Source organism: Vibrio sp. R11-SG3-ISO3-SZ (genome assembly GCF_059834345.1).
In genome coordinates this window covers 1-57671 of the sequence record NZ_JCBDGX010000029.1, presented here as the reverse complement: position 1 = coordinate 57671, position 57671 = coordinate 1, and the positions used below count along the sequence as shown (strand labels likewise).

The following is a 57671-nucleotide window of genomic DNA, read 5'->3' as shown; positions in this document are numbered from 1 at the left end:
TTGTAAGGACTCCTCATGCATTTGCCTTCCTCGTTGTCTCCTCTTAGTGATAAAGCGTTCGCGGCGCTGCCCAGTGAGGCATTGGCGCAATGGCCAGCCGCGTTGCTCGAGTCGCTCAAGTACGTCCTAGGGTTAAGTCAGTTCGTCGCAGACAATCTGACCAAAGATGAGTCACTGCTGCGTCAGCTGCCAGAGATGCTTGCCGAGCAGGATCGCAAGCAGCACTATCGCACAGATCTTTGCGCGCAACTTGAAACCTGTTCCGATGAGATGCAAGGACAGCGAGTCTTAAGACAGTTTCGTCGTCGTGAAATGACCTACATCGCTTGGCGAGACTTTTGTCAGAGTTGGACACTGCAAGAGAGCCTGAGTCATCTTTCGGAACTGGCTGAGGCGATGATTGTTGAAACCTATCAATGGCAATACAAAGCGTGCTGCGAATTGTGGGGGACGCCTTGTGATGAGACGGGGAAGCCACAGCCGATGTTGATCATTGGTATGGGTAAGCTTGGCGGTGGTGAGCTCAACTTCTCATCCGATATCGATCTGATTTTTACCTATCCAGAAAACGGGGAAACCCAAGGCGCCCGTCGTTCGATTGCTAACGCTCAGTTTTTTACCCGTTTGGGCCAGCGAATTATCAAAGCGCTCGATCAACACACCTTTGACGGTTTTTGTTACCGCGTTGACATGCGCTTGCGCCCTTTCGGCGAAAGTGGTCCTTTGGTGATGAGCTTTGCCGCGTTGGAAGATTACTACCAAGAGCAGGGGCGTGATTGGGAGCGCTACGCGATGATCAAAGCGCGAGTGATGGGGCGGGAGATGTATCCCGAATATCAAGCGCTGCGAGAGATGTTGCGACCCTTTGTTTTCCGTCGTTATATCGATTTTAGTGCCATTCAATCGCTGCGCCGAATGAAATCCATGATCAGCAGTGAAGTACGCCGCCGTGGGCTGAGTAACAATATCAAGCTAGGGGCTGGTGGTATCCGCGAAATCGAATTTATCGCCCAAGTGTTCCAGTTGATCCGTGGGGGCCGAGAGCCGAGCTTAAGGCAGCGTGGATTGTTAGTCACCTTAGAGGGGATTGAAGCACTGGCGTTGCTCTCAAGGGATGAAGTGACTCATCTCACTCAGGCGTATCATTTTCTGCGTCGTTTGGAGAACCTGCTCCAAGCGATGGCCGACAAACAGACGCAAACCTTGCCAGAGTCTGACCTTGAGCAGTGTCAGTTAGCAACGGCGATGGGCTTTGCTGACTGGCCTGCACTAACGCGCGAGGTAGAAGCGCACATGCAGCGGGTTCACCATGTGTTTCAGGCATTAATTGGTGACGATGAAGAAGAGCATGAGCAGAGCGATGTCGCCAAGCATTTTCATGAGCTGTGGGATATGGCAGAAAAACCGGATGTGATGGAGCATATTTTATCTCATGACATCGGGCGAGAAGAAGCCAGTGCGATGGCGATGACCATCATTCAATTTAAGCATGATTTGGCGAAAAAAACCTTGGGCCCACGTGGGCGTGAGGTACTCAACCGTTTGATGCCCAAGATCTTTGCTGCGATCTATTCACATCAGGATGCAGAGTTCGGTTTACCTAGAGTGCTGCATCTATTGCATAAAATTGTCACACGCACCACCTATCTTGAGCTGTTGGATGAACATCCTGCCGCGTTGACGCAACTGGTGCGTTTGTGTACCGCCAGTCCCATGATATCGGAGCAGTTGGGTCGCTATCCGATCTTGCTTGACGAACTGATTGACCCTCAGCAGCTGTATAACCCCGTCCCACTTGATAGTTATCGCACCGAATTGCGCGACTTTCTTGCCCGTATTCCAGAGGATGATATGGAGCAGCAGATGGAGGCGCTGCGTCAATTTAAACAGATTTGCATCTTGCGTATTGCCGCCGCCGATATTGCCGGTGTCTTGCCTGTCATGAAAGTGAGTGACCACTTAACCTACCTAGCCGAAGCTATTGTTGAGTCGGTCGTCCATCAAGCTTGGCTACAAATGGCTGAGAAGTACGGTGAGCCGACGCATCTCAAAGAGAGAGAGGGCAAAGGCTTTGCGGTCATTGGCTATGGCAAAGTGGGAGGCTGGGAGCTGGGCTACAACTCGGATCTGGATATCGTGTTCATGCACGATTGCCCAGTGAACGTCTACACCGATGGCGCAAAAGAGATTGATGGGCGCCAGTTTTATCTGCGCCTTGCCCAGCGCATTATCCATATTTTCTCAACCCGCACAGCCTCGGGGATTTTGTATGAAGTGGATACCCGCTTAAGGCCATCCGGCATCTCTGGTTTACTGGTTAGCCCTGCCGACGCCTTTGATGAATATCAGCATCAAGAGGCGTGGACATGGGAGCATCAAGCTCTAGTGCGCGCCCGCATGATTTACGGTGATGAGCCGCTACAGGCTGCATTTGCTAAAACGCGCCATGAGGTCTTGGCGACGCCGCGCGATGAAGCCAGTTTGCGCAAAGACGTCGCCGAGATGCGAGAAAAAATGCGCGATCATCTGGGTGGGAAAAAGCCTGGCCGCTTTATGCTCAAACAAGACCCAGGCGGTATCACGGATGTGGAGTTTTTGGCGCAATATTTGGTGCTTCGCTATAGCCATGAGAAGCCAAAACTCACGCGTTGGAGTGATAACGTCCGTATTTTCGAATCCATGATGGCGCAAGGTGTGCTTGAGGATTCGGCGGCGCAGGCGCTGACTCACGCCTACACCACCATGCGCGACCAAATTCATCACCGCAATCTGCTCAACCTTGACGCCGATGTCACGCAAGATAAATTTACCGATGAGCGTGCGCTGGTGCAGAGAATATGGGCGCAGTGGTTAAGTTTGGAGTCGGCCTCCTAAGGTTTACTAAAGTGACAAAGCCGATACGCGGTGGCTGGCAGAAAAATCGCCTAATTCCGACAATTTGGCATTAAGGCAAGGGTTTAGGGTGGTATAACGCTGTGCTAAACTCTCGCGAGAATTTAATTTTGGAGATCGTTGATGAAACCTATCCTGCCGAACTACAAGGATTCTGGTGTCTTAATCATTGGTGATGTGATGCTGGATCGCTACTGGTACGGACCGACTGGCCGTATTTCACCAGAAGCACCGGTGCCTGTGGTTAAAGTAGAAAATAACGAAGAGCGTCCAGGTGGGGCCGCCAACGTCGCTATGAACATTGCGTCACTCGGCGGACATGCGCACATCGTCGGTCTAACGGGTATTGATGAGCCAGCTCAGGTGTTGAGTGAGACGCTGACGGCGCTGAACGTGACCTGCGATTTTGTTGGTTTGGCCGAGTATCCAACCATCACAAAACTGCGCGTGATGAGCCGAGGGCAACAACTGATTCGTCTCGATTTTGAAGACAAGTTTGAAGGTGTTGACCCGTCATTAGTGCTTGCTCGTATGGAGAATGCACTGCCCAACGTCAAAGCGGTGGTGTTATCGGATTACGCCAAAGGCGCGCTCGAGCACGTCCAGCAGTACATTCAAAAAGCGCGAGCGGCGAACGTGCCTGTCTTTATCGACCCGAAAGGCGCAGATTTTGAACGCTACCGCGGCGCAACTTTGTTGACACCTAACATGGCAGAGTTTGAGCATGTGGTAGGTAAAGTGAAGTCCGATGACGACTTGGTGGAAAAGGGCTTAGCCCTTATCGAGCAGTTTGACTTGGACGCACTCTTGGTGACGCGCAGTGAGCACGGTATGACCTTGCTACGTCGCGGTCAAGCGCCATTCCATCTTCCCACTCAAGCGAAAGAAGTGTTTGATGTGACGGGTGCCGGCGATACGGTGATTTCCGTGTTGGCTGCCTCCGTTGCGTCAGGGAAAGCGTTGGATGAAGCGTGTGCGTTGGCCAATGCCGCCGCAGGCGTTGTGGTGGGTAAGCTGGGTACTTCTACGGTATCAACCATCGAGCTTGCCGAAGCTGTACATGGCAGCCAAGATACCGATTACGGTGTGATCAGCGAGAAAGCGTTAATTACTGCCGTTAAGCAGGCGCAACAGAAAGGCGAGAAAGTGGTCATGACCAATGGCTGTTTCGATATTTTGCACGCCGGCCATGTCTCTTACCTCAATCACGCAGCGGAGCTCGGCGATCGTTTGATCGTAGCCGTCAATACTGATGAGTCGGTAAAACGCCTTAAAGGTCCAGGTCGACCTGTCAACCCAACTGATCGCCGCATGGCTGTACTGGCAGGACTTGGTGCCGTCGACTGGGTAGTACCGTTTAGTGAAGATACCCCACAACGCCTGATTGCCACGGTATTGCCGGATCTGCTTGTCAAAGGCGGTGATTACAAGCCTGAAGAGATTGCTGGTGGAGTTGAGGTGATTGCTAACGGCGGTGAAGTCAAAGTGCTCAATTTTGAAGACGGTTGCTCGACCACAGAAATCATTCAAGCCATCCGTGGTGGAAAAGGCTGATCCAACCGAGCGATACATAACAAAAATACCCAACAAAAATGGAGCCCTTAGGCTCCATTTTTTATGTTGACTGCGAGATGTCGATTACTCTTCTAAATCACCGCAGAAACGGTAACCTTCACCGTGAATAGTCGCGATGATTTCAGGCGTGCCTGATACCGATTCAAAGTGCTTACGAATACGACGAATCGTAACATCAACAGTACGGTCATGAGGCTTAAGCTCACGGCCGGTCATTTTCTTCAGAAGATCAGCGCGAGTTTGGATCTTACCTGGGTTCTCACAGAAGTGCAGTAGGGCACGGAATTCTGAACGAGGCAGCTTGTAGCCATCGCCACTTGGGCTCACCAGTGAGCGGCTGTTGATGTCCAGTACCCAACCATTGAACTGGTACCTCTCAACGCTACGTTTTTCTTCTTGCACGGCACTGGCGTTCATCGAACGATTAAGCAGGTTGCGCGCGCGAATGGTCAATTCACGTGGGTTAAATGGTTTGGTGATGTAATCATCCGCACCGATTTCTAGGCCTAGAATTTTATCCACTTCATTGTCACGACCTGTTAGGAACATCAGTGCCACATTGGCTTGTTCGCGCAGCTCACGAGCCAGTAGCAGGCCGTTTTTACCAGGCAGGTTAATATCCATGATCACCAGATTTACATGGCTCTCAGACAGAACCTGGTGCATCTCTTCACCGTCACTGGCCTCAAAAACAGCGTATCCCTCTGCTTCAAAAATACTCTTTAGAGTGTTACGAGTTACTTGCTCATCTTCAACAATAAGAATGTGCGGGGTTTGCATTGGCGGTACCTAAACTTGTGAAAAAACTGTGCTAATAGAATAAATTCTAGGCAAAAACATAACATACAGGTAATGTCTTGTTGATAATAAACCAAAGACTTTAAAATTACACTGCCTTTAGTTGCCCGCCATCCTTGGTGTCTAACAGACTTGCAGCGAGGTCCCTTAGTCCTCTGTATCCCATTAGTCGTTGAAGCGGATTCTATAATGTTAACAGCATGCTAACAATGCAGAAATGTTAATTCCAATCACTTTGTTGATTTATATCAAGAGTTCTAATGTAACAAATATTAATAGTCTCGAGTAAATGTAAAACTGTTGACGATATGACAATCAATGCTCAGCTGTGGCAAGCCTATCGCGAGCCATTTTTCCGATTTATCAGTACGCCACCTGTTGATGCGTTCGCCATCGTGACGGCGTGGAACCCCGCCAGCCAACGCCTTACCTTAGAGCAAAATCGCCTTCGGCAGCAGGCGATGATCACAAGTCTAGGCGGCGCAGCATGGAGTGAAGTCTTGGTAGGGGATAGCCGTTTTGAATGGAGCGAAGAGAGCCTGGCGGTGACGATGCCGATGCAAACCGCGCTTTCATTGGCCAACCGTTTTGGGCAAAATGCCATTTACTACGTCCAAGGAGAGACGTTGATCTTGGTATCTTGTTTGCCTGATGGTCGACAAGAATCGCTAGGGCAGTGGCGCACTCGATGCCTATAAAGGTCGATTTACCCTCTGGGGTTACGAAGCGAACGTCAGAGAATCAGTTTTAACAATTGAATGTTTCATGGAGGATATACAATGGATATTACGCCTGATATTTGTGATCAGCACGAAGACAAAGTGACACTGCTTGAGTTACCGCTTCAAAGCTTTGGCCGTAAGTTGGCTTTTTGGGGAGAGATCGTCACTATTCGTTGTTATCACGACAATTCCAAAGTGCGAGACATGCTGAGTCAAGATGGCAGCGGAAAGGTGCTGGTAGTCGATGGACATGGTTCGTGTCAAAAAGCGCTACTCGGCGATCAATTGGCGATCATGGCGATCGAAAACAATTGGGAAGGGGTCATTGTTAATGGTGCGGTACGTGATGTCGCGACAATGGCTGAAATGGAGCTAGGCATAAAAGCGCTAGGTACCTGTCCTTTCAAGACTGAGAAGCGCGGTGCGGGTGAAGTTAACGTGACCCTCACCGTACAAAACCAGATGATTCAACCGGGCGACTATATCTATGCGGATTGGAATGGCGTCTTGATGTCTTCTGAGGCGTTAGAGTGGAGTTAGAAGCGAAAGCCTAACCCGACCTCAACGCCTTGTTGCCACTCTTGATAATCGAGAGTGGCATGAATATCGAGGTTTTCAGTCAGCTTCATTCGGCTAGATACTTCGGCTGAGAGCGCTGGCTGACGTTTCCCTTCATCCACACTCTCTATGCTGTAAGAGTGCAAGGTACTTTTCACTGAGAGACGCGGCGTAAGCTGGTAACTCACCCCACTAAGAAATCCTGATTCACTGCTTGTATCACTTTGATTGAGACGCGCACCGACATAGAGATCGATGTTGTCGAACAGAGAATAAGAGTACCCGCCATCAATTTTCCAAGAGTCAAAATCTAAGCTGTCATTTTCACTCGAAAGGAAGAGCTTGTGCGGTGACGTGTGTTGCGAGGTAGGCAAGGGGGGCAAGGTGGCGGCAACAGACGAAAAAGTAGTAAGCAGCAGCAAGAGGCCGATTGTCGTTTTCATACGCCACTCCTTAGCTTATGGTTATGTGGTTTTAGCTCATGGCTATTTCGTTGTCGCTCGATTGATTCGTGCTGTTTTCTCCACTGCCCACATTACGCTTGAGGTGTATTGTCCTTCAAGTCATAACGGAAGGGTAATTATCATTAAAGCACAAAAGTGCACCGTATTGAGCAGAAATTATATAGCATTTGGTTATTAGGCAGAGCATCTGTGGATGATTTGTTATGAGCCTGGTTGCTATGGTCGGTAGATGTGAACCTGGTGCAAGAATAAGCAAATGAAAAAATAGCAAGTTTTCGTTGACTCACTATTCACAAATAGGTTAAACCTATGTGAAGCAAACACATCAAGTAGAATCAAATATGTTTAACAGCTCAGTAATGACCACAACCATTATTATTACCGACACTATTTATGTTGGGGCAGGCTGCTAAGCGAAGGAAATTCAAAAAAAGGCCTGTATCCAACAAGATACAGGCCTTTTTTTATACCCATTTATTATCATTTGGAGGAAGGGATGCGTGTATTAAAGTTTGGCGGTTCGTCTTTGGCGGACGCCGACCGCTTCTTAAGAGCGGCGGATATCATTGCCAATAATGCCCAACAAGAAGAAGTGGCCGTGGTGCTCTCCGCACCGGGTAAAACAACCAACAAGCTCGTGGCTGTGATTGAATCAGCGTTGAAAAACGGAGAGTCTGAACTGCAAATCGCCGAGCTTGAAGATTCGTTCCGCGACCTGTTCCAAGACATCAAACAAGTGCTGCCTTCGATCGATGGCAGTGCCTACAACCATCAAGTGAAAACCTCCCTCTCTCAACTGCGTCAATTTGTTCACGGCATCAACCTACTGGGTATGTGTCCTGATAACGTGAATGCTCGCATCATCAGCAAAGGTGAGCGCGTCTCGATTCAATTGATGAAAGCAGTCTTGGAAGCGAAAGGTCAAGCGGCAAGCTTGATCGATCCGGTTGAGTACCTTTTTGCAAAAGGTGAGCCACTTGAAGCTATGGTAGATGTGGAGATTTCCACTCAGAACTTTCGTCAGAAGCCGCTTCCACAAGGCCATGTCAATATTATGCCGGGCTTTACCGCGGGCAATGACAAAGGTGAGTTAGTCACGTTGGGCCGCAATGGCTCGGACTACTCTGCCGCAGTGTTAGCGGCATGTTTGCGTGCCGATTGCTGCGAGATTTGGACAGATGTTGACGGTGTCTACAACTGCGATCCGCGTTTAGTTGATGACGCGCGTCTGCTTAAGTCACTGAGTTACCAAGAAGCGATGGAGTTGTCGTACTTTGGCGCGTCTGTACTGCATCCCAAAACGATTGCACCGATTGCGCAATTCCATATCCCTTGCCTCATCAAAAACAGTTTTAACCCTCAAGGTGCAGGTACCTTGATTGGCCAAGATACGGGCGAAGACAAGCTGGCGATCAAAGGCATCACGACACTCAACGATTTGACTATGGTTAACGTCTCCGGTCCTGGTATGAAAGGTATGGTGGGCATGGCGAGTCGTGTGTTTGGTGCGATGTCATCGGCGGGCGTCTCTATCGTCTTGATCACTCAGTCATCGTCAGAGTACAGCATCAGCTTCTGTATCGAAGCGCAAGATAAAGCGCTGGCGCAAAAAGCGCTCGCTGATGCGTTTGAGTTGGAGCTGAAAGATGGCTTGCTCGAGCCGGTAGATTTTATCGATAACGTTGCCATTGTGACCCTAGTGGGCGATGGCATGCGCACATCACGCGGTGTGGCCTCTCAGTTCTTCTCGTCGCTTGCGGAAGTGAACGTCAATATTGTTGCGATTGCACAAGGTTCCTCTGAGCGTGCAATCTCGGCGGTGATCCCAGAAGATAAGATCTCTGAATCGATCAAAGCGTGTCATGAAAATCTATTTAACTCAAAGCACTTCCTTGATGTCTTTATTGTCGGTGTCGGCGGTGTGGGCGGTGAGTTGGTGGATCAAATCGAGCGTCAACAAGCCAAGTTAGCAGAAAAAGGCATCGTGCTTCGTGTCTGCGGCCTTGCCAATAGTAAAGGTTTGCTACTTGATAGTGACGGACTGCCTTTGGATCACTGGCGTGATCGTATGAATGGCGCAAGCGAAGAGTTCAGCTTAGCGCGCCTGATCTCGACCGTTCAACGTAATCACATCATCAACCCAGTCTTGGTTGATTGTACCTCGAGCGAAGCGATTGCTAACCAATACGCGGACTTTTTGGCGGCGGGTTTCCACGTCGTTACTCCGAACAAGAAAGCCAATACGGCGAGCATGGCCTACTATCATCAGTTACGCGATGTCGCGCGTAGCTCTCGTCGTAAGCTAATGTACGAAACAACCGTTGGTGCCGGCCTTCCCGTCATCGAAAACCTGCAAAATTTGATTTCAGCGGGTGACGAACTTGAGCGCTTCACTGGTATTTTGTCGGGCTCTCTCTCTTTCATCTTCGGTAAATTGGATGAAGGCATGACGTTGAGCCAAGCGACCAATATCGCTAAAGAGAACGGCTTTACCGAGCCTGACCCACGTGACGACCTGTCCGGTATGGATGTCGCACGTAAGCTGCTTATTCTGGCTCGTGAAGCGGGTATGAATCTTGAGCTTGAAGATGTCGTGGTCGATCAGGCGCTGCCGCCAGGCTTTGATGATTCTGGTACGGTAGACGAGTTTATGGCGCGTCTTCCTCAAGCGGACGCTTACTTTCAAGAGCTGTCAAAGCAGGCAGCCCAAGAGGGTAAAGTACTGCGCTACGTTGGTGAAATCAAAGATGGAGAGTGCCGAGTTAGCATGGCGGCGGTCGATGAGAACGACCCTATGTTCAAAATCAAAGATGGTGAAAATGCGCTGGCGTTTTACAGCCGTTACTATCAGCCCATTCCTTTGGTTCTACGTGGCTATGGTGCGGGCACGGAAGTGACTGCCGCGGGCGTCTTTGCTGACGTGATGCGTACACTTGGCTGGAAATTAGGGGTGTAATGCAATGAGTCGTGGTATGGATGTAGTGGTATACGCTCCAGCGTCAATTGGTAACGTCAGTGTGGGTTTTGATGTACTTGGCGCCGCGGTGTCACCTGTGGATGGCACCTTACTTGGTGATCGTGTGTTGGTGAAAGCTGGGAATGACGCGTTTGACCTACGCACCGCAGGTCGTTTCGTCGATAAGCTGCCGAGCGATGCGAAAGAGAATATTGTCTATCACTGCTGGCAAGTGTTCTCGCGAGAGCTGGACAAAAAAGGGCAGACCGTATTGCCGGTTGAGATGACGTTAGAGAAAAACATGCCGATTGGTTCAGGGCTTGGCTCAAGCGCCTGTTCTATTGTCGCGGCATTGGATGCGCTTAACCGTTTTCATGGACAGCCTTTAGATGAAACCGAACTACTGGCGTTGATGGGGGAAATGGAAGGTCAAATTTCCGGTGGTATCCATTACGACAACGTTGCGCCCTGCTATTTAGGTGGCGTGCAGTTGATGTTGGAAGAGCTCGGTATCATCAGCCAAGAAGTGCCTTGTTTTGATGATTGGTACTGGGTGATGGCTTACCCGGGCATTAAAGTGTCGACGGCACAAGCGCGCGCTATTTTGCCCGCTCAGTACCGTCGCCAAGATATTATTGCTCACGGTCGCCACTTGGCGGGCTTTATTCACGCGTGCCACTCGGGTCAGTCTGAGTTGGCTGCGAAAATGATCAAAGACGTGATCGCAGAACCATATCGTGAGAAACTGCTGCCTGGTTTTGCGGATGCGCGTAAATACGCGGCATCGGCGGGCGCCTTAGCAACGGGCATCTCAGGAAGTGGTCCCACACTATTTAGTGTTTGCAAAGACAAAGACGTCGCCGAGCGGGTTGCTCACTGGCTCGAGCAGAACTACGTACAAAATGAAGAAGGATTCGTCCATGTTTGTCGTTTGAACAAACAAGGGTCGACAGTAACAGGAAGTGAGCTATGAAGCTTTACAACATAAAAGAAAATGATGAACAAGTTTCCTTTGGCCAAGCCGTTCGCCAAGGGTTAGGTCGCAATCAAGGCCTATTTTTTCCATCCGAACTGCCAACATTCGATGATGTGGATGCGCTTTTAGCAGAGGATTTTGTTTCTCGTAGCACCAAGATTTTGTCGGCATTGATCGGCGATGAACTGACGCAAGAGCAAGTGCATTCGATGGTGGATGCGGCATTCCAATTCCCAGCACCGATCAACAAAGTGAAAGATGGGGTCTACGCACTAGAGTTGTTCCACGGCCCAACGCTGGCGTTCAAAGACTTTGGCGGCCGTTTTATGGCGCAATCTTTAGCAGCCGTGTCTGATGGCGGCAAAATTACCATTTTAACGGCCACATCCGGTGATACGGGCGCAGCGGTAGCCCATGCCTTCTATGGTATGGAAGACATCAATGTTGTGATCCTTTATCCGAAAGGTAAGATCAGCCCACTGCAAGAGAAGCTGTTCTGTACCTTGGGTCAAAATATCCATACTGTCGCTATCGATGGTGATTTTGATGCCTGTCAGGCACTAGTAAAGCAAGCCTTTGATGATGCAGCGCTGCGTGAAGAGATTGGTCTTAACTCTGCTAACTCAATCAACATCAGCCGCCTAATGGCGCAAATCTGTTACTACTTTGAAGCGGCTGCTCAGTTGAGTAAAGCCGAGCGTGAGAACCTAGTGATCTCAGTACCAAGTGGTAACTTTGGTAATCTTACCGCCGGTCTACTCGCAAAAGCGTTGGGCTTGCCGATCAAACGCTTCATTGCGGCGACGAACGCCAACGATACTGTGCCACGTTATCTAGAGACCGGTCAGTGGGAACCTAAGCCAACTGTCGCGACAACCTCCAATGCGATGGATGTCAGCCAGCCAAACAACTGGCCGCGCATCGAAGAGCTATGCCGCGTCAAAGAGTGGGGCTTGGAGACACTAGGTAAAGGCGCTGTTTCTGATGACCAAAGTGCTCAGTCAGTCAAAGCGTTGCATTCTTTGGGTTACTTATGTGAGCCACACGGCGCGATTGCTTACCGCGTATTGGATGAGCAGCTTCAAGAGGGCGAAACGGGGTTATTCCTGTGTACTGCCCATCCAGCCAAATTCAAAGAAGTGGTTGATGAGATTCTGGATACCGATATTGAACTGCCAGGCCCCCTTGCCAAGCATGCCGCGATGGAACTCTTGTCTGAAGATTTAGGCAACGATTTTGACGCACTGAAGCAGGTTCTACGCCGCGTGCAAAAATAACGTCTAGATCGGCGTTAGATTAAGCAAAAAGGTCACTCATCGTAGTGACCTTTTTGTTGTGTTTCTATATGTTGGTTTAACGCGATTTAGCGGTTAATCGCAAAGGTGGGCAGTGATAAATGCCAGCGAATCGCCCCTAGACGAATCAGCAAGGTAGACAAGACGCCTGATAAGAAAGCGGTGTTGGTGTCATAACCCATGCTGAGGGCGGTTGTGTGAAAAGCGCCGCCGACAATACAGGCCGTCGCGTACACTTCACTGCGCAATACCATTGGGACTTCTCGGGCTAACACGTCGCGTATGATGCCCCCGCCACAACCGGTTAACACGCCCATGATGACGGCCACCAAAGCCGAATCTTGATAGACCATGGCTTTTTCCACGCCAATACCGACAAACGCCGCCAGACCAATCGCATCACATACCGGCAGTATCCACCACGCCACGCGCTTAGGGCGGCGGACGATCAACATCGTCAGCAAGCAGGTCGACAAAATCACCCACAAGTAATTGGTATCGGTGATCCAAAACACAGGCGTGGCACCCAGCGCCATATCTCGAATGGTGCCACCACCAATGGCCGTCACACTACCCAGTACCACTACGCCAAAGGGGTCCATTTTTAAACGGCCTGCCAGCAGGACGCCAGAGATAGCAAAGATAGCCGTACCGAATAAGTCAAAAAAGTAGAGCAGCATAGTGTCCATGACACGAGTTTCTCTTCATTTGCAGCAAAAACAGGAGGCGCAATTGTAAGGGAAAGGCTCGCGCCATCGCTAGCGTTTTTCTCGCGCCTGCTGAAAATAGTCACACACTTGCTTAATGGCCTTGAGGGTGCGCATAGTGGGTCGATTGATCCAGTCTGAGTGGAGTGACCATACGTTGTTGGCTTGAACGGCAGTTAACTCGCTCTGCCAACGTTGCCACATGCTGCCATTGGCAATGGCGTGCTCGGAGGTAAACATGACCTCAGGATTGGCGAGCAGCACTTGCTCCATTCCCACTTGAGGGTAGGGCATGGCTGCATCTTCAAACACATTGACGCCGCCGCAAAAAGTAAACACTTCGCTCGGCCAGTTTCCTTGCGCAATACTGATGATGGGTGATTCGCTCAATTGATAGAAATAGCGTACAGGTTGCGAGGTGTCGTAGCGCTGAGCCATATCATTCAGCGTTTGCCTAAACTGCTCGGCTCGCTGTTTGGCGACCGATGGGTCGTCAGCAAACTGCCCTAAGCGTTCAATATTGTCTGCGATGTCTTGGATGGAGTGCGCTTGTGAGTAATAAATCTCAAAGCCAAGCTGAGCCAGTTTATCGAGCTCCTTGGCGGGATTTCCGCCCGGCCACGCGAGAATCAAATCCGGCTCCAAGGCAATGATTCTCTCGAGCTTAAAGCCTTGGTAGTTGGCGACTCGCTCTATGCGCTGCGCTTGATCAGGGTAATCGCTGTACTCGGAGACGCCGATCAGTTTATCGCCAAGCCCAGCACTAAACGCCAACTCAGTGGTGTGAGGGGACAAGCTGACGATGCGTTCGATGGCCCACGAAGGGGCACTAGTCAGTACCAACAGCGCGAAAAGAGGTCGCAATCTCATTAGAATCCTTGATAAATCATTGCCATAAGCAGGCTTTGTAACACAAACCAGACGAGTAATCGTTGGTTGAGTAAAGTCAGGACTTGGGCAACATGAATGGCTGACGGGGCGATTCGCCCGCCGAGTTTCGCTCGGATACGCTTTTTGCTCGCTTGATGTTTGGCATCGGTGGGGTAGATGGCAGGCCCACCCATCGACAACTCCAGCTTCGCGCCAACACTCACCAATAGCCAAGCCGGGCCAGGTAACGGCCATTGCCTCGCTTGCTCTCTCAGTAAGAGATAAGTCGCACGGCTACGCTGACCCAGCAATATAAAGAGGCTATAAAGGCGCAGCGGTAACCAGTCGAGTATCGCGACAACGCGCACCGCGGGTAGCCCAAATGGATGAAAGTATTCACGAGAAGGTGACCATGCCCTCGCCAGTTCGACACACATGCGATACAAAAAGGCGCCAGTCGCACCAGAGATGCCATACCAAAATAAGACGCCAATCAGATTGCGTCCGTACGACATTGTCAACGTTTCTACGCCCGCTTTCCCAAGCCCAAGTAGCGACAACGGACGGGTTTCTCGATTGAGATAGGGGCGAATAAGCAGCCGAGCTTGCTCTTTATCATTGCGAGCGAGCGCTTCAACAAAGAGGCGGCCAAAACGTTGGGTATTGCGCCACTCTATCGCCAGCAGCAAAAACGCGAGTTCGAATAGGGCGGGTTGCCAAACCAAGGGTTTGAGCGCGATTAAGACCGCCAGTGTCGGCAGTATCATTAAGCCCCATGCCAGTGTCCCAGAGATGAGGCTTTGCGAGTAGCTGGCGCGGGTATTGACCTTCTCAGCTAACTGCTCGGCAAATTTGTGCCAGAGGATTGCAGGGTGCGCCTCTCTGGGGAAAGGAAGCAGCCAGTTGCAAAGCAGGGCGCCCCACATCACCAGCAGTGCGCCCCCAGCGTAGAATTGAGTGAACAGATCTTCCATGATGCTCCACTGCGCTTATTTCAGTAACTGAACCATATTGATCACCATTTCCGAAGAACTTTGCGCAGCCAGAGGTAAAAACTCTTCAAAGCTCATCGGTGACTCTTTGTCTGCAACATCAGAGATTGCGCGGACGACAACAAAAGGCACCGCGAACTGATGACACGTCTGAGCAATGGCAGAAGCCTCCATCTCTACGGCAATGACAGATGGGAAGTGGGTACGGATAAAGGCTTGACGCTCTGCGGTGCAGACAAACGCATCGCCAGTACAAATCAGACCGCGTAGCGCGTGTTTGTCGTCCATTTTTGCTAGTGCTTGCTCAGCGACGGCCATCAATTTTTCATCCGCCGCGAACGCAGCAGGTTGGCCGGCCATTTGGCCCATTTCATAGCCAAACGCGGTCACATCGGCGTCATGGTGGCGAACTTCACTCGAAATCACGACATCACCAAGATTTAGCGATGAGTCGAACCCGCCCGCAGAGCCAGTGTTGATCACGACGTCTGGTTGATGCTCACTGATCAACAAGGTGGTGCCGACGGCCGCGGCCACTTTACCGATACCAGATTGCAGCAATACGACATCCACACCGTGAAGTTGACCTGCATAAAAGGTGCAGCCTGCCTTAGTCGTGGTTTGGACGTTGTCTAACGCGTCTTTTAGAATCGCAACTTCTTGCGCCATCGCGCCGATAATACCGATTTTCATAATGAATCCTGTTCATTTTCACTAGAATACTGTTTGCCCGACAGTTTATCAGAAAAATGCCGCAGGGCACCCTTTGTCGCCGCGGCGCTACCGCACCCACCATTGGTGCAACCCTTGATAACCAAAATACTTATTGCACCGCCTAGTCGCATCCCCTATAATTCGCGCTCCTCGTGTCGGCTGAATCAGAGATTGGCTGGCACAAATATTAACTTACTCTTATTAGGAGAGAATGATGTCTCTGAATGCAGAAACTAAAGCAGCAATCGTTGCAGAATACGCGCGCTCTGAAGGCGACACTGGTTCACCAGAAGTTCAAGTAGCTCTACTTACAGCTTCTATCAACCACCTACAAGGTCACTTCAAAGCTCACAAAGGCGATCACCACAGCCGTCGTGGTCTTCTACGTATGGTTTCTAGCCGTCGTAAGCTTCTAGACTACCTAAAAGGTAAAGATCTAGGTCGCTACCAAGAGCTAATCAAACGTCTAGGCCTACGTCGCTAATCAGCGTCTGCATAGAATAGTTTGTAAAAAAGGGGCTTATAGCCCCTTTTTTGTTGTCTAAATTTAGCCAAACCTCATTTATGCCGTTATACTACGGGCGGCAAATCCTGATTAGGATTTTCAATTAGCTCATTGCATTACAATTGCCATTTGGGCCAGTCATAGAATTTAGTTTCCAGCTTCTCACCGATAACTTAGCCCTTAGGTTGGGAGTTAGAAACTAAACTCTAGACTGTTTAATTCGTAATGCCTTGAGTCTTAATCCACTCTTTTTAGGTTTCGCATCACGGCGTGAACCTAGACACAAGGAATAACAATGTTTGAAAAACCAGTTGTTAAAACGTTCCAGTACGGTAACCACACAGTTACTCTAGAAACTGGCGTTATTGCACGTCAAGCTACGGCTGCCGTTATGGTCACTATGGACGATACCGCGGTATTCGTTTCTGTCGTAGGTAAAAAAGAAGCGGTTGAAGGTCAAGACTTCTTCCCTCTAACAGTAAACTACCAAGAGCGTACTTACGCTGCAGGTAAAATCCCTGGTGGTTTCTTCAAGCGTGAAGGTCGTCCTTCTGAAGGTGAAACGCTAACGGCTCGTCTAATCGACCGCCCAATCCGTCCACTATTCCCAGATTCGTTCAAAAACGAAGTACAAGTTATCGCAACTGTTGTTTCTGTTAACCCAGACGTACAGCCAGACATCGTAACTATGATTGGTACTTCAGCTGCGCTAGCTATCTCTGGTATCCCATTCAATGGTCCTATCGGTGCAGCGCGCGTTGGTCACGTTGATGGTCAACTTGTTCTTAACCCAAGCAACACAGAGCTAGAAACGTCTAAGCTTGACCTAGTTGTAGCGGGTACTGAAGCCGCTGTTCTAATGGTTGAGTCAGAAGCTGACAACCTAACAGAAGAAGAGATGCTATCTGCAGTGGTTTACGGCCACGACCAACAGCAAGTTGTTATCAATGCGATCAATGAGTTCGCAGCTGAAGTGGCGACTCCTGCTTGGGATTGGGTTGCTCCAGAAGAGAACACTGCGCTTGTAAACAAGATTGCAGAACTTGCAGAAGCTAAACTAGTAGAAGCTTACCAAATCACTGAAAAGATGGCGCGTTACGACCGTATCCACGCTATCGCAGGTGAAGTAAACGATGTTCTGCTTGCTGAAGATCCAGAAGCAAACACGAAAGAAATCCACACTATCTTCCACGATCTAGAGAAGACAGTGGTACGTCGCAGCATCATCGCGGGCAACCCACGTATCGATGGTCGTGAAAAAGACATGGTTCGTGCGCTAGACGTACGCACTGGTGTTCTTCCACGTACTCACGGCAGCGCACTATTCACTCGTGGTGAAACTCAGGCGCTAGTGACGGCAACTCTTGGTACGCAGCGTGATGCTCAAATCATCGACGAGCTAACTGGTGAGCGTAAAGATCACTTCTTACTACACTACAACTTCCCTCCATACTGTGTAGGTGAGACTGGTTTTGTAGGTTCTCCGAAGCGTCGTGAAATCGGCCACGGTAAACTAGCTAAGCGTGGTATTGCTGCGGTAATGCCATCAGTAGACGAGTTCCCATACACTGTACGTGTTGTATCAGAAATCACAGAATCTAACGGTTCTTCTTCAATGGCTTCGGTATGTGGTACGTCTCTAGCTCTTATGGACGCTGGTGTACCAATTAAATCTTCTGTTGCGGGTATCGCAATGGGTCTTGTTAAAGAAGGCGACGATTTCGTTGTTCTTTCTGACATCCTTGGTGACGAAGACCACCTAGGTGACATGGACTTTAAAGTAGCAGGTACTAACACTGGTATTACTGCACTTCAGATGGACATCAAGATTGAAGGTATCACTAAAGAGATCATGCAAATTGCGCTTAACCAAGCACAAGGTGCACGTAAGCACATCCTATCTGTAATGGATGAAGCTATCTCTGGTGCTCGTGAAGATATCTCTGAGTTCGCTCCGCGTATCCACACTATGAAGATCAGCGCTGAGAAGATCAAAGACGTTATCGGTAAAGGTGGTGCAGTTATCCGTGCTCTAACTGAAGAGACAGGTACAACTATCGAAATCGAAGACGACGGCACAATCAAGATTGCAGCAACGGAAGGCGCGGCAGCGAAAGAAGCTATCCGCCGCATCGAAGAGATCACGGCTGAAGTTGAAGTGGGCCGCATCTACACGGGTAAAGTGGCTCGTCTAGCTGACTTTGGTGCATTTGTAACAATCCTTCCAGGTAAAGATGGTCTAGTACACATCTCTCAAATTGCTGACAAGCGTGTAGAGAAAGTGTCTGACTACCTTGCAGAAGGTCAAGAAGTTCAAGTGAAAGTGCTTGAGATTGACCGTCAAGGCCGCGTTCGTCTAAGCATGAAAGAAGCGGTAGAGAAAGCGGAAGAAGCGGCAGAAGAGAAGCCAGCGTCTGACGCATAATCGCGTTTGCCTCCTAAGGGGGTAAATTAGATTATTACTCTAAAAGCATGTTATAAAGGGAGCATTACGCTCCCTTTATTATTTTCAGGGATTTCGCTAAGCCTCGCTTAGCTACAGGAGTATCTATTTGTGAAATGGTTTCAAACCGCAACTCTAGGCCTGACCCTTCTCATTACCGCAGGCTGTGCCACTCAGTCTCACCAAAATGCGGAGTGGCTCTACCCTCCCATGGCTGTCCCTCTGCAAGCCAGTGTTCAACAGGAAGTGCAAATAGCGCGTTTGAGTCAGTTACTGCAACGTACGGATCTGAATGATGATGTGCGGGCGAAGATGCTTTATGAGCGTGGAAACTACTATGACAGTGTTGGTCTGCGTGACTTAGCTCGACTCGATTTCAATCAGTCTTTGTCACTCAATCCCGCGCAGCCCGATCTGTTTAACCTGCTTGGCGTCTACTTTACCCAAATTGGTGAATTCGACGCAGCGTACGATGCGTTCGATTCGACGTTAGAGCTCGATCCTGAGAACTCTTATGCGGCGCGCAATCGAGCTATTGCCTTGTACTATGGCGATCGACTTGATCTTGCTCTTGAAGACATGAACAAGCATTTTGCCGAGGAGCAGAGTGATCCGTTTCGAGCGCTGTGGCTCTACATCATTGAAGCGGAGCGCGCACCAGAGCAAGCCCGTACGACCTTGCTTGAGCGTTATCATGACCGAGATGAGCAGTGGGGATGGGTGCTGGTGGCGATCACGTTAGGTGAAGTGTCGGAGCAGCAAGCCTTTAAAGCGATCTTAGCGGGAACCCGTGATAACACGTTGCTGGCTCAGCGTCTCACTGAAGCGTATTTCTACCTAGGCAAGCGCTATCAAAGCGAAGGGGATTTCGCTAGTGCAATCTCTTTATATAAGCTCGCGATCTCCTTCAATGTGTATGAGTATGTCGAGCACCGCTACTCTTTCTTGGAACTGAGCCGGATTTATAACCAAGTGAAAGCGGAACAGCTCGCCAAAGCGAAGCAGCAAGCCATAGAGGCGACCCAATAATGAATAAAGCCATCGCAATGCGATGGCTTTATTCATGGTGTGATAGGAGATTAGCAACCTGAGATCACGGTTTGATAGACCGGAGGGGTACTGGCATCACTGGCTTGAGTGTACTGGAAGTAGCAGTTGTCATCTTTACTTTGCCCGTCATCATCAAAGTCATAGCCGATGTAGGTCTCAGAGATTCCTTCGTACTCAATCACGAAACTCTCATCAAGCACGATGCGTTTTTCAATATCGGTATTGTCGAGGTAATTCCATTTCAGGCGGATGTCAAACTCGCCATTGCCATCGAGATCGATGTCCAATAAATCATCTCGATTCGGTACTGCTTGAGTAGAGTAACTTGGCATCTGAGATTTCATATTGATGAGGTTGTTAGCGGTTTCAACACTGACTTCGATCTGTTCCAATACGCGGATACGGCTGTCTGTCCAAAGGTTCAACATCTTAGGCAGTGCCGCCACTGCCAATATACCGAGAATGATAATCACAGTGACCAACTCAATAAGAGTAAAGCCTTCCTGTGCACCTCTACCATTACCAAACTGCATTAAAAACCTTGTGCCATCACTACAACTTATCGCACCACTATATCGCTATCGGTAGCGATTTTCAGCTGTGAAGTGATGCAAAGGTGATGGCTATCTACACGTTAAGTGATGTTTTTCACTTCAAGCCCAGCAATTTGATGCCAGTAGCCATTGCATTGGCGATCGTGCAACATCTGAGGTTTTTGACCTTGTTCATTGGCTTTAAACTCGCTGACGTGTGAAAAGGTCTCCAATCCGAGTGGGCTTAAGCGCACCACATCGACCAAGCCTTGCATGCTCGGCAAGTCATTGACCAAGTTATAGCAATAACCGGATTGCGTTTGAATGCCATTGAGGTTGAAGACCTCTTGCCCCTCCTGGCTGCGTACCTTGAGACCCGTCGGGTATTTTATGCAGCAGGTTTCGCATTCATCCTTGGCGCGGTTTTCCGCACGCGCGGTAAAACAGCGCGCTGAATAGGCCAAAGGCAGGTAACCGTGGCTGAACACTTCAACATCAAATTGGCCGCGAATGCCTAGATCCTCACATTGCGATAAGGTGTTTGAGAGCCACTCTCGCGAGAGCTCAACGGGCATGCACCAGCGTATCATCCCTTGTTTAAGAAACAGCTTTAACGTGTGGGCGTTGTAGGTATTGACCGCAGGGCCGACCACAAAAGGCACTTTGTGTTGTGAGGCGAGCTGAATCGCGGAGACATCGTTCGCTTCAATAGCGAAGTCACCATTGTCGATGTACTTTTTCATCACGTTGACTTCACTCGGCGCTTCAAGAAGTGCCATGGTGGAGAGCACCACCTGTTTACCTGCTTGGCTCAGCTCTTGCGCCAAGCCAAACCAGTGGCTAGGTTTCATCTCACGTCGTTTAGAGCAGACGCTTTCGCCTAAGTAGAGAATATCCGCATCGCTCTGCTTCGCTTGTTGATAAAAGTCTTCAACGTTCTGCTTTGGCCAGAAGTAGAGTAAGGGGCCAAGGGCGTATTTCATCGTGTTTTCCATATCAGTCTCTACTGCCATTTACGGTGGTATGCACCCAGTGTGGTTTGTGTCCCTTCGGAAACGTTCGCAAGAGTTGCATCCCACTGCGGTTCCACCTGATACTGCTCTGGCGTGGATTGGTAGCGGTCAATAGCAGCGCGCCATGTTCGCGTGACTTGCTCGACGTACGCCGGGCTGCGCTGGCGTCCTTCAATTTTGACCGAAGCCACATTCGCCGCAAACAGCTCAGGTAGCATAGACAAAGTATTCAAGCTGGTCGGCTCTTCAAGAGCGTGATAGCGCTTGTGCTCTCCTGCGATCTCTGCGTCAAAACGCCCTTTGCATAGGGTAGGGTAGCCAGCGTTTTCGCCCGCTTGATAGCGATCAATCAGGATATCATTGAGGCGTGATTCTAATCCTTGCTCGGTCTCTTGCCAGCGGACGTATTTCGCGGGCGAGCAGGCACCAACGGTATTGGGGGACTCTCCTGTCATGTATGAGGATAGGTAGCAACGACCTTCCGACATGATGCACAAACTGCCAAAGGCAAACACTTCCAGTTCGACATCTGAGGTGATGTTGCGAGACAGCTGTTTTACCTGATGAATTGAGAGAACACGAGGCAGCACGACACGTTTGACGTTGAAGTTCTGTTGGTAGAATTCGATTGCGGCAACATTGGTGGCTGAAGCTTGGACCGATAAGTGCAGCTCAAGATCTGGGTATTTATTGGCGGCGTAATCGAGCACCGCAATGTCTGCGACGATCAAGGCGTCCACGCCTAAATCGGCTGCACGATCGACGGCGTTGGTCCAGCGTTCAAACCCATTCGGATGAGCAAAGGTATTCAACGCAATATGAATTTTTTTGTTGTGGTCATGAACGTAGTCGACCGCTTTGTCGAGCTTCTTACCTTGAAAGTTGAGGCCTGCGAAGTGACGAGCATTGGTGTCATCTTTAAAGCCGATGTAGACCGCGTCAGCACCGCAATCAATCGCGGTTTTTAAAGCAGGAAGATTGCCTGCTGGGCATAGGAGTTCCATTGCACATTACCCGTTCTTAATCCGCCACGTCCAAGGCGTGGGCGAAGAGGTGTCAAAGTATGCTGGGCATTTTATGAAGGTTTATGAATAGCAAATTTGATGTGAGGCAGGTTTGAGCGAATTCGCTCTGAAAATAATCACTTAGTGGTAAAAAATACCGCAGGGTTAGTTCTTGTGACGGCGGTTTTGCGCGAACAGCTCTTCAATGTCCTGTTTCGGTTGAGGGCGATGAAAGTGGAAACCCTGAATCGAATGACAATTGAGATTAGAGAGCAAGGTCGCTTGCTGTTGGGTTTCTACCCCTTCGGCCACCACGGTTAAGTTCAACGATTTACCGAGATTAATGATGTTCTCGATGACGGTGATCTGCTTAGGTAGCGTGTCGATGTCGGTGATAAAGGCACGGTCTATTTTGAGCTCATCAATCGGAAAGCGTGCCAAATAAGAGAGTGACGAGTAGCCGGTACCGAAGTCATCAATCGACAAGGAAAAACCGAGCTTTTTGATCGCGTTGAGCATCTGTAGCGTGTGCTCGCTGTCACTCATAACGGCGCTTTCAGTCAACTCAAAGGTGATGCAGTTCGGGTCCAGCTCAGTGGTACGCAAGAGCTTTTCCATGTAGTCGATAAGCTTAGGGTTGCCAAACTGCTCGGGTGACAAGTTGATGGCGACACGTCCCGGCAAGATGCCTTGCAGCTTCCAGCGTTTGACCGTATTGAACACATCACGCATCACCACGCGTCCAAGGTGCTCAATTAATCCAGCGCGCTCGGCCACCGGAATAAAGGCGCCCGGGCTGATGTAGCCTTCAACGGGATGTTTCCAACGGATCAGTGCCTCGGCGCCATTGATACTGAAATCGCGCGCGTTCACTTTCGGCTGATACCAGACCTCTAACCCGTTTTGCTGGAGCGCTTTTTGCAGCTCAATTTCGAGCCAAAGGCGCATCCTCGCTTCTTTGTTCATTTGATCGTTGAATTTGATCAAACGATTTCGGCCACGATCTTTCGCTTCGTACATCGCGGTATCGGCATTTTGCAACAAAATGCGTGCGTCGTTGCCATCGCCTGGATACGCAACACTGCCGATAGAGCAGGCTAAGCGCTTACTAAAGTGGTGCAAATCAAAAGGTTGGTTAATCAGCGAGATAATACGCTCAGAGAGCATCTCGGCCATGCGGTTGTTTTCTGGCTCGGGCAGAATAAGGCCAAATTCATCGCCGCCCAGATGCCCCAAAATCGCTTGGGGAGGCAAGAGACGTTTGAGTCTTGATGAGACTTCTTTGATCACTTTGTCACCGATGTGATGACCCAGTGAGTCATTGATATTTTTAAAGTTATCAATGTCTAGATAGAGCATAATCAACGGCGTTTCGTTGTGAATCAGTTGCTCAAGGCGCTTGGTAAACCCAAAGCGGTTGTATAGACCGGTTAGTGAGTCGAGGTGCGCATCCTCTTTACTGGTTGGTGAGAGTATTTTGTTACTCACTTCGGCGTCTTGAATCAGCACGATTTGTGTGTTGCCACCAAGCAGTTTGGTTGCGCCTGCGTGCAGCTGAACTTTACGCTCAAAACCACAGCGTGGCCCGGTTAAACAGACCAAAGGCGCTTTAACGATCTGGTTTTCTAGCGATTTGGCAAAGACGGTCTTGGTTTTCTCGTCGACAAACAGGCGAGAGAAGCTTTCGCCCAGCAGTTCTTGAATCATCTCAAAACCGAGTAGACGCAGCGCTGCAGGGTTGGCCGATAGAATGCAGTCGTCTTCGACCAGCAATAACCCATCTGGCAGTATCGTGGTTAAGGTACTGAATTTACCTTCTGACTCTTCGAGAGAGCGAACCAAAATTTGTTTTTCAGAGGTATCGATGGCATGAAAGACGATATGTTCGACTTGGCCTTCAGTCTCAACAGGAGTCAGACTAAAATGAACGCTGGTCTCGAGGTCGATGTCATCAAGGGTGATTTCTGCCTCTAACGTTTCGCCATTAAACGCCCGCTCATAATAGGGTTTGAGCTGTTGGTAGAACTGTTTACCAAGAATTTCGCTGTCGCACATTCCGACCATTTCCGCAGGCGTGAGGCCAGAAAGGTCGCAGTAACGCCCATTCACCAAAGCATAGTGATGTTGGTTATCTAAGATCGCAAAAAAAAACGGACTCTTCGCCGTTATTTTTGTAAACCAATGCTGAAGTTGTTGCGAGAGCATCAAGTTTGTACCAGTTCTCCGAGGATTCTTCTTAGTAAGCGGCATATTTACTAAGACGTCAATACAACTATAACGACCTTTGTGACGTGATGACAAGGAAGAGAAGGATAAAGACTGTTTTTTGATAAATAACAGGATTTCTCTCAGTGACATCCACTATGATGGCGAGTTGTGTTTGACAAATTAACGGATCATCAGCGTGATTAACAAGATTCGCACTCAGCTAGTTCGTAATGCCGCATCAATTTTGCGATCTCCAATCCACTTCTTGCCTCATTTTGTTCAAAAAAGAGCCTTGTTGGATGGACTAAACACGGTGTTTAAAGAAGCCCTCGAAGACGGCGATTTTGACTTCTTGCAAGACAAATGGCTTAAAGTCGCGATCAAAGATCTCGATCTCTGCTGGTTCATCAGTTATCAAGATGAACAGCTACAGGTTGCTGATACTCCGATGACCGCCGATGTGACCTTCAGTGGCAACCTCAATGATTTGGTGTTGATTGCAGGTCGCAAAGAAGATCCAGATACGCTCTTTTTCCAACGCCGCCTTTCTATCGAGGGGGATACCGAGCTTGGTCTGGAAGTCAAAAACTTGATGGACAGTGTTGATCTCACGCTTTTACCTAAACCCTTGCAAATGTGCATGAATCAACTGGCCGACTTTGTTCAGAAAGGCGTACAATCTGAGACCTTAAACAAAGAGGTTGTCCATGCTTATTCGAACTGAAGCGCCCGCTGATATTCTGTCGGTCGAAAAATTACTCCAAACCACTTTTGACACTGACGCTGAAGCCAACTTGGTGATGAGCCTGCGAGAAAACGGCAATCGCACTTTGTCTTTTGTTGCGTGCAACGATGAGGGTGACGTCGTCGGCTACGTGTTGTTTAGCCCAGTAACCGTTAATGGTGAAGAGAAAAGCTGGCAAGGGCTCGCGCCGTTAGCGGTGGCGAACGCGTATCGCAATCAGGGGATCGCGGCACAGTTAGTTGAAGAAGGGCTCGCGTCACTGCATGAGTTTGGTTATCCCGCCTGTGTGGTCTTAGGCGATCCGAACTATTATGGCCGTTTTGGCTTCGAGTCAGCGGAGAAGCATCAGTTGCATTGCCGTTGGGATGTGCCGGCTGGCGCGTTCCAAGTCATAGAGTTAGCAGCAGGTGAAGTGCAAGCTGCACAGGGCTTGGTGGACTACAGTCCGGAGTTTACCGCCCTCTAAGTGGCGGTTTGAACAAGATTTATCCACGAAAAGCTTGGTTTTGTCCTTTTTTTAAGCGTTCGACACGATAAAGCCAATTTTTTCAAAAATACCACTTGTCAGCGTTATGTCGTTTCGCTAGTATTGCTCCGCCTTCAACGAGGAGGTCGCTAGCCTTGTTCAGGACGACTCCTAGAACGGCGCTGGCTCAACAATTTGGAACATAGGTGGAAAGCATGTTTACCGTTCTACTTGTGATTTACCTGTTGGCAGCGGTTGGTGTAATCGGCCTCGTGCTGATTCAACAAGGTAAAGGCGCAGATATGGGAGCCTCATTCGGTGCAGGCGCATCAAACACAGTGTTTGGCGCAGGTGGCTCAGGAAATTTCCTAACCCGAATGACTGCAATTTTTGCAACAGTATTTTTCGTTATCAGCCTAGTGCTTGGCAACATGTCGACACACAAGACAGAGTCTCAGTGGGTTGACCCAACGCAAGGTCAAGTAATTCAAGCTGGTGACGTGAGTGAAGTTCCTGCCCTTACAACGGGTGACGAAATTCCTCAATAAGCGATAGCTCGCTTAAGTAAGATTTATGCCGAGATGGTGAAATTGGTAGACACGCTAGCATGAGGTGCTAGTGCCTTTGGTGTGAGGGTTCGAGTCCCTCTCTCGGCACCATTATTTACAAACTTGTAAAACACCTTGGAGAGCGTATAATGCTCGACAAGTCGGACGCGGGGTGGAGCAGCTTGGTAGCTCGTCGGGCTCATAACCCGAAGGTCGTCGGTTCAAATCCGGCCCCCGCAACCAATTCCTACATTGAGATTTGACCAGTTCTTATCTGATGAAAAGTAGGATGTTGCAAGTTTTCGCAGTCTTGATTATGTCGAATAGTCACTGCGAGTTAAATGATGAAATGCATCGTTTAACGTATCAGGGTCCAGCAACAAAAAACCCCGACTATATCGGGGTTTTTTGTTATCTGAACTTTTTAAAAGTTCAGAGCTTGCTTGGAATTTAAATTGGGCTCTGAGCCCTTTTTTTGTTTCTGGAGTGGTTTAAATGACTGGTTTAGAAAGACAACTTACTGAAATGCTTGAAGCTCCTGTAGCAGCATCAGGTTATGAGTTAGTTGGATTAGAATTTATTCGCGCAGGCGAACACTCAACGTTGCGTATTTTTATTGACCATGAAAATGGTATTACCGTCGATGACTGTGCAGAAGTGAGTCGTCAGGTCAGTGCGGTGATGGACGTTGAGGATCCAATCACAGTGGCTTACAACCTAGAAGTGTCTTCACCAGGTTTAGAAAGACCACTTTTCAAAGCGGCACATTATGAGCAATTTATTGGTCACGAGGTCAGCATCGTTTTGAAAATGGCTGTCGGTAACCGTCGTAAGTGGAAAGGTGTTATCCACTCTGTCGAAGGTGAAACAGTGACGATTGCTGTGGATGGCAACGATGAAGAGTTTGCATTAAGCAACATTTCAAAAGCTAACCTGATCCCTAAATTTTAAGCGAAGTCTTAGAGGCTATTTAAAATGAGTAAAGAAATTTTAGCGGTAGCAGAAGCGGTATCGAACGAAAAAGCGGTACCTCGTGAGCGTATTTTTGAAGCATTAGAAATCGCACTCGCTACCTCGACTAAGAAAAAGTACGAAATCGAAATCGAGGTTCGCGTAGCTATCGACCGTAAAACCGGTGAGTTTGATACTTTCCGCCGTTGGTTAGTGGTGGAAGAGGTTGAGCATCCAACGAAAGAGATCTCACTAGAAGCGGCACAATTCGAAGATCCTGAGCTGCAAGTTGGCGATTATGTAGAAGACGAAATCGAATCGGTGACGTTTGACCGTATTACGACGCAAACTGCGAAGCAAGTGATTGTTCAGAAAGTTCGCGAAGCAGAGCGTGCACAGATCGTTGAACAGTTCATCGACAACGAAGGTGAGCTTGTGACTGGCGTGGTGAAGAAAGTGAACCGCGACACCATCATTCTTGATCTGGGTAACAACGCGGAAGCGGTTATTCTGCGTGATGACCAATTACCACGTGAGAACTTCCGTCCTGGTGACCGTGTACGTGGCCTACTGTACCGCGTCGCGCCAGAAGCGCGTGGCTTCCAGCTATTCATCACACGTTCTAAGCCAGAAATGTTGGCAGAACTGTTCCGTGTTGAAGTGCCAGAAATCGCAGAAGAAATCATCGAGCTGAAAGGTGCAGCGCGTGATCCTGGTTCTCGTGCAAAAATTGCCGTGAAGACCAACGATAAGCGTATTGACCCTGTCGGTGCCTGTGTGGGTATGCGTGGTGCGCGTGTTCAAGCCGTATCGGGTGAACTTGGCGGTGAGCGTATTGATATCGTGCTTTGGGATGATAACCCAGCGCAGTTCGTGATTAACGCTATGGCACCGGCTGATGTCGCTTCCATCATTGTTGATGAAGATACGCACTCAATGGACATCGCGGTTGAAGCGGACAACCTAGCTCAGGCGATTGGTCGTAACGGTCAAAACGTTCGTCTCGCCTCTCAGCTAACGGGTTGGGAACTGAACGTCATGACGGTTGAAGATCTTCAGAAGAAACACGCTGAAGAGTCACAAGCGTCTATCGAAAACTTTATGAAGTACCTAGATATTGAAGAAGACTTTGCTCAACTGCTTGTTGAAGAAGGCTTCTCGACTCTAGAAGAGATTGCTTACGTACCCGTAAACGAGCTACTAGAGGTTGATGGTTTGGATGAAGATCTTGTTGAAGAGCTACGTAGCCGTGCCAAAGAAGCATTGACCACGATCGCCCTAGCACAAGAAGAATCGTTTGAAGGTCTAGAGCCTGCAGAAGATTTACTAGGTCTTGAAGGCCTAGAACGCGAAATGGCATTTAAACTGGCAGCAAAAGGTGTCTCCACATTGGAAGATCTTGCTGACCAGGGTATTGATGACCTAGAAGGTATTGAAGGCCTAACTGAAGAGCGTGCGGGCGAGCTGATCATGGCAGCACGTAACATCTGTTGGTTCGGCGAAGAAGCATAATTTCCCAGCAAGGAGGAGCGGCATGACGCAAATTACCGTTAAAGCACTAAGTGAAGAAATTGGTACGCCAGTAGACCGCCTATTAGAGCAACTTGCTGACGCAGGAATGAAAAAAGCGAGCACAGATCAAGTCACAGAAGATGAAAAACAGAAACTGCTGACTCATCTGAAAAAAGCGCACGGCGACACCAATGGTGATGCTGAGCCAACTCGCTTAACCCTGCAACGTAAAACTCGCAGCACACTGAGTGTTAATGCGGGTGGCGGCAAAAGCAAAGAAGTCAACGTTGTGACTCGTAAGAAACGTACTTACGTGAAAGCGAGCACAATTGAAGATGAAGCGAAACGTGAGGCTGAAGAAGCCGCTCAACGTGAAGCTGAAGAAGCGGCAAAACGCGAAGCTGAAGAAGTAGCAAAACGTGAAGCCGAAGAAGCAGCAAAACGTGCAGCAGAAGAAGCAGCAAAACGCGAAGCGGAAGAAAAAGCGAAACGTGAGGCAGAAGAGAAAGCCAAACGTGACGCTACCGAGAAGGCGAAACGTCAATCTGGACAACAGAACGAACGTAGCGCTGAAGAGAAATCTAAGCAAGAAGCAGCGCGAAAAGAGGCCGACGAGCTTAAACGTCGTCAGGAAGAAGAAGCTAAGCGTAAGGCTGAAGAGGAAAGTCAGCGCCAGCTTGAAGAAGCTCGCGAATTGGCTGAGAAGAATAAAGAGCGTTGGTCTGCTGCTGAAAAGAAAAAGGGTGATATGGAAAATACAGATTACCATGTAACGACTTCAACCTACGCACGTGAAGCCGAAGATGAAGCAGATCGCCGTGAAGAAGCGGGTCGTCGTCGCAAGAAGAAGAAACTCTCTAGCAAAAACGATGATCAAGAACGCAACGCTCGCCCTGGACGTGGTAAAGGCCGCGCGAAAGGTCGTCTAGCGAAGCCTTCTTCTATGCAACAAGCGTTCGACAAGACCGCTGCGGTTGCAAAAGCGGACGTTGTGATTGGTGAAACCATCGTGGTTTCTGAACTGGCAAACAAGATGTCAGTGAAAGCAACAGAAGTGATTAAAGCGATGATGAAGATGGGCGCAATGGCGACCATCAACCAAGTGATTGACCAAGAAACAGCGCAATTGATCGCTGAAGAAATGGGTCACAAGGTCGTGTTGCGTAAAGAGAATGAGCTTGAAGAAGCGGTTCTAAACGATCGTGATAGCCACGCAGAAGCGACACCTCGTGCGCCAGTGGTGACCATCATGGGTCACGTTGACCACGGTAAAACATCGACGCTTGACTACATCCGTCGTACACACGTGGCTTCAGGCGAAGCGGGTGGTATTACCCAGCACATCGGTGCTTACCACGTAGAAACTGAAAACGGTATGATTACCTTCCTTGATACTCCTGGACACGCGGCGTTTACCGCAATGCGTGCTCGTGGTGCTCAAGCGACGGATATTGTTGTTCTTGTGGTTGCAGCAGACGATGGTGTAATGCCACAAACGGTTGAGGCTATCCAGCACGCGAAAGCGGCAGAAGTGCCTCTAATCGTTGCGGTGAACAAGATTGATAAAGAAGATGCGAACCCAGATAACGTGAAGAATGAGCTTGCTCAGTACGACGTTATTCCTGAGGAGTGGGGCGGTGAGAACATGTTCGTTCACATCTCTGCGAAACAGGGTACCAACATCGACGGTCTTCTAGAAGCGATCCTTCTTCAGTCTGAAGTTCTTGAACTTACAGCTGTGAAAGAAGGCATGGCGTCTGGTGTTGTGGTTGAATCGCGTCTAGATAAAGGTCGCGGTCCAGTGGCTACAGTACTGGTTCAGTCAGGTACCCTAAATAAGGGCGACATCGTTCTTTGTGGTCAAGAATACGGCCGTGTTCGTGCTATGCGCGACGAGCTAGGTCACGAAATCACAGAAGCTGGTCCATCTATCCCTGTAGAGATCTTGGGTCTTTCTGGTGTGCCTTCTTCAGGTGACGAAGCTACGGTTGTCCGTGATGAGCGTAAAGCACGTGAAGTCGCTAACTACCGCGCTGGTAAGTTCCGTGAAGTGAAACTGGCTCGTCAGCAGAAATCCAAACTTGAGAACATGTTCTCTAACATGGCTGCAGGTGAAGTGGCTGAGCTGAACGTTGTACTAAAAGCGGACGTACAGGGCTCGGTTGAAGCAATCGCAGACTCACTACTGAAACTTTCTACTGACGAAGTGAAAGTGAACATCGTGGGTTCTGGTGTGGGTGGTATCACTGAGACAGATGCAGTACTGGCTGAAGCGTCTAACGCTATCATCCTTGGCTTTAACGTACGTGCGGATGCATCAGCTCGTCGTGCGATTGAAGCGGCAAGCGTTGACCTACGTTACTACTCAATCATTTACCAATTGATTGACGAAGTGAAACAAGCAATGGGCGGTATGCTTGCTCCAGAATTCAAGCAAGAGATCATTGGTCTTGCTGAAGTACGTGACGTATTTAAGTCACCGAAACTGGGCGCAATCGCTGGTTGTATGGTCACGGAAGGCGTGATCAAGCGTAACAACCCAATCCGCGTACTACGCGAAAACGTTGTTATCTACGAAGGTGAGCTTGAGTCCCTACGTCGCTTTAAAGATGACGTTCAAGAAGTTAAGAACGGCTACGAATGTGGTATCGGCGTTAAGAACTACAATGATGTTCGCGTCGGTGACCAAATCGAAGTCTTCGAAACAGTGGAAATCAAACGTACACTGGACTAATTGACTAACATTACTCTCAAAGGTCGAAAGACGAGAGCAATGGGTTGTTGAATACACCATGGGGGGCTGGCTTGACCATCCCCCCATTCTTTCTAATGTGAGAAAAGAGATGTCAAAAGAATTTAGCCGTACTCAGCGCGTTGCGCAGCAGTTACAAAAAGAATTGGCGATGATCCTCCAGCGTGAAGTTCGTGACTCACGTCTGGGCATGGTGACTATTTCCGATGTCGAAGTGTCACGTGATTTGGCCTACGCCAAAGTGTTTGTCACTTTCCTATGTGTTGGCGAGCAAACCCCAGAATCATGTCTGGCGGCACTGCGTGAGCACGAAGTACACATCCGTATGATGCTGGGTAAGCGTATTCGTCTGCGTCTGACACCAGAAATCCGCTTTCATTACGACAACACCTTAGTTGAAGGTATGCGCATGTCTAACCTCGTTAGTGAGGTGATTAGTCAAGACAAACGCAAACAACACAACGCAGGTCGTGATGAAGAGGAAGAGAACTAATGGCACGTCGTCGTAAAGGTCGTCCTATTGATGGTGTGATCCTATTGGATAAACCCACTGGGATTTCATCCAACGACGCACTGCAAAAGGTCAAACGCATCTACTTTGCGGAGAAAGCGGGTCATACCGGGGCGCTCGATCCTTTGGCAACCGGCATGCTGCCGATTTGTTTGGGCGAAGCGACCAAGTTTTCTCAGTTCTTGCTCGATTCGGACAAGCGATACCGAGTGATTGCCAAGCTAGGCGAGCGAACCAACACCTCAGATTCAGACGGAGAAGTGGTCGAAACGCGCCCTGTGAATGTTGAGCTCCCTATGCTCGAAGCGTGTATCGACAAGTTCCGCGGCGAATCCGACCAAGTACCGTCAATGTTCTCGGCCCTGAAATATCAGGGTAAGCCGCTGTATGAGTATGCTCGTCAAGGCATTGAAGTCCCTCGTGAAGCGCGCAAGATCACCGTGTACGAGATTACCCTCCATCGCTTCGAAGGCGATGAAGTCGAGATGGAAATACACTGCTCGAAAGGCACTTATATCCGCACTATCGTAGACGATCTTGGTGAAATGCTCGGTTGTGGCGCGCATGTGACCATGCTGCGTCGCACGGCGGTCGCTAACTACCCGTACGAGAATATGGTGACGCTAGAGCAGCTTAATGAGCTTCTTGAACAAGCGCATCGTGAAGAGCGCGCGCCGCGTGAGTTACTTGACCCGCTGTTGCTCCCTATGGACACCGCTGTTGAAGATCTGCCTGAGGTGAACTTGATTCCTGAATTGGCCGATCTCGTCATGCATGGTCAGCCTGTGCAAGTTTTCGGCGCTCCGACCGAGGGTACGGTTCGCCTGACGAAAGGTGAAGAGAAGTGTTTTATCGGCGTTGGTGAAATGAACGACGACGGTAAGATTGCCCCAAAGCGTCTCGTCGTATTCAGAGACCCGGTTTAATACCGATAAGCCTCTCTCAACGACAAAAAACCGAAGCACTATCAGCGCTTCGGTTTTTTATTTTAAGCGTCTTGGTTACTCTATGAGCCCTTCGGCTTTCAGGATGTCACGAAGTTGCTCTGCGCGTTTGCGATTGACGCCAAAATCAGAGTAACCCACACGCGACTCTGAGCGCACCATTAGTGCTCCGTCGGTCATTTTTAGCTCCAAGTCATCGACGAAACGCAGGATTTTTGAGGTGCACTCAATACGTAAGTAACCTTCATCGCTGACCGCGGTTTTGGCGCCGGGTAATTGCAGGGCAGCGCGCTCTATCGCATCGATGTTGGCCTCTTTAGTCAGGATAAAGGGTGCGAGAGAAAACTTCTCTCGCGTATCCTGAGTAGAGACACAATTGGGTTTGTCACCACATGGCTCGGCGCTTCTGTCTGTCATTGTCGTCACTCCTTGGCTGCAACCCGCGAGAGCGATCGACGCGAGTAGCAGAGTGGTTAGGGTTCGCCATTGGGGTTTCATTGGTTCTCCTTACTAAGAGGGGGCTTCACGGACTTTAAGAAGGTTACACTTCTAGAAAGTCTAAGATACCTTCTGCCGCTTTGCGTCCTTCATCGATGGCCGTGACTACAAGATCGGAGCCGCGCACAGCATCGCCACCGGCAAAAATCTTCTCGTTACTGGTCTGGTAACGGTAAGTTTGTTCAGATGCCGCTTTAATTCGGCCCCACTGATCCAGCTCTACACCATAAGGTTCTAACCAGCTCATTTGGTGCGGCTGAAAACCAAACGCCATAATGACTGCATCGGCGGCCAGTACGTGTTCGCTGCCTTCGACCGGCTCTGGGCGGCGGCGCCCAGCAGCATCTGGTTCACCCAATGCCGTTTTGACCACCTTGACCCCAGTGACCTGACCGCTTGCGTTGACTTCTAACCCCAAAGGCTGAAGGTTAAACATAAAATCTACCCCTTCTTCTTTGGCGTTTTTCACTTCGCGCCTTGAGCCAGGCATGTTCTCTTCATCACGGCGGTAAGCACAAATCACGTTTGCAGCGCCTTGGCGGATAGAGGTGCGCACACAGTCCATCGCGGTGTCTCCCCCGCCGAGGACGACGACATTTTTCCCAGCCATATCAATAAACGGTTTGTCGTCTTTAAGGTCCATCACTTTATAGGTATTGGAAATCAAAAACGGCAGCGCGTCATACACGCCAGGTGCGTCTTCATTCTCAAGTCCAGCGCGCATATTTTTGTACGTACCCACCCCTAAGAAGACCGCGTCGTAGTCGTTAATCAGCTCACTCATTTGAATGTCTTTACCGACTTCGACATTGAGACGGAACTCAACACCCATGTCACTAAAGATGCGGCGACGGTTTTCCATCACCCCTTTTTCTAATTTAAAGGAGGGAATACCAAAGGTGAGCAGCCCGCCGATCTCTGGGTAGCGATCAAACACGACTGGTTTCACGCCATTTCGGACTAACACATCGGCTGCAGCGAGACCTGCAGGGCCCGCGCCTATGATGGCGACTTTTTTATCCGTCCACTCGACTTTAGACAAGTCGGGCTTCCAGCCCATTTCGAACGCTTTGTCCGTAATGTATTTTTCAATGTTGCCGATGGTCACCGCACCAAAGTCATCATTGAGGGTACAGGAACCCTCACAAAGACGGTCTTGCGGGCAGACGCGTCCACACACTTCGGGCAAGCTGTTGGTTTGGTGAGACAGCTCAACGGCTTCAAGGATACGCCCTTCATTGGCGAGCTTTAGCCATTGCGGAATGTAGTTGTGAACCGGACATTTCCATTCACAGTAAGGGTTACCACAATCTAAGCAGCGATCCGCTTGGGCAGTCGCTTGCTGCTTGGTAAAGGGTTCATAAATCTCGACAAACTCTATCTTACGGATCTTAATCGGTTTTTTAGCCGGGTCGACACGCTGGACATCGATAAATTGGTATACGTTCTGGCTCATACATCCTCCATGACTTATTGTGCTTGAACGCGAAGTTCAGCAGCGCTACGACTTTGGTGACCAAGCAAGGTATTCAGATCCGCTGCTTGAGGTTTAACTAGGTAGAACTTCGGAATCCATTCATCAAAGTTCGCTAGGATATGCTCGGCATGTGCCGAACCGGTTTCCTCCAAGTGCTCGGCAATTAAGCCGCGTAGATGCTCTTGGTGGATATAGAGGTCGGCCAACGAAATCGCTTCTACCGACTCGTTATTCACTCGCCCTGCAAAGTCTTGATTATTATCTAGTACATAAGCAAAACCGCCCGTCATACCCGCGCCGAAGTTGACGCCTGTTGCGCCAAGAATCGCGACGATGCCACCGGTCATGTATTCACAAGCGTTATCACCCGCGCCTTCGATGACGGCAATGGTACCTGAGTTACGCACCGCAAAACGCTCACCCGCCGTTCCTGCAGCAAACAGTTTGCCGCCTGTCGCGCCATATAGGCAGGTATTGCCTATGATGGTCGCTTCATGGCATTTGAACGCCGTACCCAAGTGAGGTTTGATGACCAGTTTGCCACCTGCCATCCCTTTACCCACGTAATCGTTGGCATCGCCCGTGAGGATTTGTTCAACGCCGCCAGCGTTCCAGACACCAAACGATTGACCCGCTGTACCATCAAGGTAAATCTTGATGGGCGTGGCGGCCATGCCTTGGTTGCCATAGCGTTTGGCGATTTCGCCCGACAGACGTGCGCCCACTGAGCGATCGGTATTGATGACATTGTAGAAGAAGCTTGCGGGCTGCTGCGCTTCGATTGCGCTCATCGCATCATCGACCATCTGTTGGTTTAAGTGCGCTTTGTCAAACGGCGCGTTCGGCTCAGTCCAAAACAGCGGATGGTCTTCTGGAGAAACCGGTGCTTCGAGGATATTCGATAGATCCAGTTTTGCTTGTTTCGCCGTCATCCCTTCCACCGCTTGCAGCAGATCGGTGCGGCCAATCAGATCCGTGAGTTTTTCAACGCCCAACTCGGCGAGTAAGCCTCGCACTTCCTCAGCAAGGCCGGTGAAGTAATTCATTACCTGTTCGGGTAGGCCTTTGAAGTATTGATTACGCAAGGTTTCGTCTTGTGTCGCGACGCCCGTAGCACAGTTGTTTAAGTGACAGATACGCAGGAATTTACATCCCATCGCAACCATAGGCGCAGTACCAAAACCAAAACTCTCCGCACCGAGTATGGCCGCTTTGACCACATCGAGACCGGTTTTTAAACCGCCGTCGACTTGTAGGCGAATTTTATGACGCAAACCATTTGCGACCAGTGCTTGTTGGGTTTCCGCTAGACCGAGCTCCCATGGGCTGCCCGCGTATTTCACTGAGGTGAGTGGGCTGGCGGCGGTTCCGCCGTCGTAGCCAGAGATGGTGATAAGGTCAGCGTAAGCCTTTGCCACACCGGTGGCGATAGTGCCCACTCCCGGCTCAGAGACCAACTTAACGGAAACCAAGGCCTTTGGATTGACCTGTTTCAAATCGAAAATCAGCTGTGCCAAATCCTCGATGGAGTAAATGTCATGATGAGGTGGCGGTGAAATCAGGGTCACACCTTGGACGGAATAACGCAGTTTGGCAATTTCTGCCGTCACTTTGTGCCCGGGCAGCTGACCACCCTCACCGGGCTTGGCACCTTGCGCCACTTTGATTTGCAACACATCAGCATTGGTCAGGTAGTGGGGCGTCACGCCAAAACGGCCTGAAGCAACTTGCTTAATGCGTGAGTTTTTCTCGGTACCAAAACGGCGAGGATCTTCACCGCCTTCCCCAGAGTTGGAGTAGCCGCCTAGTCGGTTCATCGCCGTAGCCAGCGCTTCGTGCGCTTCGGGGCTTAGAGCGCCAATGGACATGGCGGCAGAGTCGAAGCGCTTGAATAGCTCCGTTGTTGGCTCAATGCGCTCAAGTGGCAAAGGCGACTCGGCTTTTTTCAACGTCATCAAGTCACGCAGCATGGCAACCGGGCGCTCGTTCACTTGCTTGGCGTAGCTTTGGTAATCTTGGCTCTCGCCAGAGCGCACCGCTTTTTGCAATGTGCCGACGACATCCGGGTTGTAGGCATGGTATTCACCACCATGTACGTATTTCAGTAGCCCGCCGTGGTCGATAGACTTACGCTTCGCCCACGCTTTGCGCGAGAGATTAAAGAGGTCTTGTTGGAAGTCGTCAAAGTTGGCGCCTTGAATGCGCGTAGTGACGCCTTTAAAGCACAATTCGACCACGTCTTTGTGTAAGCCGACCGCTTCAAACAGCTGCGAGCAGCGATAAGAGGCCACGGTTGAAATGCCCATCTTGGACATGATCTTATACAGACCTTTATCAATACCGTATTGGTAATTCTGCATCACTTCTCGGTAGCTCTTTTCTACCGCACCGTCATCAATGAGTTTGCCTAGCGCTTCGTAGGCCAGGTAAGGGTAGACAGCGGTAGCGCCGAAACCGAGCAGTACCGCGAACTGGTGTGGATCGCGCGCGGTTGCTGTTTCGACGATGATATTGGCATCACAACGTAAGTTGGCATCGATAAGACGGATTTGTACCGCACCTACTGCCATGGCTGCAGGAATCGGCAAACGGCCTTTGACTAATGCGCGGTCTGACAACACCACTAACACCGTCCCTTCACGCACGACTTGCTCAGCCTGTGCACATAAATCATCAATCGCTTGTTTGAGATCTTTCTGAGTCGGATCGTAGTTGATGTCTAAGATGGTGTTGCGGTAGTGGTCATCATCAAGCCCAAGCAACTGCTGCATGTCTGAGTAAAGCAGAACCGGAGAGCCAAACGTGACTCGATGGGCGTGACCATCGGTTTCACAAAAGACATTCATCTCTTGGCCGATACTGGTCGCCAATGACATCACGTGCTTTTCGCGCAGTGGGTCGATAGGCGGGTTGGTCACCTGAGCAAATTTCTGTCTAAAGTAATCGGTCACTAAGCGCTCTTTGGATGACAGCACTGCCATTGGCGTGTCATCACCCATAGAGCCGACGGCTTCTTGCCCCATATCGCCGAGTACGCGCAGCACTTGATCGACTTCTTCGTTACTCATCGCAAACTGCTTTTGATACGTCTTTAAAAGATCGTTATCGAAGCTCCGTTGGCCGACTTGATCGTCTGATAACTCAGCAAATGGCGTCAGCTTGCGAACGTTGTGCTCCATCCATTCGCGATAAGGGTGACGGCTCTTGAGATCGTTGTCGATCTCGCTCGATTGCCACAACTTGCCTTGGCGTGTATCAATCACCAAGAGCTCACCGGGGCCGACACGACCTTTCTTCGCCACTTCATCCGGGGCGTAGTTCCAAATGCCGACTTCAGAGGCGAGGGTGATCAGCTTATCTTTAGTGATCACATAGCGGGCAGGGCGTAAACCATTGCGGTCTAAGTTACACGCCGCGTAACGTCCATCGGATAGAACAATGCCTGCCGGGCCATCCCAAGGCTCCATGTGTTTGGAGTTGAAGTCATAGAATGCGCGCAGATCGGCATCCATATCTGGGTGGTTTTGCCATGCAGGCGGCACGAGCATACGCATAGCGCGGAAGATATCCATTCCACCAGCAAGGAACAAGTCCAGCATATTGTCTAGACTCGAGGAGTCTGAACCGGTTTCATTGACAAAAGGTGCCGCCGTTTGCAAATCCGGAAGAAGCGGCGAGGCAAATTTGTACGCACGTGCGCGCGCCCACTGGCGGTTGCCTTCAATGGTGTTGATTTCACCATTGTGCGCCAGATATCTAAACGGCTGCGCTAATGGCCAACGAGGTTGGGTGTTGGTAGAAAAGCGCTGGTGGAACAAACAGATAGCCGATTCCATGCGCAGATCCGCTAAGTCGAGGTAAAAGCGCGGTAAATCTGCTGGCATACACAGACCTTTGTAGACAAGGACCTGAGTCGACAAGCTACAAATGTAAAAATCGCTGTCATCGTGAATCTGTTTTTCGATGCGGCGGCGTGCAATATAGAGGCGGCGCTCAATGTCGCGCTCACGCCAACCTGCCGGTGCTGAAATAAACACCTGCTGAATGTTCGGTAATGAGTTTAACGCGATGGGACCAAGGACCGCAGAGTTGGTCGGCACTTCGCGCCAGCCAGCGACTGATAAGGTTTCTTTGGCTAACTCTTTGTTAATAATGTCTTTTGCAGATTGTGCTTTGACCGGGTCTGGGCTGAAAAAAATCATCCCGATGGCGTATTGTTTACCGAGATTGAAGCCTTTCTCTTTGGCGATCAGGCGCAGATAGGAATCGGGTTTTTGCAACAACAACCCACAACCATCGCCGGTTTTTCCGTCGGCGGCGATGCCACCACGGTGGGTCATGCGATCCAATGCTGAAATTGCGGTACGAACTAGCTTGTGGCTAGGTTCACCTTCCATGTGTGCAATTAAACCAAATCCACAGTTGTCTTTTTCAAGACGAGGATCATATAGAGCCATTGCAATTCTCCCTTTGCTTCGCTGTCTTCCAGACAGTACTACCAACGTATCCAGCTTGAACTCAAAAAGGGTTGGTAAATATGACTAACTATGCTTTCAAGTTGTTAAATTTTGCATAAATATACACAAAATTATCTTTTATTATTTTACAAAATTGGATGAATTCATTTTCATCGACTTCACAACGTATAGCTTATGATGAAAAAGGTCAAGTTTTTGGTGAATGATCACGCTAGGTGACTATTTACCAAGTAATTGACTGAAAAAAGTTCGCCAAATCAGAGGGATAGAATTCTTGTTGTTACATTTTTGTAACAATAAAAGTGTGAGGGATAAAAAAGACCAGCACAATGTGCTGGTCAACTGGATAGGTTTGAAAGGATGTCAGTGTAAGCGGTTATGCAGAGAGCATAAGTGAATCCGCTTTCGCTTCAAGGTGGGTTCCCCCCATCAGGTACTGGTCGATAGCACGTGCACACTCTCGACCTTCATTGATACAACGTACCACCAAAGATTGGCCGGTACGCATATCACCTGCGGCAAAGACACCCGCTTGATTGGTGGCGAAGTCTTGTGTCGCGACGTTGCCACGCTCATCAAGTGCTACATCAAGCTGAGCAAGAACGCCGGTCGGTTCTGGATGCAAGAAACCCATCGCCAAGAACGCCATATCACATGGAATCACGCGCTCGCTGCCTTCGACTTCTTTGAAGCTCGGGCGCTCACCCGGTTTGGCGTCTTGCCAAACAATGTCAGCGATACGCAGACCGGTGACGTCACCTTGGTCATTACCGATAAACTCTTTGGTCAGAATATTCCAGTGACGATCAACGCCCTCTTCGTGTGAAGTCGAGGTACGTAGGATCATTGGGTATTGTGGCCAAGGCATGTTCGCTGGGCGTTTCTCTGGTGGAATCGGCATGATTTCGACCTGGGTGACGCTGGCAGCGCCGTGACGGTTAGAAGTACCGACACAGTCTGAACCTGTATCACCGCCACCAATCACCACCACGTGTTTACCGGCAGCATGAATCTCTTCACCTTTGAGATCCATGTTGTTGGCTCGGCGGTTATTTTGTGCGAGGAACTGCATCGCAAAGTACACACCGTTAAGCTCGCGTCCCGGAACCGGAAGGTCGCGCGGTACGGTTGAACCACCGGTGAGCAACACCACATCGTACTCTTGACGAAGCTGCTGAGCGTTGACATCAACTCCCACGTGTTGGTTGACTTTAAACTCAACGCCCGCTTCGGCCATCAGGTTGATCTTGCGATCGATCACTTCCATGCTCAGTTTAAAGTCTGGAATGCCAAAGCGTAGCAATCCGCCCACTTTTTCATCACGCTCAAACACGGTGACACTATGGCCAGCGCTGTTCAGCTGCTCGGCTGCCGATAGACCCGCCGGGCCACTGCCGATGATCGCCACCGTTTTACCTGTGCGAGAGCGTGGCGTTTTCGGTTTGGCGTACCCTTCACGATACGCCGTTTCTACGATGGTTTTCTCAATGTTACAGATGGTGATAGGGTCTTGGTTGATCCCCAATACACACGCGCTTTCACACGGCGCAGGGCAGACGCGACCAGTAAACTCTGGGAAGTTATTGGTGGAGCTTAGAATGTTCCACGCCTCTTCCCAGCTATCACGGTACACAGCATCATTGAACTCAGGAATGATGTTGCCAATGGGGCAACCGTTATGACAAAACGGTACACCACAGTCCATGCAGCGTGATGCTTGCGTATTGATCTTGCTACCAAATTCGTCGTTCAGGACGAACTCTTTGTTGTTCTTGATGCGCTCTTTGGGGTCGATCTTTTGTGGAAGTTCACGACCATGCTCTAAAAATCCAGTCGGCTTACCCATTACACTGCCTCCGTTTCTGCTTGTTCTGCCTCAGCTTGACGTTTTTGAAGCACCGCTTTGTAGTCACGTGGCATGACTTTCACCATCGCCGCTAAACTTGCTTCAAAGTTGTCTAAGAAAGACTGAGCTACTTCACTTCCTGTGAATTGAACGTGTTTCGTCAACATATCTTGTAAGAAGGCTTTGTCTTCTTGTTCGATAGGATCCAAATCGACCAACTCTGGATTGAGTTTGGATTCAAAGTCACCCGACTTATCCCAAACGTAAGCGACACCGCCACTCATGCCCGCGGCAAAGTTGCGACCAGTCGAACCGAGGATAATCGCCGCGCCACCTGTCATGTATTCACAGCCGTGGTCTCCCACGCCTTCGACAACCACTTTCGCGCCCGAGTTACGTACACAGAAGCGCTCACCGGCCATACCGCGAATGAAGGATTCTCCGGAGGTCGCTCCGTAGAAACAGACGTTACCCACCACAATGTTGTCTTCGGCAACAATGCTTGATTTGGCATCTGGGTAGAGCACCAAGGTACCGCCAGATAGGCCTTTACCCCAGTAATCGTTCGCATCGCCTTCGACTTCAAATTTGACGCCTTTCGCAAGGAACGCACCGAACGACTGGCCAGCACTACCGGTAAACTTAACGTTCATCGGTTGAGGCAGACCTTCATCCTTGTACACCTTGGAAATCTCGTTAGACAACATGGTGCCAGCAGAGCGGTCAGTGTTGACGATCGGGAACTCAGCGTTGACCGCTTCGCCTTTTTCGAGCGCAGGGATCGCCGCTTGAATCAGTTTACGGTCAAGCACTTGCTCTAGGTTGTGATTCTGTACGGTCTGGTTGTAGACGCCGTCTTGCTCGCGCGGTTGCTCAACGTGCAACACAGGAGACAAGTCTAAGTTCTTGTATTTCCAGTGCGATACGTCTTGGCGAATCTTCATTTTCTGACCTTGACCGACCATCTCATCAATGGTTCTAAAGCCAAGTTCCGCCATGATCTCGCGTAAGCCTTGTGCCATGTATTGGAAGAAGGTCACGACGTCTTCGACGCGGCCGTCAAAACGCTCACGCAGCGTTTTGTTTTGTGTCGCAATGCCCACAGGACAGGTGTTCTTATGACACTTACGCATCATAATACAGCCTTCTACTACCAGCGCAGCGGTTGCGACACCCCACTCTTCAGCGCCCAGTAATGTGGCGACAGCGAGGTCACGAGGCGTTTTCATCTGACCATCCGCTTGAACAACGATACGGTTACGTAGGCCGTTTTTCAGTAGCGTTTGGTGCGTTTCCGCCAAACCTAATTCCCAAGGTAGGCCCGTATGGCGAATCGATGACATCGGAGAGGCACCGGTACCGCCGTCGAAACCTGCGATAAGCACAACGTCTGCTTTGGCTTTCGCAACGCCAGAGGCAATCGTGCCGACACCGGCTTCGGAGACCAATTTGACGTTCACGCGGCCAGCGCGGTTCGCGTTCTTCAAGTCGTAGATCAGCTGAGCCAAATCCTCGATAGAGTAAATATCGTGGTGTGGCGGTGGAGAAATCAGACCGACGCCCGGTGTTGAGTGACGAGTGGCGCCGATCCAATCATCGACTTTGTCACCCGGAAGCTGACCGCCTTCACCCGGTTTCGCGCCTTGCGCCATCTTGATTTGCAGTTCGTCTGCGTTAGTGAGGTAGTATGAAGTCACCCCAAAGCGACCAGACGCGACCTGCTTGATAGCTGAGCGTTCCCAGTCACCGTTTTCTTTGCGCTCAAAGCGCATTGGGTCTTCACCACCTTCGCCCGAGTTAGACTTCGCGCCCAATCGGTTCATCGCAACGGCCAGTGTTGAGTGCGCCTCGTAAGAGATCGAACCAAACGACATCGCGCCGGTAGCGAAGCGTTTCACGATGCTTTCAATCGGTTCTACTTCGTCGATGGGAATTGAGCCAGCAGGGTGCTTAACAAACTCCAACTGGCTACGCAGCGTCACCGCGTTGTCGCCTTGCTTATCCACCGCGGCCGCGTATTGCTTGAATTGATCGTAATCTTTGTTGCGTGTTGATTGTTGCAACAGCGAAATCGTCTCAGGATTGAAGAGGTGCTTTTCACCACGCTGTTTCCACTGGTAGACGCCGCCGACATCCAACATTTGCACTGGGATTTCGCGTTGGGGGTAACCGACACGGTGACGAATGAGGACTTCTTTTGCGATGTCATCGAGCGTCAAACCTTGAATACGAGAGACGGTACCCGTGAAGTATTTGTCGACCACGGATTTGTGGATACCAAGCGCTTCAAAGATCTGTGCGCCATGGTAAGACTGCAAGGTTGAAATGCCCATTTTAGAGAAGATCTTCAGCAGGCCGCCGTTGATCGCCTTGCGATAGTTATCAAACAGATCGCGTGGGCTGGCTTCTGGATCGAGCTTCTTGGTGCGTTGCAGCTCAACAATGGTCTCAATTACCAAGTACGGGTTGACGGCATTGGCGCCGTAGCCAAGTAGCGTCGCGAAATGGTGCGTTTCACGCGCATCACCGGTTTCAACCACAATGTCACACTTCGCGCGTAGACCTTTGCGGATCAGGTGATGGTGAACGGCGCCGACGGCCAACATGGCTGGAATAGCCGCGTGGTTTGAGTTCACTGCGCGGTCTGTGAGTAGGATGATCGAGTAGCCATCGACCACCGCATCTTCGGCGTATTGACAGATACGCTTCAATGCACGCTCTAGTTTGCCTTGATCTTCATTGGCTTGGAACACGATATCGAGCGTTTTCGCCTGTAGGTGTTCGTTGTCGATCGCACGCAATTTCTCTAGCTCAGAGTTCGCGAGCACTGGAGATTCCAGTTCCACTTTTTGACAGTGAAGCGGAGTTTCAGTCAGCAGGTTATGATCTTTACCTAGGTAGGTATTGAGTGACATCACCATACGCTCACGGATCGGGTCGATCGGTGGGTTGGTAACCTGAGCAAACAACTGCTTAAAGTAGTTGGATAGATGCTGAGACTGGTGAGACAAGACAGCCAATGGCCAGTCTGCGCCCATGGCAGACAGTGGCTCTTTGCCTTCTTTCGCCATTGGAACAATGATTTCATTCACTTCTTCAGTGCTGACACCAAACGCTTGTTGACGATGGAGAAGGCGCTCTGGAGAAGGCTGGCTGAACTGGTTGCTCGCATCAGGCAGTTTCTTCAGGCTAAGTAGGTTATCTTTCACCCATTGTTCGTAAGGCTGAGCGCCTGCGATGGTATCTTTGACTTCTTCGTCAGAGATAATGCGACCTTGCTCTAAGTCCGCAACGAAGATACGACCTGGCTGCAAGCGGCCGCGGAACTCGACGTTCTCTGGGGCAATATCCACAACACCAGACTCAGACGCCATCACAAGGAAGTTGTCTTTGGTCACGGTGTAGCGAGACGGGCGCAGGCCGTTACGATCGAGCGTTGCACCTACTTGGACACCATCGGTAAAGCAGACTGACGCTGGGCCGTCCCAAGGTTCCATGATGTTTGCGTGATACTGGTAGAACGCGCGACGTGTCGGATCCATGGTTTTGTTTTCTTGCCATGCCTCTGGGATCATCATCATCAATGCGTGTGGCAAGCTACGACCTGAGAGGACCAGTAGCTCAAGCGCCATATCGAAGTTTGAAGAGTCCGAGCTGCCTTCTTGACAGATAGGCAATAGCATGTCGATTTCTGCTTGTGTAAACAGATCCGACTCGATGATCGCCTCACGGGCTTTCATCCAGTTTAAGTTACCGCGAACGGTGTTGATCTCACCGTTGTGGGCGATATAACGGAAAGGTTGCGCCAGACGCCATTTCGGGAAGGTGTTAGTAGAGAAGCGAGAGTGTACCAAGGCTAGCGCCGTCACCATGGTTGGGTTTTGCAGGTCGAGGAAGTATTGAGGCACTTGCTCTGTGGTCAACTGACCCTTATACACCAAGGTTTTGTAAGACATGGAGTTGATGTAGAAATCATCACCAATGTTCGACACGCTCTCAAGGCAGACGCGTACCGTGTAGTTACGCAGCACGTACAGCTTGCGCTCAAGCTCTTCTGGCGTCATACCTGGGCCGCCAGTGACAAACACGTGCTCGAACTGAGGCTCAGTGCTGAGAGGATCGGCGCCGATCATAGAGTTGTCGGTTGGCAGTACGCGGTAGCCAATGATTTCTAGGTCGAGACGCTTGGCGTTTCGCTCTAAGATGTCACGACATTGCTCGCGTTTGTATTCATCTTTCGGGAAGAGAACCACGCCAACGCCGTATTTTTCAAAAGAAGGCAGTTTGATACCGAGCTTTACTGCTTCTTCTAAAAGAAATTCATGGGGTTTTTGCAACAAGATACCCGCACCATCACCACTACAAGGGTCACAACCTTGACCACCGCGGTGTTCCATGCGAGCGAGCATATCGAGTGCTTGAGTCACAACTTCGTGTGATTTACGGTTTTTCAGGTGAGCAACAAAACCGATACCACAGGCGTCATGCTCCAGTTCTGGAGTATATAGACCCTGAGAACTTTGCTCTCTATCTACCATAGATACATCCTTCCAGTTCAATTAGACGCAATTACCCTAATCCGCAGGGGCGTCTTGTCCTTGATTTGTATGATTCGAAGTCAACCGAGGTGGGAGACTTAGATTCCGTTCCGTATCTCGCAGGAAAAATATTGCGAGAAAAACAATCCTTGGTGATATCCATGTTTTTATTGTCACTATGTAGTGATTTATATAGGTGGGAGGTGGATACCGCCGATGATTTTGCAATTTTGTCTGTAATAAAAATCACAAAAACTGTAAGTATCCTACAATTTTGTCAGCAGCAAATGCAATGAAAACTCGCCCTTGTCGCCCACTTTTTTCGCATGAACATGCACCATTGCGTTTAACTTTTGCGTAACATTTAGCGAAATGCCTGTATTTAATGAATGTTTATTGACTCTGATTAAAGTTGCGCCTGTTTGAAATCGGTAGATTCCTCCCCGAATTATTTTCATGATTGTAATTTTTTTACATAAATCTTAATGAGATTTATTTACGTTTGGGTGGGAAATGCAGCTACACGAATTAGTCAATACCATTGGTCAAGATCTCCAGCGTCGCTATAAAGAGAAAGTGCACAAGCTGACCTTGCACGGTGGGTTCAGTTGCCCGAATCGCGACGGGACGATTGGCCGTGGTGGCTGTACCTTTTGCAATGTCGCTTCGTTTGCTGATGAGCAAGCTCAAGTAAAAAGCATTCAAGCCCAACTCACTGACCGAGCGGGGGAGATTCGCCGCGCGAACAAGTATCTGGCTTATTTTCAGGCTTACACCAGTACCTACGCTGAGGTGCAAGTGCTCAAGTCGATGTATGAAGAGGCGCTCAAAGCGGCGGACATCGTCGGATTGTGCGTAGGGACGCGGCCAGATTGTGTGCCTGATGCGGTGCTTGAACTGCTCTCTGACTACGTTGAGCAAGGCTATGAAATCTGGCTAGAGCTTGGCTTACAAACCGCCAACAACGACACCCTTAAACGCATCAACCGTGGCCACGACTTTGAGTGTTATGCGCGCATCACTGAGCGCGCTAGAGCGCTCGGGATCAAAGTGTGTACTCACCTGATTGTGGGTTTGCCGCGCGAAACACGCGATGACAACCTGGAGACTTTGCACCAAGTGTTGGCGGTGGGTACCGATGGCATCAAACTGCACGGCTTGCACATTGTAGAAGGCAGTACCATGGCTAAAGCGTGGCGAGCTGGTAAACTGCAGGCGCCTGAGCTTGATGAATATGTTGCTATTGCCAGTGAAATGATCCGCATGACGCCACCGGAAGTGGTCTATCATCGCGTCTCTTCGGCGGCACGCAGACCTACCTTGTTGGCACCGCTTTGGTGTGAAAACCGCTGGCTGGCGATGACGGAAATTGGTCGTTCACTCAATGCGTTGGGTGCGCAAGGTTCGTTGATTGAGCGTCCATTCGTTTACACAGCGCCGCCACTTGCCACGCCCTAAGCCTTGTCGCTTCACACATCCCACATTTAAACGTTCCCGAGTCAGAGAAGCTTTAGCAGCCCAAGGGCAAAACAGGTAGTATGAAACCACTGTCCATCATGAGGCAGTGGTGATTCTAGGCTCGGAGCGTTTAATGAAACCGATAAAAAACCTCGCTCAGTATTATGTCGACCTCTTGGTCAAACTTGGCATTTTACGTTTCTCAATTTTGCTTGCTTTGGCGTTGGTGGCACTGGCCGTGGTGGTCCAGGTGGGGATCACGCTGGTGTTAAGTGGCCACGTGGATGATATTGACATCGTTCGCTCAGTCTTCTTTGGTCTACTGATCACACCTTGGGCGGTCTATTTTCTTTCTGTGGTGGTGGATCAGCTTGAAGAGTCTCGTCAACGCTTATCCAAGCTCGTCTCTAAACTCAAAGACATGCGTTCAAGAGACCAAGAGCTGAACTACAAACTTCAACAAAACATCGAAAAACTCAATCAAGAAATTGAAGAGCGGATCAAAGCCGAATCGGCGCGCGAAGAAGCGATGAAAGATCTTGAAAATGAGGTCTATCAACGTGAGCGTACTCAAGTCGAGTTGGCGGAGCGCACCGCGCTGCTGCGATCCTTCATCGATGCCTCGCCCGATCTTATCTATTATCGTAACGCCGATGGGGTCTTCTCTGGATGTAACCGAGCGATGGAAGAGTTGACTGGTAAGAAAGAGAGCCAGTTAGTCGGTTTAACCCCTTGGGATGTTTATAGCCGAGAAATAGCGGAACCGATTGTCGATACCGACCAAAAGGTGTTTGCCGACAATCGCGCGTTGACCTACGAGCAGTGGCTGGAATATCCAGATGGGCGAAAAAATTACTTTGAGCTGCGCAAAGTGCCGTTTTACAGTAAGGACGGTCGTCATTTAGGGCTGGTGGGTTTTGGCCGCGATATCACCGAGCGTAAACGTCATGAAGAGTCGCTGGAGAAAGCCAGTCGCGATAAAACCACGTTTATCTCCACCATCAGCCATGAACTGCGCACCCCGCTGAATGGGATTGTGGGATTGAGCCGCATGTTGCTTGATACGCAGCTCAGTGAAGAGCAGCGCAAGCACATGCAAACCATTAACGTCAGCGCGATTACGCTCGGGAATATCTTCAACGATATCATCGATATGGATAAGTTTGATCGTCGCAAATTGGAGCTCTATCCAGAGCCGATGAACTTTGAAGAGTTCGTGGCAGAGATGGAGAGTATCTCTGCGCTGATGGCCTCGCAAAAAGGCCTACGTTTTGATCTTGAGCGGCTTAGCGAGCTGCCTCACGGTATCGAAGTGGACGCGACTCGTCTGCGTCAGGTGCTGTGGAATTTGATCAGCAACGCGATGAAATTTACCAAAGAAGGTGGGGTGGTGATGAGCGTTAGTGCAGAAACAGACGACGCTCATGCCTACATTAGCTTTGAGGTGGAAGACAGTGGTATCGGTATTCCCGAGGCGGAGCTCGATAAGATCTTTGCCATGTATTATCAAGTCAAATCGGAAACGGACAACCTGCACGCAGTCGGGACGGGGATTGGTCTTGCGGTCTCTAAACAACTGATCAACATGATGGAAGGTGACATTACCGTCAGCAGTGAAGAGGGCTTTGGCAGTACCTTTACTGTGACGCTCAAAGCGCCGCTTGTCTCTTTGAATGAACCTGAGTCGGTGACGCAAGCCGCGTCACAAGAGCTTAATATCTTTATGGTGGAAGATATCGAGCTGAATGTCACCGTAGCGCGTTCACTGCTTGAGAGCCTCGGCCATGAAGTGACGATTGCGATGGATGGCGCTGAAGCGATGGAGATGTTTGATCCAGAGATCTATGATCTGGTGTTCCTCGATATCCAATTGCCCGATATGACCGGTTTTGATGTGGCGAGTTATTTCCGTCGCACATACTCTCACCTGCCGCCTTTGGTCGCGCTCACAGCTAACGTGATAAAGGATAAAAGCGAGTATCTCAACCAAGGGATGGACGATGCGATCAGTAAACCGCTGTCGGTGAAAGCGGTGTTAGATGTGATCGCCAAGTTCTCCGAGGTGCAATCGGGCAGTGAGCCAACAGAGAGCGAAACCGCGCCTGACAGCCACGAACATCTTGAAGCCTATCAGCAGCTGCTCGATATCGATATGTTGGAGTCTTATGTCGGCATCGTCGGGCCACAGCCCGTGCTTGACAGCATCACCATGTTTGAAGAGATGATGCCAGAGTATTTGCAAGTGCTCGATTCCAACATGACTGCCAAACATCAAGAGGGTATCGTCTCTGAAGCGCATAAGATCAAAGGGGCGGCCGGCTCGATAGGGTTAAAACGCATTCAAAGTGTGGCGCAAAAGGCGCAATCACCCCAATTACCCGCTTGGTGGGAAAACATTGATGATTGGGTTGAGGAAATGAAAAACGAATACCAGTATGATATTCAAGTTCTCAAAGACTGGTTAGCACAAAGGTAACGTGATGAAAAAGTTAGTCTCTCTTGTATTGGGCAGTGCTTTGCTGCTCGGATGTGCGGCACAAGATGTGGTGTGGAACAGCAGCGATCAACTCGATGTCGCTGAGGCAACCGTGGTGCTCGAAAGCAACCTCTGGTTAGATAAAATGCCCACAGTGGGTGATGACATCAAAGATACACTGCACGGGGCCTTGTACATCAAAAGCAATGCCGTGTTACCTGCGGAGCTTGATGTGGAAACCGTCACGCTCAAGCAGGGCGATCAGCTTTGGCAGTTGACGCCAGACCAATTTGATTTGCGTACTCAAGATGAGCATCACTGGGAAGTGGCCTTCAGTCAGCCGTTCGATGTGGGCAGCGAAGAGCCGATTGATGTAGCCGTCGCTCTTACTTACCATGGCATGGTGAAGTGGCTGGTGCAAAACCAAGTGACGGTTGATAAGGTCTACTAAACGCTATTAGGTTAGAAGAATCTAGATGAAAAAATGGTTGGCCCACAAGCCAACCATTTTTTATTGTCAGTCACGTGTGGGCTTAGCTTGACGCTTTCAAACCCGCGTTGATATCAAGAATGTCTTGCTCACTCAAGGTACCAACAGCTTGCCGCAATTGAAGCACGCTTAGGATGTAATCGTAACGTGCATTGGAGAGGTTTTTGTTGGCATCGTACAGACGACGTGTTGAATCAAGTACGTCAACGATGGTACGTGTCCCGACATCAAAGCCCGCTTCTGTTGCTTCCAGCGCGGATTTTGCAGAGACGACGGTTTGTTCATAAGCACGCAGGGCACCAATCGATGCGCTTATGTTGTTGTTGAACGCACGAACATCTTTCACCACGCTGCGGTAGGTCGCTTCAAGTTGTTGGCTGGCAGCAACGTAGTTGAATTCCGCTTGCTTGGTGAGCGAGGTCGTCGCACCACCGGTGTACAGTGGCACGCTAAGGTTAAGACCGATATTAAAGTCGTTAGTGGTACCGTTTGTAGAGTCGCTGTAATACTTGTCTAAATCCGTGTAGCTGTAACCACCGTCGAGGGTTAATGACGGTAGGTGACCAGAGCTTTGCAAAGAGATGTTGTCTTTTGCCACATCTTGCGCGATACGCGCTGAGAGCAAGCTGAGGTTCTTCTGCTGCGCTTCTTCCACTAGGGCATCAATGGCCGCTTGAGTTTTCGTTGCCGAGAAACGGTCCGTATCGAGCACATACAGTTCAGAGTGCGATTGACCCGTGATCTCACGTAGCCCTTCATAGCTGTTGGTCAATGTGTTTTGCGCCAGCACTTCATCGGCAAGCACTGAGTCGTATTGTGCTTGGGCATCATGCACATCGGTAATCGCTGACAGGCCCACTTCAAAACGCTGCTTAGTCTGCTCAAGCTGACGACCGACCGCGGCTTTTTCCGCTTGGACAAATTCGAGGTTGTCTTGTGCGCGCAACACATCAAAATAGGCAGTGGCAACACGTAGGATCAACGCTTGTTGGATCGCCGCATAAGAGGCGTCTTGTTGACGGGCGCTTTTCTCCGCGGTGTCCAACGTAATCCAACTGGTGCGGTTATAAAGTTGCTGTGAGAAACCAATACCTGCCGTCAACGAATTCACATCATTATCGGTCGTAGAACCGCTATCTAACTCTTTTTCACCACGGGTCAGATTATAACCTGCCGTTAAGTTGATTTGAGGCAGTAGCGTGGCGCGACTGGAAGTCACCGCTTCAAACGCTGCGTCACGCTGAGCCGCTGCACTCAAAAGGGTGGGATCATTCTCTTTTGCCTGATCGTAGATTTCTGCCAGCGTGTCAGCTGATACTTGAGTGCTTAAGCCGCCTAACGCTGCGCTAATAAAAAGGGGAAGCAGTTTCTTCATTGGTCCTATTCCTGCCTATATATGAAAAAGTTGACTCATGGAGTTTAACCCAATTTGTTGTCATTTTGCTCGAATCTTTTCAGAGTTTTACATGTAACTGTCCAACTGTGCAATATAAAAAATTAATCAATTTAAATAAATCTATAAATTTTGCACAAAAAGTTGAGCTATGCCCTTGGAAGTTCAGCAATTGACTGAGTAAACTATAAGATTCACTCAGAGAGGTGCCAAATGCAACAATCGAGCCCGCAGAAAACGCATTTTACCCGACGCGATATTGAAATCATCTCGAAGAAGACGCTATTCGACGGTTTCTTTAAAATGGTCAAATATTGTTTTAGACATAAGCTGTTTGAGGGGGGCTGGAGTGAACCCATTGAGCGTGAGATGTTTGAACGCGGCCATGCCGCGGCGATGCTCCCTTACGATCCAGAGCGGGATCAAGTGGTGATCATCGAGCAGATTCGTGTTGGCGCTCTAGAGCATGACTCCCCTTGGCAGTTAGAAATTGTCGCCGGCATGATTGAGCCTGGCGAGCACGCCGAGTCGGTAGTGCGCCGAGAAGCGGTGGAAGAGGCAGGGATTGAAGTTGGGCGCCTTGAGAAAGTAACCTCTTATTATCCATCGTCTGGTGGCTGCTCTGAAAAGCTGGATGTTTTTGTTGGAGAGGTGGATGCCTCTAAAGCGCATGGCGTTCATGGTTTAGACTATGAAGGAGAGGACATTCGAGTGCACGTGATGACTCGTGAACACGCGTACCAAGCGGTGTTGGATGGTTCGATTGAAAATGGTGCCTCGATCATCGCGCTGCAATGGTTGCAATTGAACCAACAACGAGTCCGAGCCAACTGGGCCACTAAGGCATAACTCACTTGAGAGAATGATGACACAAGTAGCAATGAAGAAACCGTATCATGTTGATTTAGCGGATCTGATGCGGACTTATGAGACCAATTACGCCAAGTTGAATGCCTTGCTGCCTGCGCAGCCGAGCATCGACGACGTTCGCTGCTATGAAGCGGCGAGCATGACGTATCAAATTCAAGTGTGCGAAGTCACAAAGTACACAACTTTGGTCGATATTTGTCAAAGTGATGACGTTCCAGTATTTCCATTGCCAAAAATGTCTGTCAGGCTCTACCACGATGCTCGCGTGGCGGAAGTGTGTGGTTGCGAGCATCTAAAACGGGTGAACCCTCGTTACGACTATCCGAACGATAAGATGGTTCAACAAGATGAAAAAGTGCAACTCAACCGCTTTTTAGGCGATTGGCTGTCGTTTTGTTTGAAGCAGGGCATTAGTAAAGCTCCGTTAAATATCTAGGTTTATATTTTGAAAGTAGTGTCTAATACAGCGCAGAATGGCAGTATCAAATTAGTTCAGATTACCGATACGCATCTTTTTGAACCCGAAGATGGCAGCTTACTGAGCGTCAATACGCGCGACAGCTTCCACGCAGTGGTCAACGCCATTGTCGAACGTCACGTCGAGTTTGATGCCATTCTGGCGACTGGCGATATCTCTCAGGATCACACCGAAAAGTCCTATCAACGCTTCGTCAATGGTATTGCTCCGCTTGAGAAAACGTGCTTTTGGCTACCGGGTAATCACGATTTTAAGCCCAGTATGACTTCGGTATTGCCAACCTCACAAATTCAGCCTGCTGAGCACGTGCTGCTCGGTGAGCATTGGCAACTTATCTTACTTGACTCGCAAGTGGTTGGCGTTCCTCATGGTCGTTTAAGCGACAGTCAGTTAGACCTGCTCGATAGCAAGCTGGCGCAATACCCAGACAAACACGCTTTGGTTTTGTTGCATCACCACCCAATTTTGGTTGGTAGTGCATGGCTTGATCAGCACTGCTTAAAAGACGCAGATAACTTTTGGCAGGTTGTGAGTAAACACAACAACACCAAAGCGGTGCTGTGTGGTCATGTCCATCAAGACATGAAGGTGAATCATCAGGGTGTACAAGTGATGGCGACGCCGTCTACTTGCGTGCAATTTAAACCCAACTCGAACGACTTTGCGCTTGATGCGCGCTCACCAGGCTGGCGAGAACTGATTCTTAATGCCGATGGCTCGCTTGAGACTCGTGTTCAGCGATTGCCAGAAGGGCAATTTCAACCGGACTTTAGCTCAGCAGGATACTGATCATGAAACCTTCAATGCTCTTGTACATTCACGGCTTTAACAGCTCACCTCAGTCGCTAAAAGCCAATGTGATGCGAGACTATTGCCAGTTTCACCGCCCAGATATTCGAGTAGAGATCCCCCGTCTGCCCAGCTTTCCTGAGCAAGCGGCCGCGCATTTACTGGCGATTGTCGAACAGCATCGACATGACTATCAGATAGCCCTGGTGGGCAGCTCGCTCGGTGGCTATTTATCGATGTGGCTCAATCAAAAATTTGGCTTTAAAGCGGTAGTGATTAACCCTGCTATCAAGCCCTATGAACTATTGGCGGATTTCTTAGGCCCTCAGAAAAACCCCTACACTCAAGAAGAGTATTGTTTACAAGCGTGCCATATCGAGGAGCTTAAAGCGCTCGACACTGAGGTGATTGCAAATCCGAGTGATTTTTGGCTGCTGCAACAAACCGGCGATGAAGTGTTGGACTACCGTCAAGCCGTGAGCAAATTAGCTGGCGCGAAACAGACCGTTATCGAAGGCGGCGATCACAGTTTTGTCGGCTTTGAATACTACCCGGCGGCGATTGTGGAGTTCCTAGCGCTCTAGCCCTCATTGAGGGAAGAGTCATAAATTTGCTTGTTACTTCGCTGTCTCACTTGACATAGTTGATACTCTTCCAGACTATGTTCCACCTATACTTGTGCGGTTTTGGCAAAAGTGTTGATTTGTCACACGAGCCACTTTTTCAATTCGAAGCCTGATTTCATCAGCGCACAGTCATGTTTTCATTCTTTATAACGAACTCCGTATTATGACTGAACAATATAATGCGAAAGACCTCTCGGTTCTTGAAGGTCTCGACCCAGTACGACATCGTCCTGGCATGTATACCGAAACAGAGCGACCCAACCACTTAGCGCAAGAAGTGATTGATAACTCAGTGGATGAGGCTCTCGCTGGACATGCTAAGAAGATCAAAGTCATTCTGCACGCCGATCAATCATTAGAGGTGATTGATGATGGCCGCGGCATGCCGGTGGATATTCACCCAGAGAAAGGAATTTCTGGCGTAGAACTCATCATGACCAAGCTTCACGCGGGTGGTAAGTTCTCCAACGACAACTACAAATTCTCTGGCGGTCTCCACGGGGTGGGGATCTCTGTGGTAAACGCGTTGTCAAAACGCGTGGAAGTGATCGTTAGGCGTCAAGGGCAAGTGCACGAAATTGCCTTTGAACATGGCGCCGCCGTCACCGAACTCACGGTGACGGGCACCTGTGGTAACCGTAATACGGGTACCGCCGTTCACTTCTGGCCAGATGCCAAATACTTCGACAGCGCTAAGTTCTCTGCCCTTCGCTTGGTCAACAACCTGCGCGCAAAAGCGGTACTTTGCCCAGGACTTGAGATCACTTTCGTCGATCAAGTTAACAACGAAGAGCATAAATGGTTCTACGAAGATGGCCTAAAAGATTATCTCGCAGAAGGGGTAAAAGACTATCCGGTCTTGCCTGAGGAACCGTACATTGGTGAATTCGTCGCTGAGACGGAAATGGCCAATTGGGCCGTGATTTGGCAGCCAGAAGGCGGCGAGATGATCACGGAAAGTTACGTCAACTTGGTGCCGACCAAACAAGGCGGTACGCACGTCAATGGTTTACGCCAAGGCTTGTTGGATGCGATGCGTGAATTCTGTGAGTTCCGCAACTTGCTGCCACGCGGCGTCAAACTGACGGGCGATGATATTTTTGATCGCTGTTCTTACGTGCTCTCGGTCAAGATGCAAGATCCGCAATTTGCAGGCCAAACTAAAGAGCGTCTCTCTTCGCGCCAAACCGCAGCGTTTGTGTCTGGGGTGGTCAAAGATGCCTTCAGTTTGTGGCTGAATGAAAAGCCGCAATTGGCAGAGCAATTGGCTGAAGTCTGTATTGCCAATGCTCATCGCCGCATGCGAGCGAGCAAGAAGGTCGTGCGTAAAAAAGTGGCCTCTGGCCCAGCCTTACCAGGTAAACTGACCGATTGCTCGGTGCAAGATCTCAACCGAACCGAAATTTTCTTTGTCGAGGGTGACTCCGCGGGCGGCTCTGCCAAACAGGCGCGTGATAGAGAGTTCCAAGCGGTGATGCCACTGCGGGGTAAAATTCTCAATACGTGGGAAGTCTCGGCTGACCAAGTGCTCGCTTCGCAAGAGGTGCACGATATTTCCGTGGCACTAGGCATTGACCCAGACAACGACAACCTTGAAGGACTGCGTTATGGCAAGATCTGTATTCTTGCCGATGCGGATTCCGATGGTCTGCATATCGCCACGCTGCTGTGTGCGCTGTTTACTCGCCACTTCCGTGCGCTGGTGGAAGCGGGACACATCTATGTTGCTATGCCTCCTTTGTATCGTATCGATTGCGGAAAAGAAGTGTTTTACGCACTGGATGACGATGAAAAAGAAGGCATCTTGGAGCGTTTATCGAAGAAAAAAGCCAAGATCAACGTACAGCGATTCAAAGGTCTGGGTGAGATGAACCCACTGCAATTGCGTGAGACCACTATGGATCCGAACACCCGTCGTCTGGTGCAGCTAACCATTGATGACAACGAAGCGACATTAGAGATGATGGATATGTTGTTGGGTAAAAAGCGTGCGGATGACCGCCGATCATGGTTACAGAGCAACGGCGATTTGGCAGAGGTATAGCGAATGTCGACAGAAATTACCTATGATGGTGTCGAACAGTTGCCAATGCGCAAGTTCACGGAAGACGCCTATTTAAACTACTCAATGTACGTCATTATGGACCGTGCGTTACCTTATATCGGTGACGGATTAAAACCGGTTCAACGACGCATTATCTACGCCATGTCAGAGCTTGGTCTCTCGGCGTCGGCGAAATATAAGAAATCCGCTCGTACGGTCGGTGACGTGCTGGGTAAGTATCACCCGCATGGCGACTCAGCCTGTTACGAAGCGATGGTGTTGATGGCTCAGCCCTTCTCTTACCGTTACCCATTGGTGGACGGTCAAGGGAACTGGGGCGCGCCGGACGACCCGAAATCCTTCGCTGCGATGCGTTATACCGAAGCGAAATTATCAAAGTTTGCGGAAGTATTGCTGGGTGAGTTAGGTCAAGGCACCGTTGAATGGCAGCCTAACTTTGATGGCACGATGAATGAGCCCCAAATGCTGCCAGCACGTTTACCGCATATCTTGCTTAACGGCGTCACCGGTATTGCAGTAGGTATGGCCACGGATATTCCGCCGCACAATGTGCGCGAAGTGGCTGAGGCAACCATTCACCTGATTGACCACCCGAAAGCGGACCTCAATGATGTGATGGGCTTTGTGCAAGGCCCCGATTACCCAACCGAAGCTGAAATCATCTCGCCCAAAGCGGACCTAGAGAAGATTTATCGCACCGGTCGCGGCAGTGTTAAAATGCGCGCGGTTTGGCACAAAGAGGGCAGTGATATTGTGATCACCGCGCTGCCACACCAAGTCTCTGGCGCGAAACTGCTTGAGCAAATCGCCGCCCAGATGCGAGCGAAAAAACTGCCGATGGTGGATGACTTGCGTGATGAGTCGGATCACGAGAACCCAACGCGTATCGTGGTGGTGCCACGCTCCAATCGCGTTGACTGCGACCAATTGATGAATCACTTGTTTGCCTCAACAGATCTCGAGAAAAACTATCGTGTGAACTTAAACATGATCGGTTTGGATAATCGCCCTCAAGTGAAAGGCTTGGTGCAGATTCTCTCTGAGTGGATTGAGTTTCGTCGTTCGACGGTGCGTCGCCGCCTGCAATATCGCCTGGATAAAGTCATGGCGCGTTTGCACATTTTGGAAGGCTTGCTGGTTGCTTATCTCAACTTGGATGAAGTGATTGAAATCATCCGCACGGAAGATGAGCCAAAAGCCGTGTTAATGGCACGTTTTGGCATCACCGACATTCAAGCTGACGCGATTTTGGACACCAAACTTCGTCATCTCGCCAAACTGGAAGAGATGAAGATCCGTGGTGAACAAGATGAGCTACAAAAAGAGCGAGAAAAACTGGAGCAGCTGCTGGGTTCTGAACGTCGTCTCAACACCTTGTTGAAGAAAGAGATCAAAGCCGATGCTGAGAAGTACGGTGACGACCGCCGTTCACCTATGGTCGAGCGTGAAGAAGCCAAAGCGCTGACAGAGCGTGATTTAGTACCA

43 protein-coding genes, 2 tRNA genes and 1 other annotated feature are annotated in these 57671 nt (G+C 49.8%); of the genes, 29 read left to right on the top strand and 16 right to left on the bottom strand.

The annotated features are described in order from the left end of the window. Nucleotides 1–15: 15 nt before the first annotated feature. Together glnE and hldE are read left to right on the top strand one after the other, a co-directional pair. Nucleotides 16–2874: a bifunctional [glutamate--ammonia ligase]-adenylyl-L-tyrosine phosphorylase/[glutamate--ammonia-ligase] adenylyltransferase gene (gene glnE / locus AC6R1O_RS03850; RefSeq protein WP_500633450.1), complete on the top strand. Its 2859-nt coding sequence runs from the start codon at nt 16–18 to the stop codon at nt 2872–2874. 141 nt (nt 2875–3015) lie between these two features. Further along, nucleotides 3016–4446, top strand: coding sequence for a bifunctional D-glycero-beta-D-manno-heptose-7-phosphate kinase/D-glycero-beta-D-manno-heptose 1-phosphate adenylyltransferase HldE (gene hldE / locus AC6R1O_RS03845; protein ID WP_500631801.1), 1431 nt, complete (start codon nt 3016–3018; stop codon nt 4444–4446). 84 nt (nt 4447–4530) lie between these two features. Here hldE and arcA read toward each other — a convergent pair whose 3' ends face one another. After that, complete coding sequence (gene arcA / locus AC6R1O_RS03840) at nt 4531–5247, bottom strand: two-component system response regulator ArcA (protein ID WP_500656507.1); 717 nt, start codon at nt 5245–5247, stop codon at nt 4531–4533. A 326-nt stretch (nt 5248–5573) separates the two neighbouring features. Between arcA and AC6R1O_RS03835 the strand changes: the two genes are divergently transcribed. Together AC6R1O_RS03835 and AC6R1O_RS03830 are read left to right on the top strand one after the other, a co-directional pair. Then, nucleotides 5574–5963 carry a DUF3293 domain-containing protein gene (locus AC6R1O_RS03835; protein ID WP_500631800.1) on the top strand — a complete coding sequence of 130 codons (390 nt, stop codon included), beginning with the start codon at nt 5574–5576 and terminating at the stop codon, nt 5961–5963. Nucleotides 5964–6044: 81 nt separating this feature from the next. Further along, entirely contained in the window at nt 6045–6527 is a 483-nt protein-coding gene (locus AC6R1O_RS03830) for a putative 4-hydroxy-4-methyl-2-oxoglutarate aldolase (protein WP_500633451.1), read from the top strand. Here AC6R1O_RS03830 and AC6R1O_RS03825 read toward each other — a convergent pair. Continuing rightward, nucleotides 6524–6988 carry a hypothetical protein gene (locus AC6R1O_RS03825; RefSeq protein ID WP_500633452.1) on the bottom strand — a complete coding sequence of 155 codons (465 nt, stop codon included), beginning with the start codon at nt 6986–6988 and terminating at the stop codon, nt 6524–6526. The two genes, AC6R1O_RS03830 and AC6R1O_RS03825, sit on opposite strands and share 4 nt — an antisense overlap. Nucleotides 6989–7354: 366 nt before the next feature. Then, nucleotides 7355–7476, top strand: a sequence feature (Thr leader region). Between the two features lie 29 nt (nt 7477–7505). Between AC6R1O_RS03825 and thrA the strand changes: the two genes are divergently transcribed. From thrA to thrC, 3 genes are read left to right on the top strand one after another with little or no spacing between them, the layout of a single operon-like run. Further along, nucleotides 7506–9965, top strand: a complete 2460-nt coding sequence (thrA, locus tag AC6R1O_RS03820; protein WP_487901359.1) for a bifunctional aspartate kinase/homoserine dehydrogenase I — start codon at nt 7506–7508, stop codon at nt 9963–9965. Nucleotides 9966–9981: 16 nt separating this feature from the next. Beyond that, nucleotides 9982–10938, top strand: coding sequence for a homoserine kinase (gene thrB, locus AC6R1O_RS03815; protein ID WP_500633453.1), 957 nt, complete (start codon nt 9982–9984; stop codon nt 10936–10938). Further along, entirely contained in the window at nt 10935–12218 is a 1284-nt protein-coding gene (gene thrC, locus AC6R1O_RS03810) for a threonine synthase (protein ID WP_500633454.1), read from the top strand. Before thrB ends, thrC begins: the two co-directional genes overlap by 4 nt. Before the next feature lie 86 nt (nt 12219–12304). Here thrC and AC6R1O_RS03805 read toward each other — a convergent pair whose 3' ends face one another. From AC6R1O_RS03805 to mtnN, 4 genes are all read right to left on the bottom strand, one after another. Beyond that, a complete protein-coding gene (locus AC6R1O_RS03805) occupies nt 12305–12925 on the bottom strand; it encodes a TRIC cation channel family protein (protein WP_500626479.1) in 621 nt (206 codons plus the stop codon). Nucleotides 12926–12994: 69 nt separating this feature from the next. Further along, nucleotides 12995–13813: a vitamin B12 ABC transporter substrate-binding protein BtuF gene (gene btuF / locus AC6R1O_RS03800; RefSeq protein WP_500631796.1), complete on the bottom strand. Its 819-nt coding sequence runs from the start codon at nt 13811–13813 to the stop codon at nt 12995–12997. Next, the gene (locus AC6R1O_RS03795; RefSeq protein WP_500631795.1) at nt 13813–14787 is read right to left on the bottom strand and encodes a cobalamin biosynthesis family protein; all 975 of its coding nucleotides are present in this window, start codon (nt 14785–14787) and stop codon (nt 13813–13815) included. The genes btuF and AC6R1O_RS03795 overlap by 1 nt, the downstream gene beginning before the upstream one ends. A gap of 15 nt (nt 14788–14802) precedes the next feature. Then, entirely contained in the window at nt 14803–15498 is a 696-nt protein-coding gene (gene mtnN / locus AC6R1O_RS03790; RefSeq protein WP_500626482.1) for a 5'-methylthioadenosine/S-adenosylhomocysteine nucleosidase, read from the bottom strand. A 235-nt stretch (nt 15499–15733) separates the two neighbouring features. Between mtnN and rpsO the strand changes: the two genes are divergently transcribed. From rpsO to nlpI, 3 genes are all read left to right on the top strand, one after another. Continuing rightward, the gene (gene rpsO, locus AC6R1O_RS03785; protein WP_032551549.1) at nt 15734–16003 is read left to right on the top strand and encodes a 30S ribosomal protein S15; all 270 of its coding nucleotides are present in this window, start codon (nt 15734–15736) and stop codon (nt 16001–16003) included. Nucleotides 16004–16319: 316 nt separating this feature from the next. Continuing rightward, complete coding sequence (gene pnp, locus AC6R1O_RS03780; protein WP_500633456.1) at nt 16320–18449, top strand: polyribonucleotide nucleotidyltransferase; 2130 nt, start codon at nt 16320–16322, stop codon at nt 18447–18449. A gap of 129 nt (nt 18450–18578) precedes the next feature. Continuing rightward, the gene (gene nlpI, locus AC6R1O_RS03775) at nt 18579–19496 is read left to right on the top strand and encodes a lipoprotein NlpI (RefSeq protein ID WP_500633457.1); all 918 of its coding nucleotides are present in this window, start codon (nt 18579–18581) and stop codon (nt 19494–19496) included. Between the two features lie 50 nt (nt 19497–19546). On the opposite strand, the gene AC6R1O_RS03770 is transcribed toward nlpI, so the two are convergent. The 4 genes from AC6R1O_RS03770 to AC6R1O_RS03755 all read right to left on the bottom strand — a co-directional run bounded on the left by AC6R1O_RS03770 (nt 19547) and on the right by AC6R1O_RS03755 (nt 24272). Next, a complete protein-coding gene (locus AC6R1O_RS03770) occupies nt 19547–20050 on the bottom strand; it encodes a type II secretion system protein (protein ID WP_500633458.1) in 504 nt (167 codons plus the stop codon). 101 nt (nt 20051–20151) lie between these two features. Further along, a complete protein-coding gene (locus AC6R1O_RS03765; RefSeq protein ID WP_500633474.1) occupies nt 20152–21033 on the bottom strand; it encodes a U32 family peptidase in 882 nt (293 codons plus the stop codon). Nucleotides 21034–21053: 20 nt separating this feature from the next. Beyond that, nucleotides 21054–22067 (bottom strand): ubiquinone anaerobic biosynthesis protein UbiU, encoded by a 1014-nt coding sequence (gene ubiU / locus AC6R1O_RS03760; protein WP_500633459.1) that lies wholly within the window; start codon nt 22065–22067, stop codon nt 21054–21056. Between the two features lie 165 nt (nt 22068–22232). Next, on the bottom strand, nt 22233–24272 hold the full coding sequence (locus AC6R1O_RS03755; protein WP_500633460.1) for a sensor domain-containing protein: 2040 nt from the start codon (nt 24270–24272) through the stop codon (nt 22233–22235). Between the two features lie 199 nt (nt 24273–24471). Between AC6R1O_RS03755 and ubiT the strand changes: the two genes are divergently transcribed. From ubiT to truB, 10 genes are all read left to right on the top strand, one after another. After that, nucleotides 24472–24999, top strand: a complete 528-nt coding sequence (ubiT, locus tag AC6R1O_RS03750) for a ubiquinone anaerobic biosynthesis accessory factor UbiT (RefSeq protein ID WP_500626487.1) — start codon at nt 24472–24474, stop codon at nt 24997–24999. Then, entirely contained in the window at nt 24983–25486 is a 504-nt protein-coding gene (locus tag AC6R1O_RS03745; protein WP_500633461.1) for a GNAT family N-acetyltransferase, read from the top strand. Before ubiT ends, AC6R1O_RS03745 begins: the two co-directional genes overlap by 17 nt. A gap of 215 nt (nt 25487–25701) precedes the next feature. Further along, on the top strand, nt 25702–26034 hold the full coding sequence (gene secG, locus AC6R1O_RS03740) for a preprotein translocase subunit SecG (RefSeq protein WP_500656506.1): 333 nt from the start codon (nt 25702–25704) through the stop codon (nt 26032–26034). 27 nt (nt 26035–26061) lie between these two features. Next, a tRNA-Leu gene (locus AC6R1O_RS03735) sits at nt 26062–26145 on the top strand. A 55-nt stretch (nt 26146–26200) separates the two neighbouring features. After that, nucleotides 26201–26277: transfer RNA gene (locus tag AC6R1O_RS03730), tRNA-Met, on the top strand. 252 nt (nt 26278–26529) lie between these two features. Beyond that, nucleotides 26530–26985 carry a ribosome maturation factor RimP gene (gene rimP, locus AC6R1O_RS03725; RefSeq protein ID WP_500656505.1) on the top strand — a complete coding sequence of 152 codons (456 nt, stop codon included), beginning with the start codon at nt 26530–26532 and terminating at the stop codon, nt 26983–26985. Between the two features lie 24 nt (nt 26986–27009). Beyond that, nucleotides 27010–28497 carry a transcription termination factor NusA gene (nusA, locus tag AC6R1O_RS03720; protein WP_334554270.1) on the top strand — a complete coding sequence of 496 codons (1488 nt, stop codon included), beginning with the start codon at nt 27010–27012 and terminating at the stop codon, nt 28495–28497. A gap of 22 nt (nt 28498–28519) precedes the next feature. After that, nucleotides 28520–31231, top strand: a complete 2712-nt coding sequence (gene infB / locus AC6R1O_RS03715; RefSeq protein ID WP_500633462.1) for a translation initiation factor IF-2 — start codon at nt 28520–28522, stop codon at nt 31229–31231. Between the two features lie 109 nt (nt 31232–31340). Beyond that, nucleotides 31341–31742 carry a 30S ribosome-binding factor RbfA gene (rbfA, locus tag AC6R1O_RS03710; protein WP_500631787.1) on the top strand — a complete coding sequence of 134 codons (402 nt, stop codon included), beginning with the start codon at nt 31341–31343 and terminating at the stop codon, nt 31740–31742. Further along, nucleotides 31742–32686, top strand: a complete 945-nt coding sequence (gene truB / locus AC6R1O_RS03705) for a tRNA pseudouridine(55) synthase TruB (RefSeq protein ID WP_500631786.1) — start codon at nt 31742–31744, stop codon at nt 32684–32686. The genes rbfA and truB overlap by 1 nt, the downstream gene beginning before the upstream one ends. 75 nt (nt 32687–32761) lie before the next feature. Here truB and AC6R1O_RS03700 read toward each other — a convergent pair whose 3' ends face one another. The 5 genes from AC6R1O_RS03700 to gltB (AC6R1O_RS03680) all read right to left on the bottom strand — a co-directional run bounded on the left by AC6R1O_RS03700 (nt 32762) and on the right by gltB (AC6R1O_RS03680) (nt 45541). Continuing rightward, complete coding sequence (locus AC6R1O_RS03700; protein ID WP_500633463.1) at nt 32762–33202, bottom strand: DUF1499 domain-containing protein; 441 nt, start codon at nt 33200–33202, stop codon at nt 32762–32764. A 43-nt stretch (nt 33203–33245) separates the two neighbouring features. Then, on the bottom strand, nt 33246–34658 hold the full coding sequence (locus AC6R1O_RS03695; RefSeq protein ID WP_500631784.1) for an FAD-dependent oxidoreductase: 1413 nt from the start codon (nt 34656–34658) through the stop codon (nt 33246–33248). Between the two features lie 14 nt (nt 34659–34672). After that, complete coding sequence (gene gltB / locus AC6R1O_RS03690) at nt 34673–39136, bottom strand: glutamate synthase large subunit (RefSeq protein WP_500656504.1); 4464 nt, start codon at nt 39134–39136, stop codon at nt 34673–34675. 397 nt (nt 39137–39533) lie between these two features. Then, complete coding sequence (locus AC6R1O_RS03685) at nt 39534–41003, bottom strand: glutamate synthase subunit beta (RefSeq protein WP_334554283.1); 1470 nt, start codon at nt 41001–41003, stop codon at nt 39534–39536. Further along, nucleotides 41003–45541 (bottom strand): glutamate synthase large subunit, encoded by a 4539-nt coding sequence (gltB, locus tag AC6R1O_RS03680; RefSeq protein WP_500633465.1) that lies wholly within the window; start codon nt 45539–45541, stop codon nt 41003–41005. The genes AC6R1O_RS03685 and gltB (AC6R1O_RS03680) overlap by 1 nt, the downstream gene beginning before the upstream one ends. A 513-nt stretch (nt 45542–46054) precedes the next feature. Between gltB (AC6R1O_RS03680) and mnmL the strand changes: the two genes are divergently transcribed. From mnmL to AC6R1O_RS03665, 3 genes are all read left to right on the top strand, one after another. Further along, a complete protein-coding gene (gene mnmL / locus AC6R1O_RS03675) occupies nt 46055–46999 on the top strand; it encodes a tRNA modification radical SAM protein MnmL/YtqA (RefSeq protein WP_500633466.1) in 945 nt (314 codons plus the stop codon). A 133-nt stretch (nt 47000–47132) separates the two neighbouring features. Beyond that, nucleotides 47133–49475, top strand: a complete 2343-nt coding sequence (gene arcB / locus AC6R1O_RS03670; protein ID WP_487901340.1) for an aerobic respiration two-component sensor histidine kinase ArcB — start codon at nt 47133–47135, stop codon at nt 49473–49475. A 4-nt stretch (nt 49476–49479) separates the two neighbouring features. Continuing rightward, entirely contained in the window at nt 49480–49926 is a 447-nt protein-coding gene (locus AC6R1O_RS03665) for a hypothetical protein (RefSeq protein WP_500633467.1), read from the top strand. Between the two features lie 82 nt (nt 49927–50008). Here AC6R1O_RS03665 and tolC read toward each other — a convergent pair whose 3' ends face one another. Then, nucleotides 50009–51340, bottom strand: coding sequence for an outer membrane channel protein TolC (gene tolC / locus AC6R1O_RS03660; RefSeq protein WP_500633468.1), 1332 nt, complete (start codon nt 51338–51340; stop codon nt 50009–50011). Between the two features lie 231 nt (nt 51341–51571). Between tolC and nudF the strand changes: the two genes are divergently transcribed. The 6 genes from nudF to parC form a co-directional block, all read left to right on the top strand. After that, nucleotides 51572–52207, top strand: a complete 636-nt coding sequence (gene nudF / locus AC6R1O_RS03655) for an ADP-ribose diphosphatase (protein ID WP_500633469.1) — start codon at nt 51572–51574, stop codon at nt 52205–52207. Nucleotides 52208–52223: 16 nt separating this feature from the next. After that, nucleotides 52224–52664 (top strand): DUF1249 family protein, encoded by a 441-nt coding sequence (locus AC6R1O_RS03650; protein ID WP_334554536.1) that lies wholly within the window; start codon nt 52224–52226, stop codon nt 52662–52664. A 9-nt stretch (nt 52665–52673) separates the two neighbouring features. Next, on the top strand, nt 52674–53495 hold the full coding sequence (gene cpdA, locus AC6R1O_RS03645) for a 3',5'-cyclic-AMP phosphodiesterase (protein WP_500633470.1): 822 nt from the start codon (nt 52674–52676) through the stop codon (nt 53493–53495). A 2-nt stretch (nt 53496–53497) separates the two neighbouring features. Next, on the top strand, nt 53498–54079 hold the full coding sequence (gene yqiA, locus AC6R1O_RS03640; protein WP_500628720.1) for an esterase YqiA: 582 nt from the start codon (nt 53498–53500) through the stop codon (nt 54077–54079). A 205-nt stretch (nt 54080–54284) separates the two neighbouring features. Next, nucleotides 54285–56165: a DNA topoisomerase IV subunit B gene (gene parE / locus AC6R1O_RS03635; protein WP_500633471.1), complete on the top strand. Its 1881-nt coding sequence runs from the start codon at nt 54285–54287 to the stop codon at nt 56163–56165. A gap of 3 nt (nt 56166–56168) precedes the next feature. Next, a partial coding sequence (parC, locus tag AC6R1O_RS03630) for a DNA topoisomerase IV subunit A (RefSeq protein WP_500656503.1) occupies nt 56169–57671 on the top strand: 1503 nt, incomplete at its 3' end.

Bases quoted from the DNA above. Each gene is read 5' to 3' on its own strand.
- glnE (WP_500633450.1), top strand. From the start codon at position 16: ATGCATTTGCCTTCCTCGTTGTCTCCTCTTAGTGATAAAGCGTTCGCG.
- hldE (WP_500631801.1), top strand. From the start codon at position 3,016: ATGAAACCTATCCTGCCGAACTACAAGGATTCTGGTGTCTTAATCATT.
- arcA (WP_500656507.1), bottom strand. From the start codon at position 5,247: ATGCAAACCCCGCACATTCTTATTGTTGAAGATGAGCAAGTAACTCGT.
- AC6R1O_RS03835 (WP_500631800.1), top strand. From the start codon at position 5,574: ATGACAATCAATGCTCAGCTGTGGCAAGCCTATCGCGAGCCATTTTTC.
- AC6R1O_RS03830 (WP_500633451.1), top strand. From the start codon at position 6,045: ATGGATATTACGCCTGATATTTGTGATCAGCACGAAGACAAAGTGACA.
- AC6R1O_RS03825 (WP_500633452.1), bottom strand. From the start codon at position 6,988: ATGAAAACGACAATCGGCCTCTTGCTGCTGCTTACTACTTTTTCGTCT.
- thrA (WP_487901359.1), top strand. From the start codon at position 7,506: ATGCGTGTATTAAAGTTTGGCGGTTCGTCTTTGGCGGACGCCGACCGC.
- thrB (WP_500633453.1), top strand. From the start codon at position 9,982: ATGGATGTAGTGGTATACGCTCCAGCGTCAATTGGTAACGTCAGTGTG.
- thrC (WP_500633454.1), top strand. From the start codon at position 10,935: ATGAAGCTTTACAACATAAAAGAAAATGATGAACAAGTTTCCTTTGGC.
- AC6R1O_RS03805 (WP_500626479.1), bottom strand. From the start codon at position 12,925: ATGGACACTATGCTGCTCTACTTTTTTGACTTATTCGGTACGGCTATC.
- btuF (WP_500631796.1), bottom strand. From the start codon at position 13,813: ATGAGATTGCGACCTCTTTTCGCGCTGTTGGTACTGACTAGTGCCCCT.
- AC6R1O_RS03795 (WP_500631795.1), bottom strand. From the start codon at position 14,787: ATGGAAGATCTGTTCACTCAATTCTACGCTGGGGGCGCACTGCTGGTG.
- mtnN (WP_500626482.1), bottom strand. From the start codon at position 15,498: ATGAAAATCGGTATTATCGGCGCGATGGCGCAAGAAGTTGCGATTCTA.
- rpsO (WP_032551549.1), top strand. From the start codon at position 15,734: ATGTCTCTGAATGCAGAAACTAAAGCAGCAATCGTTGCAGAATACGCG.
- pnp (WP_500633456.1), top strand. From the start codon at position 16,320: ATGTTTGAAAAACCAGTTGTTAAAACGTTCCAGTACGGTAACCACACA.
- AC6R1O_RS03770 (WP_500633458.1), bottom strand. From the start codon at position 20,050: ATGCAGTTTGGTAATGGTAGAGGTGCACAGGAAGGCTTTACTCTTATT.
- AC6R1O_RS03765 (WP_500633474.1), bottom strand. From the start codon at position 21,033: ATGAAATACGCCCTTGGCCCCTTACTCTACTTCTGGCCAAAGCAGAAC.
- ubiU (WP_500633459.1), bottom strand. From the start codon at position 22,067: ATGGAACTCCTATGCCCAGCAGGCAATCTTCCTGCTTTAAAAACCGCG.
- AC6R1O_RS03755 (WP_500633460.1), bottom strand. From the start codon at position 24,272: ATGCTCTCGCAACAACTTCAGCATTGGTTTACAAAAATAACGGCGAAG.
- AC6R1O_RS03745 (WP_500633461.1), top strand. From the start codon at position 24,983: ATGCTTATTCGAACTGAAGCGCCCGCTGATATTCTGTCGGTCGAAAAA.
- secG (WP_500656506.1), top strand. From the start codon at position 25,702: ATGTTTACCGTTCTACTTGTGATTTACCTGTTGGCAGCGGTTGGTGTA.
- rimP (WP_500656505.1), top strand. From the start codon at position 26,530: ATGACTGGTTTAGAAAGACAACTTACTGAAATGCTTGAAGCTCCTGTA.
- nusA (WP_334554270.1), top strand. From the start codon at position 27,010: ATGAGTAAAGAAATTTTAGCGGTAGCAGAAGCGGTATCGAACGAAAAA.
- infB (WP_500633462.1), top strand. From the start codon at position 28,520: ATGACGCAAATTACCGTTAAAGCACTAAGTGAAGAAATTGGTACGCCA.
- rbfA (WP_500631787.1), top strand. From the start codon at position 31,341: ATGTCAAAAGAATTTAGCCGTACTCAGCGCGTTGCGCAGCAGTTACAA.
- truB (WP_500631786.1), top strand. From the start codon at position 31,742: ATGGCACGTCGTCGTAAAGGTCGTCCTATTGATGGTGTGATCCTATTG.
- AC6R1O_RS03700 (WP_500633463.1), bottom strand. From the start codon at position 33,202: ATGAAACCCCAATGGCGAACCCTAACCACTCTGCTACTCGCGTCGATC.
- AC6R1O_RS03695 (WP_500631784.1), bottom strand. From the start codon at position 34,658: ATGAGCCAGAACGTATACCAATTTATCGATGTCCAGCGTGTCGACCCG.
- gltB (WP_500656504.1), bottom strand. From the start codon at position 39,136: ATGGCTCTATATGATCCTCGTCTTGAAAAAGACAACTGTGGATTTGGT.
- AC6R1O_RS03685 (WP_334554283.1), bottom strand. From the start codon at position 41,003: ATGGGTAAGCCGACTGGATTTTTAGAGCATGGTCGTGAACTTCCACAA.
- gltB (WP_500633465.1), bottom strand. From the start codon at position 45,541: ATGGTAGATAGAGAGCAAAGTTCTCAGGGTCTATATACTCCAGAACTG.
- mnmL (WP_500633466.1), top strand. From the start codon at position 46,055: ATGCAGCTACACGAATTAGTCAATACCATTGGTCAAGATCTCCAGCGT.
- arcB (WP_487901340.1), top strand. From the start codon at position 47,133: ATGAAACCGATAAAAAACCTCGCTCAGTATTATGTCGACCTCTTGGTC.
- AC6R1O_RS03665 (WP_500633467.1), top strand. From the start codon at position 49,480: ATGAAAAAGTTAGTCTCTCTTGTATTGGGCAGTGCTTTGCTGCTCGGA.
- tolC (WP_500633468.1), bottom strand. From the start codon at position 51,340: ATGAAGAAACTGCTTCCCCTTTTTATTAGCGCAGCGTTAGGCGGCTTA.
- nudF (WP_500633469.1), top strand. From the start codon at position 51,572: ATGCAACAATCGAGCCCGCAGAAAACGCATTTTACCCGACGCGATATT.
- AC6R1O_RS03650 (WP_334554536.1), top strand. From the start codon at position 52,224: ATGACACAAGTAGCAATGAAGAAACCGTATCATGTTGATTTAGCGGAT.
- yqiA (WP_500628720.1), top strand. From the start codon at position 53,498: ATGAAACCTTCAATGCTCTTGTACATTCACGGCTTTAACAGCTCACCT.
- parE (WP_500633471.1), top strand. From the start codon at position 54,285: ATGACTGAACAATATAATGCGAAAGACCTCTCGGTTCTTGAAGGTCTC.